The organism is Haloarcula sp. Atlit-7R (genome assembly GCF_003666065.1).
Classification (GTDB): domain Archaea; phylum Halobacteriota; class Halobacteria; order Halobacteriales; family Haloarculaceae; genus Haloarcula; species Haloarcula taiwanensis.
Window position 1 is genome coordinate 168,499 of sequence record NZ_QXIK01000004.1, and the last position, 57,671, is coordinate 226,169.

A 57,671-nucleotide genomic window follows, 5' to 3' on the forward strand; every position below is an offset into this window, starting at 1 on the left:
GCTTATCAATAGCACGCTGGTACAGCGACTGGGCATCGCGGCCGGACAGTTTCTTGTCTGCATACAGCGTTGCGTACTCACCCGGTGGCTCATACGGCCCATGGGTGTCCATGTAGTGGTTCCAGAGGAAGAACGGCTCGTCAGAATCCAGCGAATCAATCCACGACAGTGACCGCTCGTTGATCTCTTCGGCCCGAGCATAATGGCGATTTCGTAGTTTGTCAAGTGCGCGTTGGGCCAGGGCGACGAGTTTGTGCTGGCCGAAATGAAAATCATCATCGAACTCATCGAAGCCCTGATCGAAGCCATATGCTCTCGAAACGAACGGATTAGAATGGAATCCTCCGGTCGCGAACCCAGCTTCCGAAAGGTGAGAGGCGATTGTCTCTGTTGCAAGCCGGTAGCTATCGTTGATTGCCACATCGGGGTACTCCCCGGTCAACAGCGCAGGGACCGCCTCGCGTGTGTGTGAACTCGCGCTATAGGCATTTGTGAACCGAATACTCTCCTCAGCAAACTCATCAAGTACAGGTGAAGTCTCACGGTGGTAGCCATAACAGGAGAGGTGGTCCGCCCGGAGTGCGTCCGCAGAAAGCAAAATTATGTTCGGCGGGGAAGCAGTCATGTAGACGACTCTTTCCCCGGACATGATTTTATTCTTCCGAAGCTAGTAATTACTGCACCCTGCATATCAGGTGACCGAATAGTGAAACACGCCATCAGTTCCGCGGGTCGTCAACGAACTCGTACAGGCCGCCTTTGTTTAGTTGTTTGATCCAACCAGCAGTTGTGAGGTTTCTGAGCGCATACTCTACTTGTCCCTTGTCAAGGTCGGAGTGTTCCCGGAGATAGAGTGGATTGACGCGTCCCCATGGGTTGTCGTCGGTGCGCCCCTGTTTGAACAGGGTGAGAATCACTTCCTCCCGGTCATTGGGTTCGTAATTATGGTTCACCATCCGTGTAAGACAACTACATACTATAGGGCAAAATGTTCTGCGATGTCTTCAACAATAAGCTAAGCATTTTATTGCGCAAAATATAAGTGTTCGTTGTTTGTCTGATAGAATAAGAAGCGTGGCCTGCTCCAGAAATGGGGCCGGTGCTGGAACACCGACCGCCGCGCTTCGCCAGGAGAGACGAAGCATGAGATTTACAGAGGGATTAGCACAAGAACCTGTCGTACAGATCGTCTGCCAATTTGGGCCAGCATGCTCAGGAAGAGGATTCTACAGTATAATCGAACCCATTGACGGCATTGCGAACAACGGTGATCGACCGACGGAGGTGGGTCAATAATGTCGGAACGGTTTGAGTGGCTCGATGAACACACAGACGAAATTATAGAGCGGTACGAGTCGGGACAGTCTCTTCGCGAGATTGCTGACGTATTCAACGTTTCTCCCCCGACAATCCAGCGACGGCTTCATGAACACGATACTGAAATGCGGAATGGAGGCCCCAGATATATCCAGCTCGAAGACTGTGCTGGCGAACTCGTCGAACAATATGTAGAACACGACGACGATATACAGACGATTGCTGATCGGTATGAAACGTCAGTTACTGTAATCCAGCACTATTTGGAAAATGCCGATATCCCATGTGCCCCACCGAGCCCACAACGGACCGATGTCAGATACACTCCTGCACAAATATCGATTATTCAGGGAGAACTCTTGGGCGATGGCTGTCTACATCGGCAAGAACCCGGTAATTGCTTCTTCCAACTTTCGACAACAACGCGGGCCCACGCAGAACGGCTTATAGAGATGCTTCCCGACCGACTGTTCCCTGATGCGCAACCGAACGTTTACACCCGTTCGAATACACTCGGTGAAGGAGCGTACACCTCTTGGACAATCAGTTCGCGTCCACAGCCAGCTTTTGAACGTATGTATGAGAGCTGGTATGAAGAGCGCACAGGCAATAATTCTAAAACTGTCCCTGAAAATTTCACTTTGAATCGAACGGCACTCCTCCATTGGTACTGGGGAGATGGGAACTGTTCGATTCGTGACAGGGGTGCACCACGAGTCAGTTTTGCAACCCATGGATTCACAGAAAGCGGTGTCGCCTTGCTTAAGTCAGAAGTCGATCGGCTTGGGTACGACAACTACACTGTCACACAGGAAGGAGTCGACGACGGTTCAGGTCAATATATCAGACTCAGGGATTACGATGCACGAAAATTCCTCGAGGATTTAAGACGAGTAAATCATCTACCTCAGTATGACTACAAATTCCCAGTGCCCGAGCCTGAAACCTGATTCGGCCTGATCTGGGCCTGTCTATTTCTCTCCACTGAAACGTAGTATTCAAGATGGTCCTATGGGAAGTGATATTCACATAGTGATGGACATCTGTTTTGTAAGTAATGTGATTTATCCGTTCATCACCGGGGGTGCTGAAAAGCGAATCCACGAAATTGGCACCCGCCTCGCCGACGAAGGTCACAACATCACCATCTACGGCCGTCACTTCTGGGACGGCCCAACAGAGATCACCCACGAGGGAATGACCCTCCGTGCAGTCGCCCCAGAAGCAGAACTCTACGAAGATGACCGCCGATCCATCAGTGAAGCCATTGACTTTGCGGCGCGTGCACTCCCCCCACTCCGTCGCCGTCTCAACGACAATGAACACGACCTTGTGATCGCTAGTGTCTTCCCATATTTTCCAGTCCTCTCTACGAAGCTTGCTAGTCTCGGGACTAGCACGCCAGTCGTCACGACCTGGCATGAGGTCTGGGGCGATTACTGGGAGGAGTACCTCGGATCGCTCGCTCCGGGTGGTAAATTCATCGAACAACTCACTGCCAAGACGCCCCAGCATCCGATTGCAGTTTCAGGCATCACTGCGGACAACCTAGCTACGATCGGCCCGAGCCGCAAGCACATCAAGGTCGTGCCCAACGGGCTTGACACCGAGCAGGTCCAGACTGCTCCTCGGCCTGACACTGGCTACGATATCATCTTTGCTGGCCGGCTTATCGAGCACAAGAACGTCGACATCCTGCTAGAGGCCTTCGACGCCGTCGCCGACGACCATGATGTCACGCTAGGGATCATCGGCGACGGCCCGGAGCGTGAGCGACTTGATGCCAAACGCCAATCACTGACCCACGGAGACCGTGTTTCGATGCTGGGTTTTCTTGATGAGTATGAGAATGTCCTCGGCCACATGCGCGCTGCGGATGTCTTTGCGTCTCCGTCAACGAGAGAGGGATTCGGCATTACGTTTGTCGAAGCGATGTCCGCTGACTGCACCGTAATTGCTGCTGATCACCCGGATTCAGCTGCAGACGAAGTCATCGACGACGCGGGCTTTCTCATTGATCCCACCGTTGACTCTCTCACAGAAACACTCGATGATGCTTTAGACGGAGAGCGTCCTTCGAAAGATCCAGTCAAACGCGCACAGCAATACGACTGGGACGCAGTAGCCGATCAGGTCGAAACCGTGTATCAACGAGCTATTGACGGGTCGTGGTAGTCTGGGCTAAGAGTTATCGAAAGTCCGCTTTGTCTCTCGTCTGCCGTTTTAATATCGAATGCGAACTCACACACCCCACCGTGTCGAGTGTTCTTTGAGATAACTGGCAACGGATGTCTGTGTAAATACACAGGGTCAGTGAGTCTTGAAGCCAGAACAGAGACACACCGGATTCCGAGTTAACTATGTCAGCCTCTATTGTTGCCTTCAGACGTGACCCAACCCACTGTTTCGAGTGTTCCAGCCATCTTGATCCGAACTTTAGTGACATAGACACCCCATCATGTCGAATGTTTTGCCCACAGTCAGCACTCAATACGCTACTCTGTACAGAACTCTGTAAAAAACACCCACAGAAAATCTTAAAGACACACACCCGATTCCGAGTTAGTGAGCTTGAGCCACAATCTAGCCACTCAGTTGGACCCCACTACGTTGAATGTACCATCAATCGCCTCCTGAACCCAGAGACACACACCCGATTCCGAGTTAGTCACCGATCAGTATCCACTTGGGCAGAACCGGGGTTCATTTTAAACACGACATTCGGATCCCAGAGAAGCCGATGTTCCTTGTATGTCCCCTTCCCCATACCGCCGTGTTCCTGATTCGACTCCGTTATTTCAAGAAACGCGAGTTCGTTGAGTAGTCCACGAATCGTATCTGTGGTTAGTGTATCGGTTGCTTCAGCTTTACAGACTTCCTCGTACACATCATAAATCACTGTTGTCCGGAACCAGTCATCGCTATTTGTCGTTCCGTCTGTAAGGTTCGCAAGTGCATAGAGAACGTACTTGCTATGCGGTGGCAGGCCTGAAATGAGTTCTTTGAGTCGTTCAACTTCAGCCTGTTCTTGGGCTAATTCGAGGTGTGACTCTTTGACTGTTCCAATATTGTTGGTCTTCGCGTAATCACCTGCATGCCGGAGCAGCCGAATCGCTTTTCGAGCGTCTCCATGGCGTTGTGCAGCGAGTGCCGCTGTTTTCGGGATCACTCCAGACGTCAAGACATCTTCTTGAAAAGCATCTTTCCGGTTTTCGAGGATTTGCCGTAGCTGCTCTCCGCCGTACGGATCAAATATCATCTCGTTGTGGCCGAGGCTACTTTTGACCCGTTCGGTCATTTGTTCCCGGAAATTCACCTTGTTTGAGATCGAGATAATTCCAATTGGGACATCTACCTTCCCCGCTTCGCGGGCCCGTGACAGTATCATGAGAATATCATCGTCGCTCAGCCGGTCGACTTCATCCAGCGTAATTAATGCAGCATCGTATTCGGTACCAAGGATTTGCCACAGTCGGTTGTAGTACTCATTGGTAGAAATACCACGCGTTGGGACTGTGACCCCAGAAGTCGGTCGATTAATCTTATCAGCAATTGTCTGGACTGTATCGGCTTCGCCTCTTGACTGGGCACAGTCCACTGTCACCGTTGCTAGTCGACGGTCACGCCGCTGGGCTTCCCTCCGTGCTCGTTCCATTACATGATTAGCAACGAGTGACTTCCCAGAGCCTGTCTTTCCATAGAGGATCACTGAGTTCGGTGGTGATCCTGTGACGGCTGGCCCAATCTCGTTTGCTAATTCCGTAATATGTTCATCCCGGCCAACAATCCGGTTTTCATCTGGAACGTGGTCAATATTCAACAGCTCTCGATTCGCGAAGATTTCACCCTTCCCGTCCCCATCCACTTCTTCAAAGAGCTCATCCCCAGCATCAAGATCTCCATCTTCGCTCTGCTCCATACATATTTTATTTTCAGGTAACATATATACTCTTTGGACCTAATTCCGAGTTAGTTAGAGGTCAGGAGCCGATAAAAGCCGCTGCAGAAGCATAGCCGAGCTAACTTTGAATTGGGTCGTGACACACCAAGTTCCGAGTTAATGGTTGCTGGAGTTTCCGACTAGATCGCACGCTGAACCCACTTGACTTTTCGAGTGGCCTGTGTCCTGAAGAGGTTCGAATTCGCGATAGTGTACTGAACTCTTACCGTGCAGACACCCAATTCGGAGTTAGCTTAATTACCAATAGTAATATATATGAGCAAGTCACAAACTCAGATGAGTTCGGACACACCTGCTTCCGAGTTAGTATTGATAAATTTCCAACTAGTGTCTAAAGTCATTAGAGTTGATCTGCGTTTGATTTCCCTCTAACACATGAATTTGAGAACTGAACTAACTCGGAAGCAGGTGTGTGTCCCAGGGGCCAATGGCTGTACTGGATGTTCCCATCTGATCTGGTTCCAGCCATTCGATAGAGATATTTGCTACCAGAGCACTCTTGTGCCGATAACGATCAGCGGTCAGTACACTCGGTACCTGGTGTGTGCCTGCGAGAGCCGCTCGCGGACTAGTGTAAAACGGCAGTCGGGTCGCATATTCGATTCAACCCGCGACTTCGCGGCTTTTGTCTCGGTCCGATTTGCGTCCCGAAACCCGCTTACTTATCGCTCATCAGAAATATCATGTAGGTCCCGAGTTTTCACTCGGTGCGGGGTGTGTCTGAGACGAGAATCTATCGGCCAAACAATGACAGCCAGTCAGTACACTCGGTGTCAGGTGTCTCTGGGACAAGCTTTCCACCAGTCAGGCAGGGACCAGCACACCTGTATCAACGGCACACCCACCCCAAAGCGCCACCCACGGCAGCAGCCGCGCAGTCCATATGAGAGCTCACGAAGGAAGGGATACGACAATCCGGGCACGAACGATTCGAACGCAGTGCGACGTCATTCATCACCGGGCGGTGACAGGTACACTCTTGACCCGGTGGATGCAATGGACTGACTCGTACACGGAGACGCTTGACGGCTTATCGGTTAGGTGTTAATAAGTGGAAAGCGTAACACTAAGTATGCACCAGCGGTGGTCAGACTTCGCACCAGAACTCGAATCCGGTGAATCGGACCGCGTCAACGACGTTATTGACGACATTAGCGACATGAGTCTCAGCGAACGGTGCGAACTCTTCAACGGCTGCTTCGACGAGGTAGTCCAACTGTATGAGGCGGCCGACGATGGATACGTCCGGCAGTCAGTTGTCCGTGTCGCAGACCAACTCGTACCTGGACTTCCGATCGTAACGGCACTCGACAATGACGACCGATCTATCGCTATCGACGAAGCAACTTTCCAGGACCAGACAGATGCACTGTGTGGCTTCCTAATAGAGGCGCTCACGGACGACGATGGCCGTGTCAGACAAGCGGCCAAGCGTGGCTTGAAAGACGTGTTTCGAACCTACGACGCGCTTGACGATGAGGAGACACTGGAAGCGCTTGTCATCGAGCTGGACGAGATGGCAGGGGAAACATCGGGGACGCAGGCGAAGCACCTCCGTGAAGCGAAAGAAGACGCCAAATTCTCGCTTCAGTCGGGCGTCGCGCGTCTTGTCGAGGGATTCGAAGAAGAGTTCGGCGATTCGCTTCAGAAGGACACGTAACTCCTCAGTTCCATTCCTGAGCCCAGAGACACACTTGACACCCAGTTAGACGCTCAGATGTCTACAAAGATAGCTGCTGTAGCATAGCCCTGCCTCACGAAGTTGAGAACTGAACTAACTCCGAATCGGGTGCGTGTCTCACCGGTCAATGGATATCTCTGGTGCTATCGAGCTAGTTCCAGCCATCACCCAGTCAAACCATTGAGCGCGTTCGAGCGGGTCCCCCAGTGAGCGTCCAGTGTTGAGAAACCGCTACTGGCAGTGCGAATAGCTTCACCGAAGCGCTTGTATACATTGAAAACATAGTATACATATGGGGTCGATTTCCGCACGTGTTCCTGACGACTTAGAAGAGGAGTTACAGACGTTCATCGACGAGGAACGTCTTGATACGAGCACGGCGATCCGAAAACTGCTCTCAGAAGGATTAGAGGAGTGGCGAACAGAACAGGCGCTCGAACGGCTTGAGCGCGGCGAGGTGACATTCAGTAAAGCGGCCGAACTCGCAGGCGTGGATACGTGGGAACTCGCCCGCCTCGCCCGCGAACGAGACATTACGTGGGTTGGCGACGACCCCCTCGAATCCGACCTCGACGACCTCTAATGTTCGTCTTCGACGCGACGCCGCTCATCTACCTCGCAAAAGCAGAGCGACTCTCATTACTCAGTCGTCTCGATGCATCTCGACGCATTCCACAGCGCGTGTACGAAGAAGTTGTGACGGTCGGTCTTGATGCCGGCTATCCGGATGCCCGCCGTATCGAACAATCGGTAGAAGAGGGTACGTTCGATGTGGTGTCAGTACCCGAGACCACGCTTTTCGACCGGCTCAGCGGGAACCCGAACGTCACTGACGCTGACGTTGCGGTACTGGCACTCGCGGCTGACCACGGTGCGACAGCCGTGATGGACGACGCGTACGGGCGGGACATCGCCGCTGTGGAAGCCATCGAAACACGGGGTACCGCCTATCTCGTTCTCTCCCTGGTCCGGGACGGCGAACTCGAAGCGGACGACGCGCGGGAGACGCTGGAGGCGATGCTTGATGCGGGTTGGTACTGCTCGCCAAGCCTCTATTCGAAACTGCTCTCGAAGCTGGAGGAGCTAGCAGTTGGCGGAGCCGATAATCGGTAGTCGGCCAGGCGTGGCTCACAACGTACACACAAACAGTCAGTATACTCGGTATGGGGTGTGTCCGAGACAGGCTTTCTGACAGTTAGGAAGCGACTGGTACGCTCCATTGAATGGCACCATGTTCTGTACCAAGAGTTATACTATTCCCACGTTAAGTGGGAATATGGCGAAGGTGGACTCAAAAGGCCGGATCGTTCTCCCACAAGAGGTCCGAGAGAAACTGGGCATTTCTCCTGGCACAGAAGTCGAAATCCACGAAGAAGACGGGAAAGCAGTTGTTGAACCTGAAGACAACCCCGAACAGATCATTGAACGCATGGAGAAACTCGTTGCGGCTACGGATTCGGAGCGTGGGAAGACATCGACAATAGACGAGGGAGTCGACCCGATTGCCAAGAAGCACAGAGACGCTGTCCGGAGAGGAGCCGAAAAAAACAGCGATGAGTGATGCTGGTGGCCCGTATCTCTTCGATGTCGGAGTAATTGCACTCGCACACACTGAGGCCCCTGTTCGTGAGGCTGCACTTACGTACGTTCGGGATGCCATCGCTGGCGATATAGCTGCCGTTGTTCCGTATCCTGCGTTGTTCGGAGCGCACACCGTTCTGACGACGTACTACGGCCGTTCAAACACAGAGGCATCTCGACTGCTACAGAATTTCATGGATGCAAAGCGAATCCATTGGAACGGGGAACTGTCCGAGAGCACAGTTCGTGATGGGTTTTCACAGGCGAGTGAAACAAATGTTGGTGGATGGGACGGGTACTATGCTCAGGTAGCGATCGACGAAGGAGTGAATACTGTGTTGACAGTTGATGACGACTTTGAACGGTTTGATGCATTCGATACCGAGGTCATTCTGTCGCCTGCTGAATTCAGCGAACTGAACAGGTTTCTTGAGAACTGAGTGCATCCCGGGTTCTGCTCTGGCGATTACTCGAGCCACCGGTGGGGTCCTGTGCTTTCACTCGTTGTTGGGTGTGTCTGGAACGTGAATCTGTCAAACTGGCAGTGACCGGCACATTTCAAATCAAGATGTATTCCGGCGAGACTCACCTAAGAGAGGTCTTGATCGGAGTGACTGACTTCTCCTCGACACAAAGTCGTCCAACTGCTACCAAAGACACTGTACATGGTGGAAGCCATTATAATGGACGCACTGTCCACTCTTCACCGGAATACTATGCGACACGCAGAGCCCCATCCCACACAAGGTATTTGCTCGCACGTCGACTTGACACACTACCAGGATAGAGAATGGTCCTCCCGAGCGAACACTTCATCATCGCCCTTCTCCCAGTTGCAGGATACGCCCTTCTCCGGGACAGACACCTCCCGTCGCTCCAGCTAGTCGCAGTCACGTTTTTCGGCAGCCAGTTCCCGGATCTCATCGACAAGCCGTTGGCGTACGAACTCCATTTGATTCCCTCCGGGCGGGTGTTTATGCACTCGCTTCCGTTCGCGATTCCGCTCTCGATTGCCGTCGTCGCGTACGCAGCCCGAACCAACCGGACCAGACTCGGGGCGGCGTTTGCGTTCGCCCATCTCTCACATCTGGTAGCCGACAACCAACGTATCCTCCCCCCGGATCCGTACGTGTCGTCGGACTTGCTCTGGCCGCTCCAGCCGCCCGTTATGCGCCCGGCAGTCCCACAGTGGGTCGGAGAGGGTGCAGTGAATCTCCACCTCTGGACCGGGTTTTCGGTGCTCGTTCTCGCACTGGCGGCGTACATTCTAGTGGTGGACTTACAGACCCAACTCGACTCCAGATTGTTGTGAGGGACATCACCAGTCAGACCCATGACGTTTTACACCGACGGGTGAACCAGAGTCACGTATGCGACGATTGCTCCTCGCCGTCTGCTTCGTTTCCCTCCTCGCTGGGTGTGGTACATTCATGAGTGATAGCCCGCCGCCGAGCGACGAGCGCGCCGTCGCGGCCGTTGAGGAAGCGAACCGGTCGATAGCCTCAGTCGACGCGTACCGGTTCCAAATGGACATGCACGTGACTGCGTCGGATGGCGACCAGTTGCGAACGGTGAGCGTCGATGGCGACGGTGCGGTGAACGTCTCCGAAAAACGGATGCAGGCGACGACACAGATGCAAGACCAGACAGTCAAATCCTACATCGACGGCTACAGAGCGTACCAGGGCTGTCAGGATCCCTGGGGCGGCTACGCTGTCGAGAACGTCTCTCGCTCCGAACCGTGGGCGACCGCGACGCCGCTCCACCGACAAGTGCTACTTTTTGAACGCTCGAACGTCTACTGGCAGGGCAATGAGACGCGTAACGGCAACCGGACTGTCCTCGTCACGGCCTCCCCGAGCGCTAACACCATCGAGTCACTGATGAATCGTCGACAGGCTGGCGACGTGGCGCTGGACCGCGGTTCGCTTGCGAACGCGACGGCGCGACTGTGGCTTGACCCGGAGACGAATCGCCCTGTCCAGTCGGAACTCGACATCGAGATCTCACAGCGCGGCGCGACCGCAACCGCGACGATTACGGTCCAGTACACTGATTACGACGAGCCAACCTCGGTCTCGATTCCGCAGGGCGTGTACAAGGATCCGTACGAACTCGGATGTCCCGGGGCCAGCTGACTCCGTCCGTCAGTAACGGCGAGAAGTCGTTTCGGTAACACTGGCTCAGATTATAATCAGAAAGACGACAGGAATTCTACAGTTGATTGATGGCGGATCAGTGGTCTTTCGGGTTATCAGAATGGTTCGTATTTGCCTGTAACTGTGAGGGCACCGTCATCCCATCCTTCGTTTGGTCAGTTGAACTACTTTGTTCGTCGCTGGCACGTTCGTCATCACCTTTGGCGGTGGGTTCTAACGGTGGCTCATACCGATACAAACGGTCGTCAACGAACACGACGTATTGGTTACACGATACATTCTCAATGACGCGGTTGTTCGTATCGATCGCTACGTCAACCAGTCCCTCAAGACTATCGACCGTTATCGCCGGCATCTTATCAGTATCTGACGGCAGGTGACCAATCGTGATCCAATCATCGTACTCTGCTCTGGCTGTTCGATAATCAGCCCACCGGCGCTCGGCCTCGGAAACTGACAGGCGGCCAGTTTGGCGGGCATACAGCAAGCCAAGCAGTGAACCGACTGCGAGCAAGAGTAGCAGCGGACTGCCCACACGGCGAAGGGCCCCGTACTCTACGAGGACAGATACCTGTTCAGTCTGTGACCCCGACGCAGTATCGACGCCGGGGTCTGCCACTCGGTAGACGCTGTCACCGGGGATGATGGGGAGTCGGTACGTGTTTGTGGTGTCGACTCGCTGGCCGTTTCGCGTCCCCGACACGTCTACGCGGGCGATGAACGCGATTTCGAGTTGCCCGGGCGTGTTGCCATGCTCCGCGTCAATACGCCGTGCCCGCTCAATGGCCGCGCTTGCGTTCGTGGAGAAGGGCACCGTCGCGCGCTCGGTTGGTCTCAGCGCCTCGGTTCGATCCTGCGCGACTGGGCGGGTAACGTCCCAGTACGTCGTCCCGTTGCCGTCATCGGCCGGTTCAACAGAGCGATACTTGAGTAACACTGTCGTCTCTGTCGTAAGGTTCCCTTCCTGGGCCTCGTACGCATACCTGAACGTGCCGTTCAGCTTTGGGCTCACCCCCCGGAAGTACACGGATCGGTTTTGCAGGACTGTCCCCTCGTCGAACGCGGTCGTTCCGTTGACGACCGTGGCCTGATGGGAGAACGCCCCGCTCGATTGCCAGGACGAAACCTCCTTGGTCTCCGTCGTGGTTCCCGGTTCGACGTGTGTCGTGTACGTGAGATAGCCACCGACGGCCCCTATAAGTACCACGCAGAGAACCACTAACACGTAATTAGCAGCGATGTCCTGTCTGATTGTCCGGCCCCCACCGTTCATTGTTTGATATGTAATAGGTTCTGATTGGTAATTATTTGGGTTATAACACTATCTCAACCGCGTAAGGAGCCGACGAATTTTGGATGGACTATCGCGAGACCGCGACCTGACACGGCCGGTGTCGACAAGCACCGTCCCGAGCACGTAAAACGCGCCTCCGAGAAGCGCGTCGATGGTAATAATCGGGAGCCACGGATGGACGAGATACAGCGATCGGATCGTCGACTGTGGGAGGATCAGGAGGTATCGGTGCTCAACAACGAACTTTCGGTAATAGCCCCTCTCTGGCGGTGCTGTCAGCGACAGCGTCGCATTGGCTGTCGAACGGGCTGGTATCACCGTCTCGTTTGGTTCGACAGCGATGCCATCTGTTGCAGGGTCAAAATATGTCACGACAGGAACGTACCCACCGTTACCGAGCCGATACTGCGTTGACTCCGTCGTTCCCTGTTCGATGACGCGCGGTCCCGGTGAGTCGAATTCAGCACTGACCACGCCGAACTCTTGTGGGCCCGCCGGCGCGACCATCGTCGCTGTTGCTGACAACACTATCGCCGCTGCGAAGATTCCGATCAGTAGCCTGACGCTCGTCCCCGTGTCCCGTGAGCTGTCCCGTCGGCCACGATCGCGGTTCCCACTCAACACGAAGTCGAGCACGTACGCACCGACTGAGACTCCGAGAAGCAAGTATGCCAGCCCTTGTGTCCCCAGCAGCGAACGCACTCCAAATATCGATGCCGCTCGTTGCTGTACCCACGACAGGCCATTCCGGACTCCGTTGACGAGTGTCCCCACTCCCGGAACTGCAACAACTTCCCCACCTGGTTGCCAGGCGACAGCGACAATCTGTGCGTTGGTTACAGGGGGCTCGTCGCTATCTTGATCGGTAAAGGGATTGTTGTCACCGCGTGTTATGTATCCGCGGTCAGTATTGTCGACGACCCGGTGAGTTGTCAGTCCACCCCCTTGGATTTCCTCGGCCCGGAACGTAACAACGTCCCCTTCTTCAACGGAGCCAGCGAGGTCCGCGGGGATCGCGACGAACCCGTCGCCCGGTTCCAGCGTCGGTTGCATGCTGCCGGTCGTGACAAATCCCAGGAGGACGGGTTGGCCCAGTATCTGGCCGAGTACCATCGCGATGAGAAATATAATCACCCCCGATTCAAGCGCGGTCTCCAACCACTTTTTTAGCCGATCCATTGACACTATGCTTTATCTCTAAAGGAACATTAATAAATTGGTGGCTAGACAGTGATCGGCAAGTACTACATCGAAAGTTTCGGTCACTGAGGTGAAGAGGTCCAATAATCAGCTATCTGAGAGCGGTCTCAGGAGTCAAAATTGTCTGCGAACACAGTGACACTGTCAAGGATTTCCTCGTTAGGGTCGATACCTCGCGTATCAACAATCATGGCAAAAGACCATTGCTTACCGGGACCAAATTCTATCCGGCCACCAGAATTCTTTCCGACTGTCCCGTTGGTGTATGCAACAGCGCCGTTTTCATCTTCTGCATCAAGTATTTCAGCGTTAATTGACGGGGGATCAGATTGTCGAAGCGTCGCCTGTGAATCATTCGTGTACCCGTTACGGACGAAGACGACCTTATCTGCATGTGGACCATCCGGATCTCCCCAGACCTCTACCGAGTGATCGGCGTTGTTTTTGATTGTGAATAGTTCGTTGACACCCGTAACTGCATCCGGGTTGAGATTGTCGAAAGTAATTTCGAGTTCACCATCCACCCCATCATCGGTCACATACTCGTTGTTGGCTCCTTCAAGTGCTAACTCTGCACTTGCGTCACCTGTGGTGCCCACAGTAAAGTTACGAGATGCTTGAACGGTGCTGAACGCACCAGTCCCAGTTGCAGCAGCTGTACCAGCCGCGAGCGATCCTAAACCGATCAGGAATTTGCGTCGTTGCATCAGTTTTGCACCTTGTTCGTGCACGCCCACCCCCCACGTGTCGTGGGCCGGACGTGACAGTTGATGCAACCACTGACAAGGGCATTGTATTCCGCTCTTTGACAGGACGGGTTGCAGTGTTTGAAGCACAGATATGGGTCTTTGCGACCCAGCGGCTGGTGTTATACAGTCTCTTCTACCCTGTGTTTGAGAGAGCAAACCGTTATAACGGTATTTAGATGTTTTACATTGCCATTTGCGGGAGATCACACGACAAACCCTGCCAATTTACCACTCGTCACTGTACGTATCAAAGTATAAACGACGACTAATACGTAAACAGTCGATAATATTATAACATAACATGAAAAGTAATGCTTAGACGACATGGTCGTGTCGTCGGCAACGACCGGTATCTAAGCAAGGGGCTGGGGATAATATGAGCAAGACATCGACAAGGGCGGCTGGTGACCAGTCTACAAACGTATTTGGAGATGCTTCGACGGAGACCGGATCGGACACCGCTATCGAGTCGGACACAGAACCGGATGAACTGTCGCGAGACGACGCATTTGAGATGCTCAGTAATCGGCGGCGACGATATGCTATCCAGTTCCTGAGCGGCACGCCAGACCCTACTTCGCTCTCGGATCTCGCCGAGCAAGTTGCCGCTTGGGAGAACGAGACCAGCGTGGCCGAAATCTCGGCGAGTGAGCGCAAGACTGTGTACACCTCACTCCAGCAGTTTCATCTGCCTAAAATGGCTGATATGGGCGTTATAGAGTTTGACCAGCGGGAAGGGGACGTGCGACTCACCGAGTCCGCAGCCGACCTCGACATATATCTCGAACTCGTCGACCGCTACGATATTCCTTGGAGTCTTTATTACGTGGGCCTCAGCAGTATCGGAATCGTCCTTACATCGCTAGCCTACGCGGGTATCAAGCCGTTCGCGGCTGTCCCGTTCGTTGGGTGGACTGTGTTCCTGATCGCTGTGTTTACCGTCTCATCAGCGTGTCACTACGTCCTCTCACGCCAGATGCGTATCGGTTCGAACGCCGTTCCACCGGAGGTAGATGATGCGTAGACGGGTGTTGGTTCTGTGTGCGCTGGTGGTCGTTGCAAGCTTCGCTGTTGGAACTGGGAGTTACAGTGCGGCGTCAGTCGAGCGCGATGCGACGGTCAATGTCGTCGCCGACAAAGACGCGTACATGTCGCTGCTCTACTCCGATGATACCGTTCGTCTTGAGGGGAGTGGTGCTCACGAAGTGACGGTCGTAACTGTCCGTAATCGCTTCACACAACCGGTCGACTTTGCTGTCACAGTCACCGTTACTGCCGGCGATGGGTTGACCGTCAAGTCAGACGCGATGGAGACGACCAGTGTTTCAGCCGGTATTGGTGACGCGTTCGACGTGCCGGCGACAATAGCTTGCCAGTCACCTGGACAACACCGCGCGACCGTCGCGTTCGATGTCACTGCTACCGGCGCAGGTGTCACCGCCGAAACGACGACGTCTCGCACCATCGAGTATCTTGTAAATTGCTCCAATAACCAGGAACAAACCGACACTGAGGTTTGATCGTCTGGGATGAATAGCGAGCGTTCTCAGTTTGTTCGACCCGTATCGGACCGGTACACGCTGGTACCTGACAGCTCACCCGTTATCGAGGATGTGTTTGTGAGCGTGTCTTGCGGACCATTGCGGTAGAACCCGAGAAACCGTTCAGTCCGTCCAACTCTCGTACAGGTCCCGTCCGACCACGCCCAGACCGACGAGCGTGATGAGGTTGAGGAGGAGGCCGCCGACGATTGGAATCGCGAAGGGGACGGCCAGTAACAACCCGCCGGCGACCCCGTCCGTCGCCCTGACGGTCCCGTCGTCGCCGATGACCGAGTTGCCGACCCAGACGGCGGTAATCCCGGTGCCGACGATACCGAGGACGCCGAGAAGGAGCAACCCGGGAATCGAGATCAGCGCGCCGATGACGGTCAGTGCGAGCAGTACCAGTCCGATAGGGACCAGAATGCCGACGAGGACGCCCCAGCCGATTGCCCCGCCGGGGTCGTCCTGAATCTCTCGCACGGCATTCGTCGTGTATGCCGGGCCGATGGCGGCGGCTGCGGCGCCCAACACCGCGAGAATGATGAACCCGACACCGAACCGGATGACGACGTTGAGGGCCGGATCACCGACGCCACCAGGGGCTGTAGATTGTGCTGTTGCGACCCCGGAGAGTCCGAGTACGGCGAGCAGACTCCCGAGGCTACTGACGGCTTGCTTGGAGGGCATAGTAGCGTCACGCTAGTTTCTACTCGGCTTGTAAACTTCTTCTGGGTGCTTGTCATCGGTTACAACTCTGGGGTATCTACAAATGATTAATACTTGGAAGCAACCAGACATACATCTATGACTGACTGGCGTGAGCGTATGGAGTCCGGCTCGGAGATCCTTCGCCAACAGGCTGTTCGAGTCCCGCTCCCAGATGTGGAGGCGGAGCGATCCGTACACGAGAATATGATGCGAATTGCGGCGGCCGGCGAGCGAAAGAGCGAGTTACTCGACGACCCAGACGTGCCCCTGACGGAAGTGTACGAGGACGAACTGGACGAAATGAGACAGAGCTTCGAGCATCGCCTACAGCAGGTCGCTGGCGAGGACTATTATGAAGTCGCAACCGCGTATCTCAACGGTGAGCGTGACGACTGGATCGGGGCGCTCGCGGCGTATTACTTGGAGTGTTATTATCGCTTGCAGGAACGCTACACCGTTGACGAGCAGATATTCTTTCTACTGATTCTCCGATACCCGGATTGCTTCACTGTCAACCTCAGTTTCCTCACTGGCGATATCTCCCCTGTGGGGGTGCGGTACGAGTCATCCAAGCACGTCGAGGCTGACCTCAACGAGCGAAACAAAGAGCAGCTCTATGCCGACTGTCAGTATTCCCAGTACGACGCTTCGGCGTACCTCCGCGAGAACGTCAGCTGTATTCGGGACGCATTCCCGGATCCGGAGACGACGCCGTTTGAGCAGCGCCGGCGTGGCGGGTTCGTCCATATCACTGGCAGACAGGGTGCAACATTCACCGAGATTCTCGAGGCCGTCTCGCCGGATCCGAACCGGTTTGATGACACCGCATCGGAACCCGGGCTCGTGTCCGAGGGGCCAGAGGCCAAACGAGCGAAGCGAGAATTTCTCACCGACACCACGGTTGTTATGTGACACGCCCTCACCGCCACTGGCTGTTCCACAGAGCCGCCCACGTCCGTGACCTCCGCTTGCCGGTGAATCAGGTCTTATCTGGCAGCGATTTCGAGACGGGGCCCGGTCTTTTTGAGGACTGGGACGTGACTGAGCAGTGTGGATGTGACTGTGTACGGGCCGCTTCGGGCGGCGACGGGGTCGAAGACAGTCGAAGTTCCGGTAGACGGCGACACGGTGGAGGCTGCAATTGCGGCCTTCGTTGACGCGTACCCGCGTGCGGAGCCCCAACTGGTCAACGACGCCGGCGAACTCAGACCAAGCGTCCGTGTGATGGTCGACGGCGACAACGCTGAGTACTCGGACCGAGTTCCGCCCGGCGCGTCAGTCGAGATTTTTCCCGCAATGCGCGGCGGGTGAACACAGACGGACGCTGTGCTGCTAGAGGTTGTACTGTTCGCGGACGGTATCGGCCAGTCCCCGTTCTTCGAGGAGGGACATCGGGGCGAGCATCGAGAGCTGTACGACGCCGGGCAGTCGGGCGATCTCGACACCGCCAGTGAACGTGCATCTCGCTCGGACCTCTCCCTCTGACATATCGAAGAGCGTCCCAGCCCGTGCGAACGCGTTCTCGGTGGCGTCGTTGATCGTGGCACCGGACCCGATTATCTGGAGCGGCGCTGCATCGACGACGTCGTCGACGTGGTGGTCGGCGGCGAGGGCCTCACCCGCCTCCCGCTCGGTGTCCGTGTACGGCTTGGCGATATCCGGCAGGTCCGACTCGTTCGGGAGCAGGAGCGGGCCGTCGATATCGAGATCTTTGATAACGCTCACTTCGAGCTCGGTGCGACCGCTCACGTCGGTTGTGTGAAGCGAGAGCTCGCCGTCGCCCTGGTTGGCGTGCAAGTCACCGACGTAGAGCCCCGCGCCGTCGATCTCGACGGGGCAGATGAGCGTCGCTCCCGGGCGGACGTCGTTCGAGTCTAGATGACCGTCCGTCCGGGCGTCCAGCGCTGCTTCGTCGGCGAGGCCCCAGTCGTGGTCGGCCCCGATGAGGAACTGGCCGAAGTCACCGGCATTGTGTGAATCGGGGAACTCTACCGACGGTGTCGTCCCGATGTTCCCGATGAACGGGCGGAGGTGGCCGAGCGTTCCCGGGATTTCGTCGGGCTTGTACAACAGAATCGGGTGTTGCCGGGAGTTGTCGGGCAGCGCCATCGCCTCGTCGGCGCGCTCTGCGAGGTCCGCAGCACCATCGGGGCCGACGGTGAGCCCAACGGAGCGGTCCTCGTCGAAGGCAACGGTGTAGCCGAACTCGAAGCCAAAAGACGAAGCGTTGGCCCCACAGTCCGCACATCGAATCGCGTCTTCGCCGGTGCCCTCGACGACGCTGTCGGGCCACTCGGTCCCACACTCCGGGCACCGATGGTCGACGAACGGGTCGCTCCCGAAGGCGTCCTCGCGTTCGGCCATGCTGCCCGTGCTTGTCGCGACACTCGTCACCTCGACGTCCTTGATCTGGACGACGAGCGCGTCACCGGGTTCAGCGTTCTCGACTCGGATCGGTCGCGTTACCTCGTGGCCGCCGCGGAACTCGGGGGTAATCATCGGGCCCCAGCACGCAGGGGGCGTATGTGTGCGAACGGTCCCGCCATCGGCGACTGTGCCCGCCCATTCTTGCTCCGGCCCAACGAGCCCCAGTGTAAACCGGTCGACATCGAGCTCTTGCTGGATTTGCTCTGACATACATTCTCAAGCACGGTCTACGGGAGAATAAATCATAGCGTGGATCGAACCGTTCTAGTCGTCGCCCTGCACAAGTGGAAGTCCGCCACGATGCGTGCCTCAGTTCCACCGCCAAGTCCCACCGACGAACCCATCTGTGTCACAACTGGGCGTTGGATGTCCGTTTATTACCCGTCAAGCAAGGTTCGCTTCACGCGCACCGCTGACATCACACCAGGTCGGCCGAGGATCGCGGCCAGCGTCTCGATTATCCTCGGAAACTTTTGTTTCCGCTCATAGTATGCAGATTTAATAAAACACTGTATCGCTTTCGCTGACCAGATCTGTTCGTCAAGCCAGTTCCGTCCCTGACGCTCGTACCACTCTGCAAGGAGGTCTCGACGTATCTCTGGATACTGATTGTATATGTCTTTTTGATGACGAATGTTCTGTAGTATTTTTTTAAACCTCCGTTTTCCGGTCCATAACTTGTTTCCTTCTTGACGATAGAACGTCAGACACTCGTCGACGTAGGCGGCTTTCGTCCGCTTCGCGAGCTCTATTTTGAGGTCTGTGTCGCCCAGTTCGATGTCCAAGTCGTCTTCCTCACCCATCCCAGCCATTGGGAGGCAGTCACACAGTACTTCTCGTTCCATCAACATCGAGCCTGTCCACATGGGAAACGTCTGGAACCGGAGCGCTGGTTCCAGAAAATGGCCTGACACCTCCTGTTTTGGGTAGAAATCCCCCTCATCACCACGGACTACGCCGCAGTACGAAACACCGACCTCCGGGTTCTGGTCGAGAACGTTCGCCGTTTTTTTCAGTTTCGTCTCGTAGAGGTAGTCGTCGTCGTCCAGAAACTGGATGTACTCGCCGGTCGACTGCTCGATTCCAGTCGTGTAGGCTGCCTGCCACCCCTCGTTCTCCTCTTTTATTATCGGCTTGTCTATCACCTCGTCGTACTCTGCAAGCACCGGTTCGGCGTACCCTTCGCCCGAGTCATCAACTACGATCAGCTCGACGGGTTCGTAATCCTGTCGGGCCACGCTTTCGATCGCTGTGGGGAGGAGGTCATTTCGGTAGTGAGTGGGGATAATCACCGATATTTTTCTGCCCATGCGAAGTGTATTCTGAGTGAATATTTTTTGTTAAGAGGTGTATACAGACGTTGTGCGATACGTTACAGCGCTGCTGTTTGATACTGGATCCCCGATCGGATCATTCTGAAAGTCTGGTCGTCCCTTTGCTGCTGAGTCTCACCTCTCCGCTATGAGCACTCGGTACAAACGCAGAGATACCCAGGAAGCGCCGTGACCACGGCGCGCAAATTCATTTGCGAGTCCCTCTCGGAATATCCGCTTAACAACGGGTACTCTCCATTACAGTCAGTCAAATCACACAAACCCGTACGTAGAACCGCTGCTGGTGGAATTGTCCTCCCTCACAGCTGAAAATACAGTAGTAAGCTTATAACAAGGGAAGCAGATCGTCCTTTTTCACTATATCAATGTGCAGATGGCAATCGTTGGCGTGTACTGGCCGAACCGCTGTAGCCAAAGATGGCACAGTCTGTTCCAACGGTCCCGAGGGTAACAATTGAATAGATGACCGACAGAAACTCAGACACCATTTCACGGCAGGAGAAACTTGACGCGCTTCTCTATGCGGCCCGATATGCCCCAAAATTCACTGTGATGATCGTCGGGCTCGGTCTGGTAACGGCCGTATTAGAAGGCGTCGGACTGACGTTTATCATCCCTATCATTGAACTCATGCAGTCATCAGAACCGGTGACACAGGCTGATGGCATAGCGGGTATTTTCTTCACCGTTTATCAGACACTCGGGATTCCGTTCACGATCGAGTACGTCATTGGCGGAGTGGCGTTAGCGACCTGTCTGCGCTATACGTCGTCGTTTCTCCTCACGTGGCTACGCGATGTACTCCAGCTTTCCTACGAGCGCCACATCCGCGAGAACCTCTTCGATAGCGCTCTGGAGACGGAGATGGAATTTCTCGACAGAAAGGGGTCGGACAACATCTTGAACGCGATTGTCACCGAGTCGAAAGCAGCCTCAAAAGTCATCAAGCGGTTCGTGAAGCTGTTCGATCTGCTACTACTCACTGTTGCCTATCTCGCTCTCGCAACGTGGATCTCACCGCAACTCACAGCATTTGCTATTTTTATCATCGGTGGTGTGGGACTCGGTCTGCGACATCTCATCGGCTCAGGATACGATCTGGGTGATCGCGTTGCAGCGGCAAACGAACGGATGCAACAAGTGGTTCAGGCCGGCATGATTGGCATTCGAGACATCCGGGTGTTTAATCTCGAAACAGAAATCTATGGCGAGTATGAGGACGCCCTCGAAGAGTACACGCGTTCGAAAGTCGCGAACCGCCGGAATCGGGCAGCGATCAAGAAGTCACAGAATCTCGTCGTCTCCGTACTCATCTTCGCACTTATTTATGTGGCCCTGACATTCACCAATCTCTCGTTCGGTGAACTCGGCCTGTTCTTGTTTCTCATGTTTCAGCTCGGTCCCAAAGCAAGCGGGATTAACAAGCGGTTCTACAAAGTCGAAGAGAACCTTCCCCATCTGGTTCGGACACAGTCATTCATGCGGGATCTCGAAGAGTGGGAAGAACCGGACACCGGAGGGCAACCGACCCCGAAAGAGGTCGAAACAGTCGAGTTCGACGATGTCACGTTCTCATATACGGACGACGAGGTCGTTCTTCGGGAGGTCGATTTCGAACTCAAGAAAGGCGAGTTCGTCGCCTTCGTTGGCCAGTCCGGTGCCGGGAAGTCGACAATAGTCTCCCTGTTGGCCCGCTACTATGAGCCAGACAGCGGTCAGATACGTGCAAATGGGAACCCAATCGGCCAAATGGATATCAGCGAGTGGCGTGACCGAATCTCGATAGTCCGCCAGAACCCGTATATGTTCAACGACACGCTTCGACATAACCTCACCGTCGGCAATCGGGATGCGACGGACGCTGAGATCAAACGGGCTTGCGAAATCGCGAAGGTGGACCAGTTCATCACGGACCTCCCGAACGGACTCGATTCTCAACTCGGTGACGACGGTGTCCGCTTGTCGGGTGGGCAGAAACAGCGCGTCGCTCTTGCGCGAGCGATTCTGAAAGACGCGGACCTGTTAATTCTAGACGAAGCAACGAGCGACCTGGATTCGAACCTTGAGAAGGAAGTGCAGGCGGCAATCGAAGCGATGGAGCGAGATTATGCGATTATCGCTATCGCTCATCGCCTTTCGACTGTCGAGAATGCTGATCGGATCTATACGATGGAAGACGGATGGATTTCCGAGTGTGGCGGTCACGACGAACTGGTTGAAAGTGAAGGGAAATACGCTGAATTGTATGCGATACAGTCAGGTGGGTAACTGGACTGTACTCGGTGTTACCGCAGACACAGCTCAAGAAAGCTATCGCTGGTACTTCTCTATCCTAGTGTCAAACTGGATGCTGAAACTACTCACTGGCATCGCTTCGTCTAAGTATCACGTGCGATGATACGCAGAACAGATTCCACCTTTTGATCTCGGCTCACCAGGCGGGCATTTAGACTCCACTCTCACGGAATATGAACACAACCTTACAATCGCAAGTTGCTGCCCCAGACTTGTAGCTGATCCGGAAAATAAACAATAGGAACTCTATCTGGCTGCAAGACGGGGTCAGGCATCACGACTAACACTGATTCTGACTTTCGAAAAACCGTAGCAGCATACCCGAATCAGCTATACAAAATACTGGTAGAAACCCTCTACCATCAGTTAGGCAGCTTATCGCTAAGTAATGCGTAGAAGTGTATACTACCATGACCAAACTGCAGAGGTACATACCGGACATCTGGAGGTCAAACCAATTGATTGCCTCACAATATCAATATACAAATGATGGGATTTTTGACGGTATCGTGAACAAGTATTTCGACACGGTTTCACCGAGTGGCTTTGATTTGATGGCCGAGGACTGGGATAATTGCTATCTTCTTGATGCCTGCCGATACGATATGTTTGCGGATCTGCATCCTTTTGAAGGGCAATTGAAACGGCGGCTATCCCAGGCGTCTAGTACACCCGGTTTCCTTGAGGCGCACTTCTCTGCGGGAAGATATTACGACACAGTGTACGTAACCGCCAATCCGATGCACTCAGTTGACGAGTGGTGTACCGTCGAACTCGACACTGTTTTTCATTCTGTCATCAACGTGTGGGAGACAGAGTGGGATGAGGACATCGGAACAGTGCCCCCAGAAGACATGGTAGCTGCTGTTAAAACGGCCAGAAAAACGTATCCGAACAAGCGGATACTCGCACATTTTATTCAGCCTCATCATCCATTTATCGGTCCAACAGGCAGAGAAATGGTTGATTCCGGAATGCAAGGTCGGGAGAAAGCGAAAGGAGCAGACGTTGGTAGTTCAGCGGATGATGAACAGAAAATCTGGGCACGGCTGAGACAGGGAGATGTCTCAGAACAACGTGTCTGGGAAGCGTATCGGGAAAACCTCAAACTGCTGTTCCCACATCTTCGAGAGCTGCTTGACACTGTTGATGGCAAAACAGTGGTCACGTCAGATCATGGGAACCTAGTTGCAGACTGGTTGTGGCCGTTCCCCGTACGAGAATATGGGCATCCCGGAGAACTTCGTGTCCCAGAACTCATTGAAGTACCGTGGTTGGTTTTCGATGCCGATGAGCGGATATCAATTCAATCGGACCGTCCACTTGAGTCCGGCGTCGAACACGGCTCTACCGAGATCCGCGACCGGTTGTCTGACCTCGGATATCATTCGTAGTCTTGTGATGGTCTCAGCCTGATGTTGCGTGGCTTTCTTTTCGGTACCAAGTGTAACGAGTCGTCTGGCTGCTATGCCACACAGATTATCATCTCTTCCCAGCTACACACGCTACAGAAACGAAGTAAACTCCTCTGTAAAGCCAAGCGAATCGCGGGGACTCCGTTTCAGCATGGTTCCGATGAAATCGTAGCACAGAGCTGTAAATCATATCTCCATCATCACATCACTAATATTTCACTTCCTCAGTCCATATCTGAATCAGTTGAATTATAAAGCTCATACCAATACAGGCCCCGTTCTACCGGCATGATTGTAGCGGATACAACTGAGGAAAATGAAGCGACCACAGCAGTCAGCCGACATGGCTCCCGAGCAGAATGGTACGACCACGGTCCCTACTCTCGGGTTCGGTACCTACCGAACCGGAGGGTACAAATGCTACAACGCGGTTAAGAATGCGCTTGATTGTGGGTACACGCATATCGACACTGCGATGGCATACGAAAACGAAGCGGCCGTCGGTCGCGCAATCGAACAATCCAGCGTTGACCGCGAAGACATCTTCTTGACGACGAAAATCAAGGGATATCCCGAAATGGTCGAGTATGAACGCTTGATAGAGGCCGCGAAGGGATGTCTCGAACGGCTGGGAACGGAGTATCTGGATCTGTTATTGGTCCACTGGTGGAATCCGCTGGCCGATATGGAAGAAACAGTCAACGCGCTCAACACACTCGTCGATGACGGGTTGGTCAATCAGATCGGGGTGAGTAACTTTTCTATCAAGGAGCTCAAGCAGGCGATGCGACTTTCGGACGCTCCTATTGCGACGAATCAGATTGAATACCATCCTTACTGGGGTGACGAGGAACTCGTCAGATTTTGCCAGGACAACGATGTCACAGTTACCGCATATAGTCCGCTTGCGGAGGGGCGAGCTGTTGAAGACGATGTCTTGCGTTCGATTGGAGATCGGTACGGCAAATCGGCAGCGCAGGTATCTATCCGGTGGCTGATACAACAGGAGAATGTTGTCACGATTCCGAAAGCGGCGACGCCGAAACACATAGAAGCGAACATTGACGTTTTTGACTTCGAACTCACTGACCGCGACATGCAGCGGATCAGGAAACTTGAGCCGCCGTTCTGGTACAGAGAAAACCGCGAAGGCGGATCGATATACGAGGCTCGCAGTGTTCTGGGAAATTTCGTACCGGACAGTCTCTACAATCGGATTGCCTGAGCTTCTTTCCAAACCATTGAATGGACTCTCGGCAACTGAGAGGGAAACGCGTGTGACAACTGACTCCCGGCAGACAATGCGGGTTCTGTTCGGTCTTCCGAAAGGCGTTTGCCGTCTAACTCAGCGGATCAGCAATCTGTCTCAGTCTAGCATTCCGATTCGGTCCGCGGTGAAGCCGAACACGTCCTCGTAGCCGTAGGCTGAGAGCAACACCGGGTGGAAGGGCTCCTCTGCGACGACGGTTTCGTCGTCGGCTGCTGCCACAGGGTCGCCTTCGGGTACCGGCTCGAAGTTCCTGACGAACACTTCGTACTGCTCGGCCGCTGCCTTCGGAATCGGCTCGCCGAGCTGGAACACTGGCAGTGACGTCTCTCGCTGTGGGGGAGACTCAGCGGTAACGCCGGTCGCGGCGAGGAACTCCCGGATGACCTGCGCTGCGTTCTCGGCGGCTTCAGCAGAGCCCTGATAGCCACACTCGACTTCGAGAACAGAGTCGACTGTTGCGATCATTCGGCCCTCGTTTGCGCCCTTCGTCTGTACGACGGCGTCTACGGAAAGCACACTGCAGAGGGCTTCCATCTCCGGCGTGAGCTCGTCGACGAGGGCGAACATCCCGTCGTAGGACTGCGTGGAGTGCAGCGAAAGGACGGTGCAGTCACGGAGTTCAGACGTAATAGTTGCGGCTAACCGTGCTTCGCGAGACTCGCTGTCGGCGTCGCCGGGGAACGAGCGGTTGAGGTCAGTATCGAGATACCGCTTGTTTGCCTCGAGGGCGGCTTCGTTCGCGATAATAAACTTGACAGGTCGCTCGACCGCAGGCGGGTCGGCAAGGACGGTTTCGATCCCGTCTCGGCCACACGGTTCGTCGCCGTGGATGCTTCCCACGACGGCCACCTCTGGATCCCCGTCTCCCAGTTGCTCGATTCGCATCTACCCGTGCTAACACTTCCAGCCTTTAGAATTATCCGGATTCAGTCAGTGTTCGAGCGACTCCGCGAACTCGATGTCTTCCGGGCGACACGTCGGGTACTCGCCGTCGAATCGGATCTGCCATCCATGGAGTGCCGACGGGTCCGACAGTGCGTTCGTTACTGTGGTGCGCACGTCCAGTAAATCGACGCCGTAGTAGTCGTTGGGGACGCCACGGAAGTACTGCAGCGACGTGCGAAACAGCGACCGCATCCCGTCGTCGTCCTCGAAGTCGAAGTGCTTGTACGCGCCGGCGGCGACCTGCACCATCCCGTGGAGGAATTTGCTTTCCGTGCTCCCACGGCCGTAGTTGTACCACTCGTCCTCGAAGCAGTCGTGTGATTCGTGGAACTCCCCGGAGTTGTACAGGCGGACGCCGTGGACCACGGCCCGTCTGAGCGTCTCGTGTTCCCACTGGCCGTCGGTTCGCCATCCCGATGGGTTCCCGTCAGGGGCCTCGACGGTCGGGTCACGCGTGTGGTCGTCCATGCCTCCACTACTGGTTCAGGGCGGGTCAAACCACCGGTTCTGTCGGTTACGTGAGGTCCTCGAATGTGGTGTACACCTGCTCGCGCGACAGCACCCGCGCTCAGTATGTCTGATTGTCACTACCGTCTGGACCCGAGTCGCTTCCGTACGACATTTATACCGTACCACCGTGTGTACCGTAATGCAATACACGTGCGAGGGTAGCCAAGCCAGGAAACGGCGGCGGACTCAAGATCCGCTCCCGTAGGGGTCCAAGGGTTCAAATCCCTTCCCTCGCACTGTTGGACCGACACGGTCCCTCACAAACAGTGAGCGGCCATCGTCATGGTCGCGAGTACGCCGCCGACCCCGGTGGTATCTCGCGGAACAGACGAGAGCCGATCGGTGCTGGAAGACTCGCACGGAGCGATCTTCCCTCGCAATTCTCCGACCCGATGTGACAGAGATGTCTATCTGCGATGAGGATCGCCGTGCTCTGGTTCCGCTGTGCGGTCGTCCTGACTGGACTCTAACTCCGGTTGTCACGTGGTGAACGACGAGGCTTTCGCCTCGGATTTTCTGTAATTATACCAGTAGATGCAGTTACAGGTACGGTGTTATTATATAGACTGTTTACCACCGGTTAGCTATCATCTTATTACTTGATAATTATCAAAAAAGAATAATTGAAACAATACAGTCAGTTTAATTCCAGTTTGTGCATTGTATGCTTCCAGAGAGGTGTCTTGGGCTACCCAAATAGTGTCATTGCGCAAGAAATATACCAAAGCCTTCAGTAATATTTTAGTAATGATAAAAACGCCAATAGTAAAACCGACTGTCGTCTTCGTAATGGCAGTCGCACTCGTGTTGGCTGGTCCGTTATCAGTGATGTCCACTGTCGGGGCAACTCCTGTCGCCGAGAGTCAATCCATCTCGGTAACCGAAAACGTCGACGTGTGGGAACGGTCTCCACTCACGCTCCGAACGACATCAGAAGGGCCGACCACGATAGTGGCACCGCGGACGTTCATCAACGTCGAATCGGCTGCAACTGGCAACCTACCGCTTAACAAACGGACGGTGACGATCCACGAGCGCAACGAGTCGATCAACATGTCCTTCGAACCACGGATCGGTGCCGGAACGCGGTCGCTCGCCGGCGACGAGGCGCAACTGCTCGCTGTCAAACTTGATCAAGTACCAGCTACGGCAGGGATAAACGCCAGCAACATCTCTACCGCGTCCCTCGGGGATGTCTTTGAAAACAACTCCGACACCACGTCGTCGGAACTGCTTGATGACGCGGACGGCGTCGGCACGATAGACGAGAACGGCGAACTGAATGCGTCCTACACCCCTGAATCGGGCGGTGCATACGGCTTCGTTCTGGTGACTGTCGACGAGGGTGACGAGGGCCTGTCGGTGTCGGACGGCAACGTCTCCGTCAACGGGACCGTGACTGTCGTCGGTGTCGAGCAAGCGATTGTACAGGACAACGCTTCGACCGTCGAGCCGACTCAGAATCCGGTCAATCCAGGTGACAACGTTACGCTGGATGTCGACACCCAGATGGAGGACGAAAACGCCACGCATGCAGTGATGCTGGTGAGGCGAGGCGAACTTCAGCGACAGTCGAGCACGGTGACCGTGTCTGGCGAGCTAAATGAGAGCTTCAGTCAGGACCAGATCACTGTGGAAGATTCCTTTGACAACGTCAGCGGTGTTGCGACAGTCGGCGACAACACCAGTCTCGCAGGTATCAACCTCTCCGAAAACCAGTCGCTACCCGCAATCGGGTTACAGGGTATATTCGGCGTGGTGGTTTCTGAAGCTGAATCAGATGCCGACGGCGACGTTATCCACGCTTCAGCAACGGTCGTCAGCGCTGACTCTGACGCCAATGTAACGGTACAGACGCTGGATTCCTGGCCAAACGGCGCATACCAGTACGTCCACGTCGCAGTTGGTAATGAAACTGGCACCATCAACTCGGACACCGGTACAGTGACAGTGAGTCCGGGTGGCGGCTCTGACAACGGTGGGACGGGCAACGGCAATGGTCCGGGCAACGGCGGCGGGCCCCCAGATAACGCTGGTGGACCGAATAGCACTGGTGATGACGACGAAGACGGCGCAGAATAACTGATCGGCGGTGCCGAACAAGACACACATTCCGTCACCGAACGTCACTGAACATACCGGTCCCACGGCGATATAGTGCCAACCTGATACCGCGAACTGGTGCGCTGTCAGTTGGACGGCGTCGAACAGTCACTCTTCTGGTAGCCCCTACCGGGTAAACAGGCACGTACCGAGACACAGATTCAGCGTTCGCATATTATAACTTTGAACGGTGTCTACATGTCTTCCAACCTTCATATGACACCGTGTATCGTCGAATGTCACTGCATAAGAATTATACCGTGCCCTTTCGAAAAAATTCAGTAATGTATAAAACACCAAACGGGAAACACACTGTAATTTGTGCGATTACAGTGCTGCTGGTGTTAGCCGCTCCCATGTCGGTAACATCAGCAGCGGCAACGCCAGTGGATGACGGACAAACGACGGCAGTGACGGAAAACGTAGATGTCTGGGAGCGGTCACTGCTCCCGCTTCGGACATCCTCCACCGGCCCCACGGCGATAGCCGCTCCACAGACGTACATCAACATTGAGTCCGCCCAGACCGGTGACGTCCCCCTCAACAGGGAAGAGTACACGATTCACCAGGCGGGCGAACCAGTTGATCTCACGTTCGAATCAACGACAGGGGCTGGAACCACGGGACTTGCCGGCGACGAGGCGCAACTGCTCGCTGTCCGTCTCTCTGAGGACCCAACTGCGGCCGGATTTAGTGAAGGCAGCGTCAGAACCGATCTAGCTGATATCTTTACGAATGACTCCAACGCTAACTCTGTCGAACTGCTAGACGATGCCGAGGGGGTCGACTCGATAGATGACAACGGTGTGCTCGAAACCTCCTACACACCTGACTCGGGTGGTGCGTACGGCTTCATTCTGGTCACCGTCGATGACGGGCAGGGCCTGTCCGTTTCGGATAACAACGTCTCGGCCGATGGAAACGTGACCGTTGTCGGCGTCGAACAGACGCTGGTTCAGGAAAACCCAGCCACAGTCAATGCGACCGCCAACGATGTCGCTGCTGGTGACAACGTGTCGCTCGATATCGAGACTGGACTGGACGATGACTCTGTCACGCACGCCGTGTTGTTGTTCGACGAGGACGAACTCCAACAGCGAACGAGCACCGTCCGCGTGACCGGCGACATCGATGAGAACTTCTCGGAAGAGCAGGTCACGGTCGAGAATTCCTTTGATGGCGTCAACGGCGTCTCGTCGGCCGATGATGACGCCACCCTCCCCGTTGGGGACTCGACGGCAGCGGGAGCGATGCCGTCTGCGGGGCTAGTCGGTCTGTTCGGATTCGTTCTCTCCGAAGCATCACCAGAGCCGACCGGTGACGACGTGCTGCATGCCTCGGCGACGACGGTGTCCGACGCCTCCGATACCACTGTCGATGTCGAAACACTGGACTCCTGGCCAAACGGGACCTACACATACGTTCACATCGCCGTTGGCGAGGACTCCAACGAAATCAACTCCGCCACCGGGACAATCACACTGTCGCAGTCGAATGAAACCGATGGCGACGACGGCGATAACAGTGGCGGTGATGACGACGGCGATAACAGTGGCGGTGGTGACGACGGCGATAACAGTGGCGGTGGCGACGACGGGAGTGACGATAGCGATAGCGGAGACGACAACTCCGATAGTGAGGACACTGAGGACGAACCGACGACCGATACTGAGGACCAGACTACCACGGACGACAGCACCGAAACAGAAGACGACGATGAGCAGACGGAAACGGCCACGACCGCAGGTGGTGGTGGTGCCCAGCAACCCGACGACACGGCAACAGCTGGCACCGAGGGTTCGGTCGAGACCACGAGTTCGAGCGGTCCCGGTTTCACCGTACTTGTCGCGGTGCTAGCACTGCTAGGTGCCGGATTCCTGGCACGCCGGGAGTAACGAACCCTCACAGTTTACCGGTGGTTTTGTCTATTCTCTGGCACGGCTGTCTTCCTGCGATGTCCCCACCGAGGGCACGAGTCATTGCATTATCCGGTCACCAGCGGCTGCTGATACAATATTGCTGTAAGGGGTAATTTTATATTATTTTACAAATAACATGTGTCTGTAAGGTACACACAATGGGGGACTACGCAAAGCCATCTCGTGCGGCGAAACTCAAGTGCATCACGTGCAATTCACCGGTCGTACGCACTGTTGACGAGGATTACATCTGTGTCAACTGCGGCGAAGCGCCGATCGAACCCGTGGCCCCATCCTAAGACGGTCGCTGTCCTTTTGCCCGTAGCGTTGGGAACGGCAGCGACAATATCTGACTGACAACTTGCCTTCTGTCGCCGGAGAGCCGCCATTCTGGCAGGCGACGACTGTTGAACGAAGTGTTATCGCGGTGGCACTCCGGCGGGGAACCGGTCGTCTCTTCGGTATACCGTCACGAGACTGTAGCTGACGGCCAGTCCGAAGACGGCCACAGGGACAGCAAACGAGAGCAGACTGTCGGGTGAATGCGCCGCAAACGACGGCGTTTTATCTGGGTTCGCCGCCAACAGCGGCCAGAACAGGTTCGGGAAGAAGTAGTACTCTGTCCCGAGCCGCACGATGGGGTAGAAGTCGCCGGCGATGTGTGAGAGGTAGCCGGCCGAAAACACCACAGCGTACCGCACATAGCCACAACGTGCAGCCAGCAGCACAACAATGGTGAGGATGGGTAGCGAGACGACCAGCGAATGGGCCAGCATTCGCCCGCTCGGAAGGATAGCGAACGTCCACGCGAGCGGTTTATCGATTACGTCCGGGAGTTGCGTCGCGACAAGCAAGAGGAGTACCATCGGCCCGGACGGGAGGCGACGCCACCGGGCCACCGTATACACTGTCAACGGGATGGCTGCGAGGAGGAAGTGGCCTGCGGGGTACACCGTGAAGCGAACGGTCCGGGAAAATAAAAGCTGTTCGCCGGGTTCGGTGTTCAAGCGGCAGGCAGTGGGACAGTCCCGAGTTACATGGGTTCTACGAGAACACGGGTTAGCCGGTTACGTTCACCCAGAGATGGACTTCCCGGTATGCGGTCGACTGGTCTACGGTGGCAGGCGGTGAGCCACGGTACAGCAGGTACTGGAGCCGAAGCCTGTCGCCAGTCATCCCGGGAGTCACCTCGTGTTGGCGCTGCCAGGTCTCGTTGTGACCTAGCGTCGGCTGGAAGCGCCGCAGCTCCGACCGCTCCCGGACCTGCGTCTCGTTGCCGACGCGCTCGACGCGCTGTAACTCGGCGACAACGGTGTACTCTGTCCGTTCGTGTTCCTGATTGCCGATACCGACAATCAGCGAGCGGCCCTCGCCCTGGCGAAACTCCGTCGGATAGCCGTCAGCGACGAGTTCGCCGTCTTCGTCCTCTGTCAGCAGGTAGAACTCACTGAACCGCTCGCCGTCTTTCGGCACCGTAATGGCGTATCCGACGCTGGCGGCCGCAAGCAGGATGCTCAGGACCAGCAGGACGTTCAGGACTGCGTCTGTCCGTGAAGCCGGCGAGAACAGTTCATCACGGCCGGCACTGAGCCACGTACGGTACGGGACGCGAAACCGTTCGTCAGCGGGCAATGCCCAGCGTCGAACAGCCGCGACAGCAGTCAACACGAGCGTCAGTCCGCTGAGCGAGACGAGAATCGGAAGCAGGCGGATGCCCCACGGCGTGAAGTTCAACACCAGACCGACCAGCGGAACGAGCGCGATACTGAGGCCGAATGAGAGTGCGGTCCGTTCGATACCGTCAATTCCGTCGGCTTGTGGATTCGTACCGTTCTCCTCATCAGCCGTCGGGCCGCTTCCGGCCTCCGGGAACAGCGCCGCGATGAACGCATAGCCGGGAATGAAGAGGACGAACACGAGTCCTGCGCCGATGCGGACTGGGGTGTCGGAGACGACCGGCAGGAGGGCAGCTAGGTTCGTCAGAATCACCACGCCGATAACGCCTGCTAGATCGGCCGGAAGGTGGCGGAGTTGGCGCGGCAGGAGTAGTTTCCACGCCCGGGTTTCAGCCATTGCCAATGAGTCATGTCGGCGCGGTAAAAAAAATAGCTGATTGCTTTGCTTTCTGTCGCAGTACCCGACTGGAACTGCCTCCGGTGAGTCAACCGAACGCATTTTATCAAACCAGCGGAATAACTCGGTGTGTTCCGGAGCCAGTCGTGGGCCGTGTTCATCACCCTCGCAATTATGGGACTTACAGCGGGCGTTGGTGGGGTGACAGCAGTGCAAGCCAACGACGGGGGTCCGGTTCTGGACCGTCAGGTGGAGACGCCAGCGGACAACAATAAGACGCAACAGGAAGACCCGGATTCGGTATCTGACGGGGAGTACAGCGACGAAACGGCTGCCTGGTTAGCGCAGACGCTGGGCGGACGGCTGGAAAACAGCAGTATTGCGCTGTCGAACGACCAGTACGACCGTGCTCGGTCAGTCCTCGGCAACGACTACGACAAACGTCTGGAGCAGTACGTCGAAGTCGCCGGAGACACCTCGTCGGATACGGATGATACCGCTGCGAGGGAGTTCGAGGCTGCACGCGAGAACCAGCGGAATCTCACGGACGAGGTCCAACGGTATCGGCAACAGTACGCGGCGTATCAGACGGCACGCGAACGCGGTAACGAACGCGAGGCCCGCATCACCGCGCGTGCGATGGAGCGAACAGCATCGAGCATTAGTGACAGGAGCGAAGAACTGACCCAGAACCTTGAACAGATTGAGAACGCCACGTCTGTCGACCTCTCCTCAGGACAGAGCGAGATTAACGAGACGACAGAGAACATTGCGGCAACGCAGGCGGAGATCCGTGAAGAGACACTCGTCGGCACGACGCTCACGGTTCAGGCGATAGATGCGACTGCATCCTTTCGCGACCCCGGAACGGTCTCCGGGCGGATACAGACTGAGAACGGCACGGTCATCGACGACGAAGCAATCGAACTCAGGATCGAGAACCGGACACGGACTGTGCAGACTGATTCGAGCGGCGTGTTTGAAACGCGGTACCAGCCACGCTCAGCCAGGCTCGGGTCACAACCCATCGCAATCGAGTACGTTCCGGACGCTGACTCGGTGTACCTGTCCGACAACGACACGTTCACCATTGAGGTACAACAGGTAACCCCGGACGTGACGAGCGACATTGCACCGGACGTGGTGGGATATGGCGACCAACTCAATGCCACGGCGTCCGTGATAGTCGCGTCGGACGGTGTCGATGCGGTCCCGGTTGAGTTTGCTATTGGTGACACTGTCATTGCACGGACGACGACCGGACCGAACGGCACCGTCACAGAAACGATCCGACTCCCGACGACGGTAAACGACGGGGAGCGTCAGGTCGTCGCCCGGGTTCCGTATGCAGACCGAGCGATTGCAGGCGTCCAGTCGGAGACCCCTGTTGTCGTCGTCGAGACTCGAACGAACCTCTCAGTGAGTGCATCACGCACGGATGGCGGGGCTCTCGTCAGAGGGCAACTCCAGACCGTTGCTGGAGACCCTGTGATTGGTCGCCCGGTACGCCTGCAGATCGGTGCTGGCGGAACACAGCGGGTCGAGACGAACCGGAACGGGTCGTTCCAGACCGTTTTCGAGAATCCGCAGAGCAACGAGTCCGTTACTGTTACGGCCACGTACGACGAGCCGAGGACAAACCTCGGTAACGCGACTGCAACGGCGACGCTGGCGGCCGGGTCCGGCGGCGGCAACCCACCGGTTGGCTCAGACGGGAACCCGGCAGCAGCCTTCGGGAACGCGGTTATGGGCTCCAGCTGGCTGCCCGTCTTCGGCGGCGGGGTAGCGCTTGCGGTTGTCGTCGCCGCTTGGTTTGTCGTGCCACGGGTCCGCCAATCCCGGGAGACAGACTCGCCTGTCCCGACGGAGACGGGTGACACGTCAATGACTGACCCTAACCCATCGGCGACGTCGTCAGACGAAACGACGCCGACGTTCGAGGACCGCGCCGAATCGTATCTGGACAGCGGGAACTACGACGCCGCAGCGATGGTCGCGTACACCGCCGTTCACGACGTGCTAGCAGTAGAAAACGGGATTGACGAAGGGGCAACGCACTGGGAACTCCTCCAGCGGAGCCAGGAGCACGGCGTTCCAGAGGACCGGATGGCAGATCTCGAAACAGTGGTCGAAACCTTCGAGACCGCAGCGTTCGCGCCGACATCAGTCGACCGGTCACAGGCCGAAGCGGCTGTGGACCGCGCCCGCGAGATCAAGTCGAACGGGGACCGCTGACCGTCCAGTCCCTGGCCTTCGTTGCTGTGGTCCGAATTCTGTTTGGAACTGCTGTCTTCAGCGCGCACCAGCGGAAACGAGTACGCGTACGAACTGTTGAATCTGATAGTGGCAACCCGGCAGTCGTGGTTCGTTGGTGTCGGGGTCGACGGGTCGGCGGCCATCGCTACCGACAACCCAGGGACGCCCATGTAAACTCAGACGAGGACAGTAAACACGACGGGGCCGACGAAATGCGGTAACTATCTTACACCCACCCGCTGTAGGACCCGCCAATGAGTGACGGCCGGACGGGGCGAGTGCTGCTCATCGTGGCTGTGCTGGCCGTAGCAGTCGCGGCCCGACTGACGACGCTTCACTGGACACCGTTGCCCTCGACGCTAGACGGATTCGGCTACGTCGCTCTGGCGAGAGACACACTTCGGACGGGGAGCTTTCCGCTCACACGGTTCCGCGCGGACAACATCGTATTTACCGCTGTGCTGACGGTCGTCGGCGCACTCACCGGTGAACGGCCGCTGTACATCGCCCAGCCGGTCGTCGCGGTCACCGGTGCAGCGTCCTGTCTGACCGCGATGGCGCTAGTCAAACGCCTCGCGCAGACGGGTCGCTGGCGTTATTCGCGGACGACGCTGGCGATGGGCGTGGTCGGGATGGGGCTCGCGGTGGAAGGCATCTATCTCCGACGGACCGGACAGACGGACGAGGAGGCGCTGGCGTTCCTCTTGCTCCCGCTGTTTGCGATTGCCGTCCACCGGTTGCTCACGACGGAGCGATACCGACGTCGATGGGGGGCGGTTGTGGTCGTCCTGTTCGCTGTCTTCCCGCTCTTGCATACGTTTAGTTCACTCATCGCTGCGCTGGTGCTGACGGGGGTGTTAGCCGCCCATCTTGCCCGGATTCCGACCCGCCGTGACGCTGTTACTGCCCTCGCTGTCGTCGCGGGCTTCTGGGTGTACATGTGGGGGTACTATCGGATCGCAGAACGCTCGCTTCTGGAGGTCCCGTACGTCGACCGCGTCAGCGCGTATCCGGGCCTGTTCCTGGCCTGGGTCGTCCTCCTCGTGGCGACGCTGGTCTGGTTCCAGCGGACGAGCGCTCGCCTCCAGCGCGTGACTATCGGCGGCGCGGTCGGGCTCTGGTTCCTGACGCTCGGTGCGAACGCGGTACAGACCGTGTTTCCCGGGACACAGACCACGCCGACTGGCCTCCTAATATTAGTCGCAGCCTTCGCCGTTCCGGTTGTGTTTGCGGTCGTCGGCCTGCCGCGTGCGAGCCGCGACCGTCGACTGATCGGCCCGGTCGTGCTGGCGTTGCTGCTGGCGCCAATCGTCATCGTGTACTTTTCGCTGACCGCTTCGCTGACGCCGGAGTACTACGGGACAGCGCTTCGCGGACAGACCTTCGTCCATCTCCCTCTGTTCGTCCTCGCCGGCATCGGCGTCGCGTCGGTCGCCTATCGGCGGTCGATGTCACCGGACGGCGGGCTTAGAACGGCACGGACACACAGCCACCGACTCGCAACCGTTGTGACGATCATCGTCGTGGTTGCTGCGGTTGCGACGATGCCCATCGCGTTCGTCAATCTCGACACGCTGGCGTTCCCGACCGGAGCGACCGAATCGCAGTTCGCGGCCGCGACGTTTACTGCGGACCACGTCGACGAGCAGTGGGCGTCCGACCACCCGTTCAGCCGTATCGTCGACTTGTACTATCCGGGTGCGTCCAACGGAACGTACCAGCCGACTGCTCGGTGGCTCGGTGGTGGTGCGGAACCTAACTGCCCGACGCTATCGCGGGCGTCGTGGGGGACGACCGGAGCGCACCTGTTCCCAGCAGGGAGCGAGAAGACCACGCCCGCGGCGCTGGAGGAGTGGCGCTACGAGAACGACGTGGTCTATGACACGCGCGGTCTCGACTCGGTGTACCTCGTTCGGCCTGGCGGGAACCAGACGAGTTGCTGAGCGCACATGGCTTGGCCCTCGTCCCTGTTTCTCCCGGGTATGTAACCGTGGCATACAATACGAGGCCGGCAGAAAGGCCGACAATGACTGACCCCGTCCTCGTCGGCTCGGAGCTGTGTGTCACACGACGGGGGACAACGATTCTCGACGGCGTCTCACTCACGGTCGGGTCCGACGCGGCACTGCTCGTTCAGGGACCGAGCGGGGCCGGGAAGTCGACCCTGTTCAACGTCCTCGGGCTGCTAGAACCCCCGTCTAGCGGACGGTTGGAAGTCGACGGTCGGGACGCGAGCACCCTGTCCGAACGCCAGCGCGCGAGCCTTCGGCGGACAACGCTCGGGTTCGTTTTTCAGGACTTCCAGCTCATCGGCGACCTGACCGCCCGCGAGAACGCGTCGCTCCCGCAGGAGCACGCGGGCGACCGCGACTCAGACTGGCTGGACACGCTGTTTGAGCGCCTTGGAATCACCGGGCTTGAACACCAGTATCCTGCGACGCTGAGCGGCGGCGAGAAACAGCGCGTCGCCATTGCGCGCGCGCTCGCAAACCGCCCCGAAATTATCCTCGCCGACGAGCCGACCGGGCAGCTGGACCCGGACACAGCCGAGTCGGTGCTAGACCTCCTGTTCAGCATGAAGGAATCGACGGAAACCGCTCTCGTCGTCATCAGCCACGACCTACAACTGGCACAACGGTTCGACGAACGGCTGTTCATCCGCGGCGGCACGCTCGTTTCTGATACCGCCTCGACGCCGGACGCGAGCCCGTCCACGGAGACGAACTAACGAACCGATGGGATACCGAAACGCCCTCCTGTTTCGCTGGTCCAGACGGGATCGGCTCACGGTCGTCGTCGTCGCCGTAACGGCCGCGTTTCTCATCGGCACGGTACTGCTGTTGTTCACTGCCGTCACGTACTCGGAAACGTTCGCTGAGCCGCTTGCGAACTCCGGGACTGTCACCTACCACGACGCCGAAAACGGCCCACCAGAACCCAGCGGGGATGTCACCGTGCTCCCGTCAGCGACGGCGACGGTAAACGGGACCGACGTTCGTCTCGTCGGTATCCCGCCCGATACGCCACGCGTGCTCATCGAAGGGTCGGCTCAGTGGCAGGAGGGTCGATTACCGACACTTCCGGACGGTGTTGACGGCCGGGGACCGGTCCCCCAGCAGCGAACTCGGGCGATCAACGGGTCGAACGGCACCGTTTCGCTCACTGTCGTGCCACAGGAACGGGGGACGACATTCCTCTCTAATCAGTGGTACGTGACGAACGCCTCGACTGCACGGCAGGTCGGCGTCACCGGCTACTTCGTCGTCGATCATAGCCCGAGCGGAACCGGGCTGGGGAGTCTGCCCAGCGAGGGAGCACCGCTGGTCAGCGCGCTCCTGTATGTCCTCGGCGGTCTGGAGCAGGTCCTCTGGGCGCTTGGTATCGCCGCGGCCGCCGGCGGACTGCTGGTCCTCATCGTCGTCTACAACGTCACGCGGATGAGTGTCCGCGACCGACTCGACGCGATCCGGGTCATCCGCTCGACCGGCGCGTCGGGGTGGCGCGTGGGACTCCTGTTTACGCTCCGCGCTGGTCTCCTCGTGACCACTGGCGTTGTTCTGGGCTACGCGGTCGGACTCATTCTGATCAAGGCGCTTGTCAACGTCGCCATTTACGTTGGACTCCCAATCGCGCTCGATATCACCGTCACCGGGCAAAGCGCCACTGTTGTCGGTGTCGTCGCCGGCATATTTGTTCTGATGGGGCTGGTGGCCGGCGCGCTCGCGGCCTATCCGGCGGCGACTCGCCCGCCGGCTGCCCTCGGGGACCGTCATACTCAATCCGGGCAGTCCGGGCAGTCGGGGCTTGCGAGGGTCCGGCACTGGCTCACACCGACGTTCCTCTCGTGGCGCTCGGTCGTCCCGACGGCGGCGACGCTGACCGTGTTCGGCATCACGTTCCTGCTGGTCGTCTCACTGGCCGGCCTCGCATCTCCGCTCGGAGGCGGGGCGGGCGGCTCCGGGACCATCACCGAAGCCGGCGCGCCCCACCCGCTGAACAGCCGCCTCGATGCCGACTACGCCTCGGCTCTGCGGGCCGACGGGACACCGGCCAGCCCGGAAATCATCTACGCGCAGGTCTCGGACGGCCAGCCGTACATGGCCCACGGGGCGGAGTACGACGCGTTCGCGAACGTCACCGGTGCCACGCTGGTCGAAGGCCAGCGACCACAGCGGTACGACGAGGCCGTCATCGGGAGCGACCTCGCACGGACGCTTGATGTCGGGGTTGGTGACGAACTGACCGTCAGTGGGAGCGTCAAGCCCGGAGTCCGCCGGGTCACCGTCGTCGGACGGTACGACGCCGCTAGAACGCTCGATGACCTGCTCATTCTGCCGCGTGATTCCGCAGCCGACCTGGCGACCGGACCGGGGCAGGTCCACATGATTCGCGTGAAAGGGTCGGTCGCAGGGATCGACGATGCTGGCGGTGTCGCTGCCAACCAGTCGGGCGCTGTCGTGACGGGGCTGTCAGGCCCGGGACACGTCACGGAGGGCGATACAGTCAATCTCACCGTCACCGTCCGAAACGTCGGTACCGAACGTGCGGACCGGGATGTCACAGTCCGGTATCGAGGCGAGCAGCGGACTACAACGGTGGCAGTCCCGCCGGGACAGGAACGGAGTGGCACTGTCTCCTTTACCGCGTCGAAGCAGGGGACCGCAAACGCTACTGCCGGGGAGTACACCCATTCAGTGTCAGTCGTCTCACCGAACACTATCGAGATACCGAACCAGCTGCCGTCACAGGCCCCGCCCGGGTCGGGGCTCTCCGTTCCTGTCGTCAAGAAAACTGGAGCGCGGGTTTCGAACGCCACTGTCACAGTGAACGGACCGTCGGTCAGAACTGGGTCGAGCGGTGTCGCCGTCGTTCCCCTGCCACGCGAGCCGGGGAATTACACGATAACGGCCCGTTCCGGAACCCAGACGGCGACACACGACATTCAGATTGTCCGTGGAACTGAGCGGGAACTGTACGGGGAGCTGTCGATATCGCCGTCGTCAGGGTCGGTCTTGACGACGCCAACGCTCAGGGTCGGGCTCGCAAATCCCTGGCAGGAACCGATCACACGCACTGTGGGCGTCATCGGTCCCGGTGTCTCCCGAAACCGGACCGTCTACATGCCACCCGGAAACGTCACGCAAACGCGGTTCTCTCCGGATAACGGACGCAGTCAGCCCGGAACGTACACCTACCGGATGACAGCCAACGGGACCACCCTCGCCACAGCGGAGTACGAGGTGACCGGCGACAGTCGGTTGGCATCTGCGGTGGCAAGTAGCGGGTCGTACGCGTCTGGCACGCCCATCGAACGGTCTGTCGAGGGCGTGTTCGGGAACGTTCAGTTGATTCTCGGTGTCCTTGTCGTCCTCTCGGCGCTGAGTACCGTCGGCAGTACCACGGCGACGTTCGCACAGGGGGTCCACGCGCGTCGGCAGGCCATCGGCATCCACCGCTCGACCGGCGCGACGCAATGGCGGATTCTGCGGACAATTCTGGCCGACATCGCTCGTATCGCGATTCCGGCGACCGGCCTCGCGCTTGGCCTGTCAGTCGTTGCATTACAGCTGCTGGAGCGGGCTGGCTGGCTCGTCTTCTTCGGGTTCCGCCTCTCCGCGCGGACTCCGCCGGCCATCCTCGCAGCGATATTCGTCGGCGGCGTCTTGCTCGCCCTGTTCGGTGCCCTCGTCGCAACGGTGCCGTATCTGACAGCGTCACCGGTTTCGTTGCTCCCGAGCGGCGACCGAACGCGGACGCCCGATGACGATTCGGTTACCGAAAGACAGTCTAGCGACGACTGACTCTCACTGCTAGGTTGTCAAATAAGCCACTCCCTGCTGGCGGCTGTCGGTCGGAACTTTGACTGTCTGCCGACAAGAACGCCGTTGTATGGCGACCCGACAGCGCCAGCAGTTCATTTACGGGCATCTCATGTGGGTGCTTGGTAGTATCCTCGTGTTGACCCTGCTGGATGCGCTGACGCTGGAGCTGTTTTTCGTCGTCTCGCTGATCGGGTTTCTCGTCACAGTCGAGTTGGTCGCACCGCAGACCGTCTCGCCGCGCTGGCGGCGACGACTCTGGTGGCTTATCGGAATCGGTCTGGTGGGCTTTGCCTACGTAGTCATCAAACGGGTCCTTGCGATTCTACCGCCGGGGCTGGTCTGATGGCGCTGACACCGCTCTCTGAGGACTCCCGGCTGCCATCGCTCACGCTCCCACAGCTACTACTCGCCGCCTACACCGCCCTCACGGTCATCGCACTCGTCTACGCTGCGAGCACGTCCTCAGCAGCGTTCGGTGCGTATAACTCACAGTGGGACGGGACAGACGAACTCCGAACCGTCGCAGCCGACGCTGGTGCAAACGTGACTGTCGGAACGAATGTGAGTCAGTATCAGGCCAGTGACCCGGACGACACCGTTGCAGTTGTTCTCTCGCCGGCGGAGCCGTACTCGTCCAGCGAGCGGACACGAATCGCTGAGTTCGTCCGGAGCGGCGGGACACTCGTCGTCGCCGACGATTACCGCCCACACGGAAATGCCCTGCTTGCTGCTGTCGGGGCGGAGGCACGCTTCGACGGCCGTCCAGTGTATGACAACCGGAATTACTACCGGAACGCCTCGCTCCCGGAAGCGACGCCCGTCGGCAACTACCCGGAGACGGCGGGTGTCGATACTATCGTCCTCAACTACGGCACGACTATCAGGGCCGGCAACGCGACGACGCTCGTCACCACCTCCGAATACGCCTATCTCGACACCGACGGCAACGGCGAACTCGACGGCGAGGAGCAGTTAGCGTCTCGGCCCGTTGTCACGAGCGAATCGGTGGGTGACGGTCGAGTCATTGCCGTCAGTGACCCGAGTCTCTTCGTGAATGCGATGCTTGAACGCGGTGACAACCATCGGTTTGTCAGGAATCTCGTTGCCGACCACGATACGGCACTGCTGGACTACTCGCATGCCGGTAGCGTTCCGCCAGTGGCCGCTGCCGTCCTCGCCATGCAGCGGTCAGACGTGCTGTTACTGTTCTGTGGCGTCGTGCTGGTCGGGGCGCTATTCGCGTACGACCGCCGTCTCGACGAGTCTCTCCGGGACCGATTCCGCGAAGAGAGGGGCAGCGAACCGAACCCACACCTGTCCCGGGAGGGCGTCAAGAAGTATCTCAGAGCCCGTCACCCGGACTGGGAGGCCGCTCAGGTGGAGCGAGTAACGGAAGCCGTTATTAAACAGCGGCCCGAACGTCAACATAATGACTGATCCGTCGGTACTATACGACCGTCTCAAAGAGGAGACGGACACAGTTCTTATCGGCAACGAGCAGATTCTTCGACACATTACTGTCGCAATGCTCACACGCGGTCACGTGCTTCTGGAGGGGGTCCCCGGCGTCGCGAAAACCACGATTGCCACGCTCGTCGCCAACGCGACTGACCTCCAGCACTCCCGGGTCCAGATGACGCCTGACCTGCTCCCGGCGGATATCACTGGCACGACGGTGTATCACCAGCGAAACGGGGAGTTCGAACTGCAGAAAGGGCCGGTGTTTACCAATCTGGTCATCGCTGACGAGATCAACCGCGCTCCGCCGAAAACACAGAGCGCACTCCTTGAAGCAATGCAGGAGGGGCAGGTCTCTATCGAAGGGTCGACACTCGAACTCCCGACGCCGTTTACCGTCGTTGCGACGATGAACCCGCTTGAGATGGAAGGGACGTTCAAACTCCCGGAGGCACAGCGCGACCGATTCCAGATGAAACTCGTCACTGAGATTCCCGATTCCGATGAGGAGCGTGCAATACTGGATCGGTTCGACGCGAACCCGACGCTCGATGCGGACTCTATCTCACAGGTCATCTCCCGGGACGAACTTCTGGACGCTCGGGCAGCAGTTCCTGAGACACACATCGAAGACAGCATCAAGGAGTACATTCTCGCGCTCGTCGGCGCGACCCGGGACCACCGAAACGTCGTTCACGGGGCCTCACCGCGGGCGACACTCGCACTGCAGAATACAGCCAAAGCGGTTGCTTGTCTGAACGGCCGAAAATATGTCATTCCGGACGACGTGAAAGAGATGGCGCTCCCGGTGTTGCGTCATCGTCTCATTATGAGCAGTGACGCCGAACTAAGCCAGATCAGTGCCGAAACAGTTATCGAAGAGATCCTTCAGTCGACCACGCCGCCGGGGTCCGACACCGATCACAGTGCAGGCGTCGAAACGGCAGTTGGTGACGGCGGAACGAAACGCGAGTCCGAATAGCGCCCGGACCGCAGTTAGTCGGTTTCCGGAGTCGGTGCCATCTCCTGTTCTGGGGTCGCCGCGTCACTGGACTGTGTCGACGGTTGTTCGGGTGTGTCCCACGAAACGGTCACGACACCGCTGAACCGGTCGTCATCGCGCGTATCGACGGTCACCGGTCGATCGAGGCCTGTGGCAAATCCCACCGCAAGCAGGGACACCACTGGGTGATCTAGCTGGTGAATATCGCCGAACGCCGGATTGTCGATAGCGATAGAGGCGGTTCGGTTCTCGCTATCGATTTCGATCGTCGTGTCATCAACGAGTTCGAACTGCTCGGACAGGGCTGCAGTCAGCTGTGTCGCCATGGCATCGGGACCGGTACCGAACGTGCCCGACATCGCCTGCTCGAACTCGGTGTATAGCCGGTCACCAGTCGGGGGAAGCGATATTCCCTGTTCTGCCTCAACGCCCGTGACGAACAGTTCTTCTAGCTGCTCTGGGTCGGGGACCGCGTACTCGACGTGCTGGGGGACGAACAGGCGCGCAGCCGTCTCCGGATGGGATGCTGTTGGGACATATATCCTCTCAGTCTGGAGTTCCAGCTCGCTGACGAGGTGCTGTTCGACATCTGCCAGCGTGTTGAACACCGTATCACTGACCGACGCCGAGACGAACCGCTCGGGGGTGAGATAGAACGTGACGATGCCGGCAAACACACCGGTCCCACCGAACGCGATGAAGATGGTTTGCAGGGCCGGAAAGACAAACGCCGCGACGAGAGACAGTCCACCGACTGCGAAAAAGCCTACTGCGGTCCGTCTGAACGTTGCTCGCCTCGCGCGTGCGTACGATTCACGTAATCGACGGTTTTCCTCCCGCAATACTTCAAGCTCCGCTTCGAGTGTCTGACGGTCCCGCACAACATCGGCTTGTTGGTCGGTGTCATCTGCTGTCATATCCGGTTTCGAGGGCGCAGGTTGACTCATTGGAAATCACGATCCGAAGCGATGTCTGCAGTCACGATGTCGAGTTCTATCAGCAGATAGCGATGGAGCAGATAGCCGACGATGGCAGTTCCGACGAGGATGGCGAACCCAACCCTGAGGGGGTCTATGGTCCAGCGCCAGACCGACAGCCAGACGAAGCCGCCGAGCAGCGGCACGACAAGTGCGACGAGGCTGCTGGCGACTCGACTGTCAGGCGTCTCGGTAGCCACCGAAAGCAATGTGAGGAACAGGCCGCCTTCGACAAGGGCGAGTGATAGCAGTGACGGCGTCTCAACTGTGACGAGTGCTATCTGTCCAAGCACGACCGCGAGAACGGCTGTTCCGGACAGGTAGAGGCCGCCGAGGACAACACCGATGAGGCCAAGCCATACCGGTCCATCCAGGAGAAGCCCTCCTGTTGCTCCGACGATACCAAGCAGGCCGAGCACGGTGGGCAGTGCTCGGCGCGACCGTCCCATCGAGTTCAGTGCTGTACTCATGCGTACCCCCGCTGGTTTGTGTTGGCTGGGCCGGCGGACAGAATAGTCGAGATCTGGTCTAGGGGCCCGACCTCGTAGGCCGTCACCGAGTCGATTTCGTTCAGCTCACGCCGGAACTGGTCGAAGGTCCGATACCGTTCGTAAGCGGTATCGAGGTCGGTGAGGCGGTCGGTATCGAAAGCCACCGATGGAGTGATGAACACAACGACCTCCGTTGCGTTGCGTCTCGCCTGGCCGACTGTGTTCCGCAGTTCGCTCGGGCTGCTGTCGTCTGTACAGATAACTAACAGGTCCGCACTACGTATTTCGTGTGGGGCCGCCTGCAAACCGTTGTACAGCGGTTGATTGGGGAGATGTCGTTTCGATTCGGTAGCGTCTCGATACGCGAGCAGCACCGTTTCCATCGGCGATTGTGTGTCGGCTGCTGGATTCACCGCCCCCGTTACTCTTCCGGTGGCAGCCGCCGTTGCGGGGGCTGTTGCCGGCGTTTCAGCGTTGGCGTCGAGGTCGTTGATCCGGTGCTGGCACGACCTGTAGGCCTCGGTTCTCGCCACTGGAACTCTCGTTTCCGTTACGCCCGCGTCGCCGATAGTGACGTAACCCAGCGGATCGCGGGTCGTTTCGGCACGCTGCTGGAACGCCGCGGCGACCGATTTGAGGTGTTCTAGCTTCGTGTTGCCAGGTGCACCATCGCCCAGCGTCTGACGGTGGTCAAAGATGAGGACCACGCTACGGTTCCCCTCGGCTTCGTAATTGCGGACGTGCGCCTCGTCGAGTCTGGCAGTCGCCTTCCAGTCGACGTATTTCAGTGCGTCGCCCGGGACGTACTTCCGGATTTCCTCGGCCGAGAGGCCACCTGTCCGCCCGCGGGCATCGTGTTCGCCGACACTGCGTAGCAGTTGTTTCCCACCCTGCCCAACGTGAATCGGGCCGACTGACGGTGCCTCGACCAGTACTTCGGGACCTGGTGCCGTCGCGAACGATTGGGTAAACAGCCCGGTGCCGTCGCTGACCGTCGCTGTGGCTCCGGGAATGGTATACTCTCCGACAGTCTCCCAGGTGAGCGGAAGTGTCACCGACGCCAATTGCATCGATGTACCGAGAGTGACCGTTGAATCGGGGCCCGCTTCCATCTGCGCTACGAGTGGAATCTCTGTCTCGACGGAGAGCGGCAGGTGATCGCCGGCGGTGTCAACTGATGCTTCGAGAGTGTACGTCGTTTCGGCGCCGGTCTGTACCCGGGCCCGGTCGAGTGACTGGGTCACCGTGAGATCGTCCCTGAGCTGTGAGACGCCACGAACGAACGCAAACTGCATTGCGAGTAGCCAGCCTGTGAGCCCGACAGCACTGACCACCAACAGGGGTGCATCAAGCACCCCACCACCCACGAGGAGACTACCAGCAGCAGTGACCGCGAGCCAGAACCGTCGGGTGACACGCATTGCCTTCCGTTACTGAACCGAGCCCATTGAAGATACCGACAGCCACAGCCGGAGACCACTGCGTTATGATCGTTTCTGATATCGAAATTGATATTGATATTTGGGGAATTACCTTCTTAACCAGTAATTGAGAATATTGGCGTATAGGTACCATCTATGTCTATTCTAACTCGAATACTGGGAACCTGTATAGGTGCAGTTTCCAAAATCAATCTTAATACTGAATCTAAAAAACCGGGTAACTGTGCCGACACCAGCCACCGCTGGCTCCGTACCGTAGCGCTGGCTCGTTTCGGCGCCGTTGGCCTCGTCATGTTGCTTCTCGCTGGTGTCGTGCTTCCAGCCGCCGGGGGGCCGCCGCAGGTGAACACTGCTAGCGGTGGTGGGGCCAATACGCCAAGCGCGCAGCAGATACAGGCCGACCCGGATGCCACTGATACAGACGGAGACGGGTTATCCGATTCGCTAGAGCGGTCCGTTTACGATACCGACCCGACCAATGCGGACACGGACGGCGACGGCTATCCGGACGGCATGGAAGTCCGCTGTGGACAGGCGATTCCCGATGCGGACCCGCTCCGAACGGACATCTACGTGGAGGTTGATTCCACGGAGTCAACGACGCTCAGCGAGCCGGTCCAGACGTCCATCGTCGAGACGTTCGAGAAGGCACCTGTTTCGAACCCCGACGGCTCCACTGGAATCGATATCCATCTCGTCACGGACGACACGAACCTCTCGGCCAACGGGACGGTTTACTCGAAATCCCGCGCTGGGGCCGGAAACGACATCTATGACTTCCGGGCCAACCACTCGCAGCACCGGTCTGACGGCTATTACTATGTCCTGCTCACCGACGATGTCGCCTACAACGGGGACGACTACTTCGTCGGTGCGGGACGACCTGAGGTCGCGGCGATGGAGCGGTTCGATTCGACGAAACTCACCGCTTCGCTGTTCATGCACGAATTCGGGCACGCGATGGGCCTCGACGCCCATCAGGACGGCATTGACGAGGAGCGCTACTCCCAGACAGAGTACGATAGCGTGATGAACTACAACGGGCTGTACAGACAGCTCACCTATTCGAACGGTACCGACAGCGTGGGCCGAAACGAGTGGCAGTTCGTTGCCGAGAACCGAACACAGCCCGACGTTGCGTGTGCGGAGAACGCGTGCTCTAGCAGATGTACGCGGGCCTGATTCGTTCGAAAAAGGGATAACCGACGGTTAGCTGCTGTCTGCGAGCATACTCATGAAGAACGACCCGAACACGGTCTGTAGTCCGAGTACTACGACTGTCGAGGCCAGCAGGGTCGCTGTGGCTGACGGCAATGCCGCTTCGCCGACGAGCAGCCACTCTCCGAACACACTCCCGAGGTACAGAATCCCGACTGCAGCCGCGAGAATGCCGATGGACGCGCCGTGTTCCAACTGGAACTGCTCCCGTATCATCCCGACGAGTACACCATCGGGTTTGTTTATCGGGTTCGCGGCAATGGAGCTGAACAGTGCGAGCGTCCAGACCTGATACCCGACGATTGCCAGCAGCGACCCGCCCACCATCGTCTGTATCCCGAAGTTGACGCCACTGATCGACAGCTGGGCGATTGACAGTGACATCAACAGTGCCCCGGCAGAGACGAGCAACAGGGCCGGATACGAGAACAGGTACTCAGGCGCGTTCACGAGCATGAAACGGACGTGTCGCCAGCCGTCACTGAAACTGTCGAGCGTTTCCTCGCCTTCACGCTCGTGGTAGATAATCGGGACCTCCTCGATGGTGAGGTCGTTCGCGCCGGCTTCCATAATCATCTCGCTGGCGAACTCCATGCCGGTCGTCTCTAGCTCTAGCGTTTCGAGCGCGTCCTTGGTGAACACGCGGAACCCGCTGTGGGCGTCGCTGACACCGGCCCCGTAAAACGTGTTCAGGAATCGTGTCAACAGTGGATTGCCGACGTATTTGTGTAGCGGCGGCATCGAACCGTCCCGAATCTCTCCCTCAAGTCGACTCCCCATACAGATATCCGCGTCGCCGTTCTTCACGGGATCGAGAAGCTGCGGAATCATCTCGAAATCGTACGTCGTGTCAGCATCGCCCATCGCGATGTACTCTCCCCGCGCCTTGCCGAACGCATAGCGATACGCATAGCCATAGCCCGGTTCATCGGGGGTCACGACTGTCGCCCCTCGCTCGCGGGCTAACTCCGGTGTCGCGTCGGTCGAACTGTCGCTGACGATAATCTCAGTCGGGACGCGCAACTCGGATACCGCTGTTTTGATCCGGTCGATACACTCAACGATTCCTTGCTCTTCGTTGAGAGTCGGCATCACGACGCTCAAAACCGGCGTGACTTCGCTATCCGGTGTGACGAGAAACTCGTCTGCGGTCTTGGCTGCAATCCCCTGTTTATCCGCTTGATTTGCCTGATTTGCTTGTATTGTCATTCCCGTACCTCGGCTGTAACTGGTGCGTCTAGTAGCATGCACTCTCCACTCCCCTGGTCGGCTTTCTGCGAATACGGCTAGTAGGCCCCATTTTATCTGATGTCAATGGCTAACTTCTGACAGGTACCGCATAGTTCCCACACAGAATGTCATGTCAAAGCAACATATAATAAAGCTGTTGGGTGAGGTAATTCATAATTAATAACAATGTTTGGCACGAAGCCGCTCATATCTCCCTGATTGGTCACAACTTCTTCGCACCATGACGGTATTGTGTAGTGAGCACCTATCAGTAAGGCACACTATTCAGGCACTAATGTACGTTGTGAATCATGCATTTATCAGATTAGTATCCTGTATCAGCGGCGTGCTTTAGTTGCAGATATATCAGACAATATGAACTAGCTACTAACAGGATGCCACGACGGGAAGAGTCGCAGTACGCCGGAATTGATGCTCAAAGACAGGTGTGAGGGCCTCGACTATCGCCTACGGTCGCTGGAACTCGTCAAATCTGATTGATACGCTTCAGAGACGCCCTGATGCCGTGTGCCAGCTGACTGCCCCAGGGCGACTCGGTTGCCGGGGTGTCTCACACTGGGCGGCGAAGTCGACTCCGGATTTCGCCGCCAACAGCGTGTACTCGTGGCAGCCGGTTCTCCGATGCGCTGAGCAGCGTTGCGACGCTTAATCCAAGGACGTAAACAGCTCCTAAAAGCATGATAACTGAGATGTCCTTACTGAACCGGAGCGCCCCGCGTAGCGATGCCATAACTATGCATTCTCGGCATGAGTCTAAATCATTTGGGTCTGATTATTAATTTCTGTAACTGGAGGGGTGTTGTTGTTCTGGGCCGTAGATTTAAGCCACCCTATGTGTTAAGAAGTAACATGGCTACAGACCAGTCCGAGGGGGCCAGCCTGCACGTGCCACCGCTGGAGAATACGGCGTTTTTCTCCATTGAGGACGATGACGGCTACGTCCGTATTGAACAGTCACTAGGGAACCAGGTCCTGTACACACCCAACGAAGCGCGGGACATCGCTGAAGCAATTCTCGACGCTGTTGACGAGGCTGTCGAGGAGGAGTAATCCATTGCTGGTGGTCGGCCCTGTTTTGCTGGAAGGCGAGACGGTTTGAATGAGGGCGGTCCACCGTCAGGTATGACAGATGCAAGCCACCGGGCGGCGGTCGCCGAGCGAGCGGCCCGGTCTGGCGGTGTCGTAGCCCGGGAGCAGTTCCGGGGCGACCTCAACGTTGAGTCGAAGGCCAACAAAAACGATCTCGTGACGGAGACGGACCGCGACGCCCAGCGACAGGTTGTCGCCACTGTTCTGGAAGCGTTTCCCGGCGACCGATTCCTCTGTGAGGAAGCCCTCTCGATGCGAGCCGGGCCGGAGGCCGACTACGAGCCCGAAGCAGTCGACAACATCCCACGTAACGGCTCTGTGTGGGTAATCGATCCGATTGACGGGACGGCAAACTACGTCCGCGGAATGCGCCTCTGGGGGACCGCTGTCAGTGCGGTCGTCGATGGCGACCCGGTCGCATCGGTGATCTATCTCCCCTCGTATGGTGACCTCTACGCGGCCGGCCCTGAAAATGTGACACGAGACGGGACTGAACTCTCGGTAAGTGGACGAACCGACCCGGAGACGTTTGCGGTGGCCCCCGTCGGCTGGTGGGACCGCGATGACCGGGACGAGTTCGGTCGGCTGTGTAGTGCTGTCGGCGACCGATTCGGTGACATCCGGCGCCTGGGGTCGTTCCAGGCAACGCTGGCCCACGTTGCCGACGGGGCACTTGAGGGACTCGTTTGCACGCGCCCGATGGCACCCTGGGATACGCTCGCCGGCGTCCATATGGTTCGACAGGCCGGCGGCACAGTCACTGACCTCGATGGCGAGCCTTGGACTCACGACAGCGACTCTGTCGTCGCTTCCAACAGCGAGGCTCACGAGGCATTCGTAGCGGCCGGCAACGAGGCGCTCAGGGGAGAGTAAACTCACTTTCACATCCAAACCCCGCCGCGTCTGGCTCGCGGACTTTCGCTCCACGCACACTGGACCGGAACGCTGAAACCGCCTGCCACCGGTCACTCGGCCATGGAAACGTTCGAACGAGCCGTCGATGAGTACGGGCCCGGCCAGCTCTGGGTGGGCTCTTTCGTTGCAGTCCTCCTCGTTGCGGTTGGGGCCGTTATGGCCGCTCCACAGGCCGTCTGGGATCGGTTCCTCTGGCAGTACTTCTGGGGCCCAGTGTACGCCGACGCCAAGTCGGCCAGCTGTGCCGAAATGACTGCATCCGGCCCACAACCGCTGTACGATGGCTGTAGGGCGGCTATTCAGGATGGGCGGCTCATCGCTGAGCCGGGGTACACTATCGTCTCCGAGGTCGGCTACATGCTGATTCTGGTGTACATGCTCGTCGGCGTCTACTTCCTCCTCGAGCGACTGGACATCGCCAAAGACCCGAAGCTCTACTTCGCGTTCGTGCCGTTCATGCTGCTTGGCGGCGCGTTGCGGACCGTCGAGGACGCGACCGACCGCGCGGTCGACGCCGGGGTCACACCCATCGTCGAGTACCCGCTGAGTTCGCTCATCATCAGTCCCGTCATCTACGGGACGGTGTTCCTGCTGACGTTGCTCGTCCTCGTCGCCTGCGTGGACCTCGAACAGCGTGGCGTCATCGATAGCTACTACCGGACGACCGGCGCTATCGGCGGAGCGTTCGTCGCCGTGACCCTCCTGTATCTCACGGTTGTCGCCCTTACTCGTGAGTATGCGACGCTGTATCCGTCAGTCCTTATCACGACTGTCGTGCTGGCGTCAGCGCTGTCGTACGGTCTGTACCGCCTGTTCGAGTCCTACCGCCCGGCGCTGAACGACGGAACTGGCTATATCGGTCTGCTCGTCATCTGGGGCCACGCAATCGACGGCGTCGCGAACGTCTTGCTGGCCGACTGGCTCGACGCCCTCAACGTCCCACTGACGTACTACCCGAAACACCCGGCCAACGAGTTCATCATCGAAGCCACCGAGGCGCTCCAGCCGGCCGGCCTCTCGGCCGCCATCGGCACGTCGTGGCCGTTCCTGATCGTCAAGCTCGCCGTCGCTTCGCTGGTCGTCTCGCTGTTCAATCAGGAGTTCATCGACGATAGCCCGCGGTACGCGCTCCTGTTGCTCATCGCCGTCACCGCGGTCGGTCTGGGGCCGGGGACGCGGGATATGCTGCGGGCGACGTTTGGCATCTGATTACGGACTTCGGCTATTCGACTCCGCCTCTCGTTGCGTCGGCGCTACGGAAACGGATGCTGTTCCCTGTCGAGCCGCGGCTCGAAGCCCAACTCGGCCGGCACAGCTTCGGCCCGCTGGCCGAAGAACGAATCACCGAAGAACAGCGGTTGGGCCGACGGACAGACGACCCGAACCGCCTCGAACCCGAGCTGTTCGAGATCGCGCGTTGTCAGCCGTGCCCCGTGTGGCGTGAGCCCCGCATCCGCCGACCGGTCACACAGTGTCTCTAGCTCCGCCTCACCGGAGAGGTCTGCATCGGGGCCGAGCGAGTCCAGCGGGACCGCCGTCTCGGTGGCCGTCAGGTCGGCGGCCTCGCCGGGTGATTCGGCGTAGCGTCCGATTGCGCCCTGTGCGTCCATGGCCGCCTCTGGCCCCATGCTGTCGAGTTCCATCCAGTTCTGGAGCGCCTCCTCCAGCGCGCCGACGGCGGCCGCGCCCGGGTCCAGATCTGCGTCGGTCCCGAGCGCGAAGCGCGGCCATTCGTCCTGTTCCAGCGCGACAGTGATGACTGGCACGTCCACGTCCTGTGTCAGCAACAGCGCCGTCACGTCGAGCCCCTCAGATGTCGCGCGCCGTTGGAGCGTGTCGTACTGCTCGTGGTCCTCGACAGCCACCCGGAGCGGCTCGAAGGTCGAGTACCACGACAGCATCGCGGCGTCACGCTCGATGACCTCGTACAGCCCGGTCAGTAACGCCTCGGTGACGGTGTTTCCGAGTCCGAGCCCGGTCGTCGTTGCCGGCCTGACAGCGTCCGATGGCGGCGGATAGTGGACGGTTTCGGCGGGCAGCGACCGACGGTCATCGGTCAGTAGATTTTTCGCCGGGACCCAGCGGAGTGCCGTCGAGTCGTCCCACTCGGATTCGTCCCTCACGAACGCATCGGGTGTGACGGCATCCGGAACATCGGTGACGGTCCCGCGTTGCAGCGTCCCGTCTCTGTAGACGCCGGCTGCGTACCGCTCGTAGTTCTCGCCGAGCGCTTTCATGAAGGCTGTATCCCAGTCGATAGCGACACCGGCGGCCTTGGCGGCGGCCGACACGTCGCTGAATCCGGTGGTGTCGGCGAGCGTCGACAGGTAGTACGGAGCCGGGAACGACTCGACCTCGCCGACTTCCGTGGCGATACCGACCCGCTCGTCGAGGCCCAGTTCCGCCCGTGAGAGCGCCTCGCTGTCCGGGGCTGTCCGGCGACCGTCGTCAAGGGTGCGGCTCGGCGTCTCGCCACAGTCACAGCCCGGGACCGGCAGGAACCGCCGCTGCGTATGTGGGAGTTCCGTGACCGTCCCGAAGAGGGCAGCGTCCCCGTCGAGAAATCGGGTGACCAGTCGACCCGCCAGCGCTCCCGCGAATCGCTGCGTGGCTGCTGCTGGGGCTTCTGTGATCTCCTCGGTATCGTCGACCGTCGCCTCGACACGAGTCCGCAGACAGTCGAAACAGCCCGTCTCGGGTCCGAAGCCGCTGACCGCGGCGTCAGTCACCGGGACGCCGCCGACGCCGCCCAGTTCGACGGCGACCCACGGAATGGCATCCCCGTTCGCCCGGCCGTTCCACGCCGTAAACGTCTCTGACCCGACGGTATCGACGACGACGGCGAGATCGCCACTGCTGTCCGCCGGTGTCGACGGCTGTGCTACTGAAACATCGATATCAGCGAGAAACGCAGTGAGTGCATCGACGGCCGGTCCACGCCCGACAACTTCGACAGTTCGCATGCCGAAGCCCTCGTGGTGAAGGGAGAAAAACCTACGCGGCGAGGATGGACTGAGCCACGGAGGCCAGCTCGTCCGGGTCGGCGTCTTTGAGCCGGTCGTCACCGAGCATCAGGCGGAGCCGCGGTCGGCCCACGTCGATTGGGACCTTCTCAGTGTCGATGAGGTCCATGTCTTCGAGTTTCGTCTTCGTCCGCGAGAACGTCGCCTTGCTCGCCAGCCCGACATCCTCGCCCCATTTGCTGATGTCGTACAGCAGCTCACCGTTCCGTGCGGCCACGAGCAGGCTGATGGTGACCTCGTCGAGGCCGTCGCCGTCGCCGCGGGCCGTCGACAGAGAGCTGAGAACGTCGTTGAAGTCCGACGCGGTTTCCGGGCCGATGTCGGATTCCAGCGTGCTCTGGACGCGGTTGAGCGGCGGCGTCCGGAGCGAGTACTCGTCGGCGTCTTCCCAAGCCGAGTCGTAGTAGTCGTAGGCGTTGTCCACGAACGCCGCGTCGTCGGTCCCGAGACCGCCGACCGTGTCGCTGATGGTCACGAGCGCATACACCGTATCGACAGTCACCGCAACCGAGTGGTTCGGCACGTCGTCGAGCAGTCGCATCGTGAGCCGCTCCTCGTCGATGAGGTCGGCCGCGGTGCTCGCAACGAGGAAGTCGTCCATGACATCCTTCAGTGCCCGCTCGTCTGCTAGCAGCCGAACTTCGGGGGCGTCCGAGTCCGCGTCAAGTGTCGATACAAGCTCCGAGATGCTCCGCCGCGACGGGTTCACGACGTACACCGGCTCGTCAGTTGCCCCAAACACCGTGGTCAACATAGAACCGACGTCGTCTTGCAGGAGATTTTCGGTCATTGTCCCTTGGCAGTATCTAGTGCATTAGTATATTTAATTTTACCGGCCATACTGTGTTGATTTCGCTAACAATCAGACAACACACACCGGTAAGAGGCGATAAAATATTGGTCAACTGTCCTAAGCAGAAGCCGCTCGCCTCACGGACTGAACCACCGATTCTGAGTGTCGATTTCGCATGAAACCGGTAGAACAAATGGCTGCCTCTCTGCTTTCCGTTCTGCAAACCCGCGATTTCAGCACAGTATCTAATACGCAAAGTGAATACAAAGTAGCGACCTACTGTGACTACTTGATGACCGGACGCTGAAACGGTTGCAGCCGCCTCGGTTTCGCTTTCGGAGCCCGGCAGTGTGGGGTTCCGTCAGAAATCCGTCCGGAGGAGCGCGGCTAGGTCGTCGGACCAGTGAAACTCCCCGTCATAGATGACAGGCAGTGACGTCTGGCTCAGCGTGTCGGCCAACTCGGAAACGCTGAGCGAATGGCTCGTCTGCTCGCCGTTCAGGGCAGCGCTGTCGTCGAACGGTAGCCGGTAGCTCTCACCGGGCCGTTCCGGGGACACGACCGTACACTCTACGTCGAAGCCTGTCTCCCCTTCGGAGAGCCAGACGACCGCTGGGTGTGCAGGATTGGGAACGATCGAGTAGGTCCCGTCGCCGACGACCGCGTAGTCCTTGCACATCATTATCCGCCGACGGGCGAGTTCCAGCGCACGCTGGATGCTGAATCCGTTGCTGAGCAACCGTGCGAAGGCCGTCCCGACTAGGGCGGCGTGCTTGTCCAACACGTCGGTAAGTGTCACCGCGCCGGCGACCGCGCCCTGTTTGACAAGGTCAAGCCCTTCATCGTAGGAGCCACAGGCGTTCAGGAAGAACGTCTGTGTTCGGGCCTCTGATAGCGATGCCAATGCCAGGTTACCGTCGGGACAGCGCAGTCCCTCCTCGTCGCAGTGGCCGATGAAGTGGACGAAATCGGCCGGCTGTCGGAACACGTCGGCCAGCTCGTTGACCGACAGCAGCTTGCTGACCTGGACGTCCATTGGTAGGTCCGCTGCCCGGTATATTTCTGTGACTTCCGTGTGCTCGTCGGCCATCTCCTCATCGTTGAGGACGACCGCGACCCGTTGACTGTCGGCATCCCGGTTCTGAATCCGGTAGCGGTTGAGGTACGCCTCCGCTGGCGTTTTGCACGCGTCTATCGGGTTCCCTGGCGCGAGCCACGAGTGCAACTGCCCTTCGCGCAGATTCGGCTCGATAACCGGCGGACGCTCGGCTGACCCACGACTCAGATACGAATCCGCCAGCGTCCTGTCGAGAAGCTCTCCCCGGTCGAGCCGGGAACTGTCCGGCAGGTAGATGAGGCTGAGCCGGTCGAGCAGGAACGGGAGACAGCGGACCCGTTCCGGTTTCGGCGAGACGTACGTCGAAAGGGGCCATTCAGGCAGGATCGAGCGCACGGCCTCGTCGGAGACCTCGATGTATCGCTCGAGCCGCCCAGCTGGCGACAGCGACCGAAGCGTCTCCGCGTCGAGTGAGAGCGCCGACGTGATACGGGGGCCGCTCTCTGCCGGGTCGACGCGTCTGACCTGACAGTCGAGGTAGAACACCTTGCGGAGTAGCGCCGCGACGCCGGCCTGTAACGACGGCCAGGCGTCAAAGGAGAGGTTCACAGACGTGCCTTCGGCCGTCAACAGCGCGGCATCCCGTGACTCAACCACCACGTCCGCCCCGAGATAGTAGGCTAGCGGTGCGCTGACGAGCAGCTCCGCCTCGCACTCCGGAACATAGAGTGTGATTCCGGTTTCGGGACGGTTCTGTCGAACCGTTTCGGGGATACGGGTCGTTTCACCGGTCGTGACTATCGGCGGGTGTCCGCGGAGTTCTGGGTGCGAGCGGGACGGCTGCATCGTGTGATGGGCCCCGCCCAGATGGGTGACCGCCGTTGCAAGGCCTGCGGGCGTCGCAGGGACCTGCAGGTGCGGCCGCTTTGCGTTCGTTTCCCAGACGAACCCGACAGTTATACTGGTCGGTTCCCGGAAGGCAAGCACAGTGGTAACACCGGCCGAGTGGAGCGACGCCGGACCGTCGAAGCGGACGTGGATCCGAATGTCGTCAACGATGCCAAGCGGCGACTCTTGGCCACTATCCGAAGCACGGGCCTGCATCGTCAACAGGTACTCTCCTGTCTCAAGCGTCGTCGGTGAATCAACCGTCTCAGCATCCGTGTCAGTGCCGACTCGGGTTACCGTGGCATCCACCGCCGGCAGCGCCAACTCGGTGACGGACCCGCTGTAACAGTCGTCGACAGTGTGTGGCAACCGTTCGCCGTCTGTGACTTCTCGATCGTGTAATTGGTGCACCAGTGCGGTCGGGTCGACCGTTTCCCCATCCCAGTCCAGCGTTTCACCGCCGTCCCGGCCCACCCGCTCGCCTGCCACCCCCCAGGTGACCATATGTGAATATGTGGAACGTCATCTGATATATACGTACGGTTGTCAGTACGTCCTCATCGCCAACCATATTCAGCACCGGATGCGGAATAAGACTGTCACACACACGGTGACCAAAGGGTAGATTATTGTCGTATCAGTCCTGACTCGGATACATGAGCTACGAAACCGTCCGGGAAGCGGACCCGGCAGTCGCGGACGCTCTGGAGGGCGAACGAGGCCGGCAAAACGACACGCTGGCGATGATCGCCAGCGAGAACCACGTCAGCGAGGCTGTGATGGAGGCACAGAGCTCCGAGTTGACGAACAAGTACGCCGAGGGCTATCCCGGCGAGCGCTACTACGGCGGCTGTGAGTACGCCGACGACGTCGAGGAACTCGCTATCGACCGCGCGAAGGAACTGTGGGGTGCGGACCACGTCAACGTCCAGCCACACTCCGGTTCGCAGGCCAACATGGGCGTCTATCTCGGCGTCCTCGAACCCGGCGACAAGATTCTCTCGCTCGACCTGACTCACGGCGGCCACCTCTCGCACGGCCACCCGGCGAACTTCGCCGGTCAGGTGTACGAGGTCGAGCAGTACAAGGTCGACGAGGAAACCGGCTACATCGACTACGAGGGTCTCCGCGACCACGCAGAGGAGTTCGAGCCGGACATCATCGTTTCGGGCTACTCCGCGTATCCCCGGGAGGTCGACTTCGAGCGGATTCAGGAGGCCGCCGATGCGGTCGACGCCTACCACCTTGCGGACATCGCCCACATCACCGGTCTCGTCGCTGCCGGCGTCCATGAGTCGCCGGTCGGCGTCGCAGACTTCGTCACGGGATCGACGCACAAGACCATCCGCGCCGGCCGCGGTGGCATCATCATGTGCGACGAGGAGTACGCCGACGACATCGACGCCGCCGTCTTCCCCGGCTCTCAGGGCGGCCCGCTGATGCACAACGTCGCCGGCAAGGCTGTCGGCTTCGGCGAGGCGCTGGCCCCCGAGTTCGAGCAGT

Annotated in this window: 51 protein-coding genes and 1 tRNA gene (2 of these 52 only partly in view); 31 read left to right on the forward strand and 21 right to left on the reverse strand. The window is 58.3% G+C overall.

The genetic code is table 11. From position 1 onward, the window contains the following. Together D3D01_RS10960 and D3D01_RS10965 are read right to left on the reverse strand one after the other, a co-directional pair. Positions 1 to 625 carry the 5' portion of a sulfatase gene (locus D3D01_RS10960; protein WP_121512310.1) on the reverse strand. It extends 641 nt beyond the left edge of the window, so only the first 625 of its 1,266 coding nucleotides appear in the window; it begins with the start codon at positions 623 to 625; the stop codon falls past the left edge of the window. A gap of 94 nt (positions 626 to 719) precedes the next feature. Then, a complete protein-coding gene (locus D3D01_RS10965) occupies positions 720 to 956 on the reverse strand; it encodes a MarR family transcriptional regulator (protein WP_121512216.1) in 237 nt (78 codons plus the stop codon). A 339-nt stretch (positions 957 to 1,295) separates the two neighbouring features. Between D3D01_RS10965 and D3D01_RS10970 the strand changes: the two genes are divergently transcribed. Further along, the gene (locus D3D01_RS10970) at positions 1,296 to 2,267 is read left to right on the forward strand and encodes a helix-turn-helix domain-containing protein (RefSeq protein WP_121512217.1); all 972 of its coding nucleotides are present in this window, start codon (positions 1,296 to 1,298) and stop codon (positions 2,265 to 2,267) included. Positions 2,268 to 2,352: 85 nt separating this feature from the next. Beyond that, on the forward strand, positions 2,353 to 3,492 hold the full coding sequence (locus tag D3D01_RS10975; protein WP_121512311.1) for a glycosyltransferase family 4 protein: 1,140 nt from the start codon (positions 2,353 to 2,355) through the stop codon (positions 3,490 to 3,492). Positions 3,493 to 3,985: 493 nt separating this feature from the next. Here D3D01_RS10975 and D3D01_RS10980 read toward each other — a convergent pair whose 3' ends face one another. Then, complete coding sequence (locus D3D01_RS10980; RefSeq protein ID WP_199725389.1) at positions 3,986 to 5,236, reverse strand: orc1/cdc6 family replication initiation protein; 1,251 nt, start codon at positions 5,234 to 5,236, stop codon at positions 3,986 to 3,988. A gap of 1,114 nt (positions 5,237 to 6,350) precedes the next feature. On the opposite strand from D3D01_RS10980, the gene D3D01_RS10985 reads away from it, so the two are divergent. The 7 genes from D3D01_RS10985 (at position 6,351) to D3D01_RS11015 (ending at position 10,678) form a co-directional block, all read left to right on the forward strand. Further along, entirely contained in the window at positions 6,351 to 6,938 is a 588-nt protein-coding gene (locus tag D3D01_RS10985; protein ID WP_121512218.1) for a hypothetical protein, read from the forward strand. A gap of 313 nt (positions 6,939 to 7,251) precedes the next feature. Next, positions 7,252 to 7,542 (forward strand): UPF0175 family protein, encoded by a 291-nt coding sequence (locus D3D01_RS10990; protein WP_121512219.1) that lies wholly within the window; start codon positions 7,252 to 7,254, stop codon positions 7,540 to 7,542. Beyond that, on the forward strand, positions 7,542 to 8,072 hold the full coding sequence (locus tag D3D01_RS10995; protein ID WP_121512220.1) for a DUF3368 domain-containing protein: 531 nt from the start codon (positions 7,542 to 7,544) through the stop codon (positions 8,070 to 8,072). The genes D3D01_RS10990 and D3D01_RS10995 overlap by 1 nt, the downstream gene beginning before the upstream one ends. Before the next feature lie 163 nt (positions 8,073 to 8,235). Beyond that, positions 8,236 to 8,520, forward strand: coding sequence for an AbrB/MazE/SpoVT family DNA-binding domain-containing protein (locus tag D3D01_RS11000; RefSeq protein ID WP_121512221.1), 285 nt, complete (start codon positions 8,236 to 8,238; stop codon positions 8,518 to 8,520). Further along, entirely contained in the window at positions 8,513 to 8,980 is a 468-nt protein-coding gene (locus D3D01_RS11005; RefSeq protein ID WP_121512222.1) for a hypothetical protein, read from the forward strand. Before D3D01_RS11000 ends, D3D01_RS11005 begins: the two co-directional genes overlap by 8 nt. Positions 8,981 to 9,330: 350 nt before the next feature. Next, the gene (locus D3D01_RS11010) at positions 9,331 to 9,852 is read left to right on the forward strand and encodes a metal-dependent hydrolase (RefSeq protein ID WP_101350178.1); all 522 of its coding nucleotides are present in this window, start codon (positions 9,331 to 9,333) and stop codon (positions 9,850 to 9,852) included. Positions 9,853 to 9,970: 118 nt separating this feature from the next. Continuing rightward, positions 9,971 to 10,678, forward strand: a complete 708-nt coding sequence (locus tag D3D01_RS11015; protein ID WP_121512223.1) for a hypothetical protein — start codon at positions 9,971 to 9,973, stop codon at positions 10,676 to 10,678. Positions 10,679 to 10,775: 97 nt separating this feature from the next. Here the strand turns inward: D3D01_RS11015 and D3D01_RS11020 are convergent, their stop codons facing one another. From D3D01_RS11020 to D3D01_RS11030, 3 genes are all read right to left on the reverse strand, one after another. After that, a complete protein-coding gene (locus D3D01_RS11020; RefSeq protein ID WP_121512313.1) occupies positions 10,776 to 11,906 on the reverse strand; it encodes a DUF5305 domain-containing protein in 1,131 nt (376 codons plus the stop codon). Between the two features lie 114 nt (positions 11,907 to 12,020). Continuing rightward, positions 12,021 to 13,172 carry a signal peptidase I gene (locus D3D01_RS11025; RefSeq protein ID WP_121512224.1) on the reverse strand — a complete coding sequence of 384 codons (1,152 nt, stop codon included), beginning with the start codon at positions 13,170 to 13,172 and terminating at the stop codon, positions 12,021 to 12,023. 128 nt (positions 13,173 to 13,300) lie between these two features. Beyond that, entirely contained in the window at positions 13,301 to 13,924 is a 624-nt protein-coding gene (locus tag D3D01_RS11030; protein ID WP_147439904.1) for a hypothetical protein, read from the reverse strand. Positions 13,925 to 14,318: 394 nt separating this feature from the next. On the opposite strand from D3D01_RS11030, the gene D3D01_RS11035 reads away from it, so the two are divergent. Both D3D01_RS11035 and D3D01_RS11040 read left to right on the forward strand, forming a co-directional pair. Next, entirely contained in the window at positions 14,319 to 14,966 is a 648-nt protein-coding gene (locus D3D01_RS11035; protein ID WP_101350176.1) for a hypothetical protein, read from the forward strand. After that, positions 14,959 to 15,462 (forward strand): hypothetical protein, encoded by a 504-nt coding sequence (locus D3D01_RS11040; protein ID WP_121512225.1) that lies wholly within the window; start codon positions 14,959 to 14,961, stop codon positions 15,460 to 15,462. The genes D3D01_RS11035 and D3D01_RS11040 overlap by 8 nt, the downstream gene beginning before the upstream one ends. A gap of 144 nt (positions 15,463 to 15,606) precedes the next feature. Here D3D01_RS11040 and D3D01_RS11045 read toward each other — a convergent pair whose 3' ends face one another. Then, positions 15,607 to 16,173 carry a hypothetical protein gene (locus D3D01_RS11045; protein ID WP_121512226.1) on the reverse strand — a complete coding sequence of 189 codons (567 nt, stop codon included), beginning with the start codon at positions 16,171 to 16,173 and terminating at the stop codon, positions 15,607 to 15,609. Between the two features lie 117 nt (positions 16,174 to 16,290). Here D3D01_RS11045 and D3D01_RS24515 point away from each other — a divergent pair, with 117 nt between their 5' ends. Further along, positions 16,291 to 17,106 carry a hypothetical protein gene (locus tag D3D01_RS24515; protein ID WP_101350173.1) on the forward strand — a complete coding sequence of 272 codons (816 nt, stop codon included), beginning with the start codon at positions 16,291 to 16,293 and terminating at the stop codon, positions 17,104 to 17,106. A gap of 138 nt (positions 17,107 to 17,244) precedes the next feature. Continuing rightward, positions 17,245 to 17,505 (forward strand): ubiquitin-like small modifier protein 1, encoded by a 261-nt coding sequence (locus tag D3D01_RS11055; protein ID WP_121512227.1) that lies wholly within the window; start codon positions 17,245 to 17,247, stop codon positions 17,503 to 17,505. Between the two features lie 21 nt (positions 17,506 to 17,526). Here D3D01_RS11055 and D3D01_RS11060 read toward each other — a convergent pair whose 3' ends face one another. Together D3D01_RS11060 and D3D01_RS11065 are read right to left on the reverse strand one after the other, a co-directional pair. Continuing rightward, a complete protein-coding gene (locus D3D01_RS11060; protein WP_121512228.1) occupies positions 17,527 to 18,831 on the reverse strand; it encodes an acetamidase/formamidase family protein in 1,305 nt (434 codons plus the stop codon). A gap of 167 nt (positions 18,832 to 18,998) precedes the next feature. Next, positions 18,999 to 19,931 (reverse strand): glycosyltransferase family 2 protein, encoded by a 933-nt coding sequence (locus D3D01_RS11065; protein ID WP_121512229.1) that lies wholly within the window; start codon positions 19,929 to 19,931, stop codon positions 18,999 to 19,001. 486 nt (positions 19,932 to 20,417) lie between these two features. Here D3D01_RS11065 and D3D01_RS11070 point away from each other — a divergent pair, with 486 nt between their 5' ends. The 3 genes from D3D01_RS11070 (at position 20,418) to D3D01_RS11080 (ending at position 24,890) form a co-directional block, all read left to right on the forward strand. Further along, on the forward strand, positions 20,418 to 22,223 hold the full coding sequence (locus tag D3D01_RS11070; protein ID WP_121512230.1) for an ABC transporter ATP-binding protein: 1,806 nt from the start codon (positions 20,418 to 20,420) through the stop codon (positions 22,221 to 22,223). 437 nt (positions 22,224 to 22,660) lie between these two features. Next, positions 22,661 to 23,644, forward strand: a complete 984-nt coding sequence (locus D3D01_RS11075; RefSeq protein ID WP_121512231.1) for a hypothetical protein — start codon at positions 22,661 to 22,663, stop codon at positions 23,642 to 23,644. A gap of 337 nt (positions 23,645 to 23,981) precedes the next feature. After that, entirely contained in the window at positions 23,982 to 24,890 is a 909-nt protein-coding gene (locus tag D3D01_RS11080) for an aldo/keto reductase (protein WP_101350167.1), read from the forward strand. Between the two features lie 141 nt (positions 24,891 to 25,031). On the opposite strand, the gene D3D01_RS11085 is transcribed toward D3D01_RS11080, so the two are convergent. Both D3D01_RS11085 and D3D01_RS11090 read right to left on the reverse strand, forming a co-directional pair. Continuing rightward, positions 25,032 to 25,820, reverse strand: a complete 789-nt coding sequence (locus D3D01_RS11085; RefSeq protein ID WP_121512232.1) for a succinylglutamate desuccinylase/aspartoacylase family protein — start codon at positions 25,818 to 25,820, stop codon at positions 25,032 to 25,034. Between the two features lie 45 nt (positions 25,821 to 25,865). After that, positions 25,866 to 26,348 carry a DUF309 domain-containing protein gene (locus D3D01_RS11090; RefSeq protein ID WP_101350166.1) on the reverse strand — a complete coding sequence of 161 codons (483 nt, stop codon included), beginning with the start codon at positions 26,346 to 26,348 and terminating at the stop codon, positions 25,866 to 25,868. A gap of 194 nt (positions 26,349 to 26,542) precedes the next feature. Between D3D01_RS11090 and D3D01_RS11095 the strand changes: the two genes are divergently transcribed. Next, positions 26,543 to 26,626, forward strand: a tRNA-Leu gene (locus tag D3D01_RS11095). A gap of 351 nt (positions 26,627 to 26,977) precedes the next feature. On the opposite strand, the gene D3D01_RS24520 is transcribed toward D3D01_RS11095, so the two are convergent. Continuing rightward, entirely contained in the window at positions 26,978 to 27,226 is a 249-nt protein-coding gene (locus tag D3D01_RS24520; RefSeq protein ID WP_233563333.1) for a hypothetical protein, read from the reverse strand. On the opposite strand from D3D01_RS24520, the gene D3D01_RS11100 reads away from it, so the two are divergent. Together D3D01_RS11100 and D3D01_RS11105 are read left to right on the forward strand one after the other, a co-directional pair. Beyond that, positions 27,180 to 28,472: a PGF-CTERM sorting domain-containing protein gene (locus D3D01_RS11100; RefSeq protein ID WP_199725391.1), complete on the forward strand. Its 1,293-nt coding sequence runs from the start codon at positions 27,180 to 27,182 to the stop codon at positions 28,470 to 28,472. The two genes, D3D01_RS24520 and D3D01_RS11100, sit on opposite strands and share 47 nt — an antisense overlap. Before the next feature lie 305 nt (positions 28,473 to 28,777). Next, the gene (locus D3D01_RS11105) at positions 28,778 to 30,388 is read left to right on the forward strand and encodes a PGF-CTERM sorting domain-containing protein (protein ID WP_233563318.1); all 1,611 of its coding nucleotides are present in this window, start codon (positions 28,778 to 28,780) and stop codon (positions 30,386 to 30,388) included. A gap of 443 nt (positions 30,389 to 30,831) precedes the next feature. Here D3D01_RS11105 and D3D01_RS11110 read toward each other — a convergent pair whose 3' ends face one another. After that, a complete protein-coding gene (locus D3D01_RS11110; RefSeq protein WP_232794452.1) occupies positions 30,832 to 31,365 on the reverse strand; it encodes a metal-dependent hydrolase in 534 nt (177 codons plus the stop codon). Between the two features lie 106 nt (positions 31,366 to 31,471). Then, positions 31,472 to 32,485 (reverse strand): DUF1616 domain-containing protein, encoded by a 1,014-nt coding sequence (locus tag D3D01_RS11115; protein WP_121512234.1) that lies wholly within the window; start codon positions 32,483 to 32,485, stop codon positions 31,472 to 31,474. A 174-nt stretch (positions 32,486 to 32,659) separates the two neighbouring features. On the opposite strand from D3D01_RS11115, the gene D3D01_RS11120 reads away from it, so the two are divergent. The 7 genes from D3D01_RS11120 to D3D01_RS11150 all read left to right on the forward strand — a co-directional run bounded on the left by D3D01_RS11120 (position 32,660) and on the right by D3D01_RS11150 (position 43,003). Then, on the forward strand, positions 32,660 to 34,720 hold the full coding sequence (locus D3D01_RS11120) for a hypothetical protein (RefSeq protein WP_121512315.1): 2,061 nt from the start codon (positions 32,660 to 32,662) through the stop codon (positions 34,718 to 34,720). A gap of 275 nt (positions 34,721 to 34,995) precedes the next feature. Beyond that, positions 34,996 to 36,684, forward strand: coding sequence for a sodium:phosphate symporter (locus D3D01_RS11125; RefSeq protein ID WP_121512235.1), 1,689 nt, complete (start codon positions 34,996 to 34,998; stop codon positions 36,682 to 36,684). A gap of 83 nt (positions 36,685 to 36,767) precedes the next feature. Beyond that, on the forward strand, positions 36,768 to 37,469 hold the full coding sequence (locus tag D3D01_RS11130) for an ABC transporter ATP-binding protein (RefSeq protein ID WP_121512236.1): 702 nt from the start codon (positions 36,768 to 36,770) through the stop codon (positions 37,467 to 37,469). Positions 37,470 to 37,476: 7 nt separating this feature from the next. Continuing rightward, complete coding sequence (locus tag D3D01_RS11135; protein WP_121512237.1) at positions 37,477 to 40,542, forward strand: FtsX-like permease family protein; 3,066 nt, start codon at positions 37,477 to 37,479, stop codon at positions 40,540 to 40,542. Between the two features lie 88 nt (positions 40,543 to 40,630). Then, positions 40,631 to 40,906, forward strand: coding sequence for a hypothetical protein (locus tag D3D01_RS11140; protein WP_121512238.1), 276 nt, complete (start codon positions 40,631 to 40,633; stop codon positions 40,904 to 40,906). Further along, entirely contained in the window at positions 40,906 to 42,000 is a 1,095-nt protein-coding gene (locus D3D01_RS11145) for a DUF4350 domain-containing protein (RefSeq protein WP_121512239.1), read from the forward strand. Before D3D01_RS11140 ends, D3D01_RS11145 begins: the two co-directional genes overlap by 1 nt. Beyond that, positions 41,993 to 43,003, forward strand: a complete 1,011-nt coding sequence (locus D3D01_RS11150) for a MoxR family ATPase (protein ID WP_121512240.1) — start codon at positions 41,993 to 41,995, stop codon at positions 43,001 to 43,003. Before D3D01_RS11145 ends, D3D01_RS11150 begins: the two co-directional genes overlap by 8 nt. A 14-nt stretch (positions 43,004 to 43,017) precedes the next feature. Here D3D01_RS11150 and D3D01_RS11155 read toward each other — a convergent pair whose 3' ends face one another. Genes D3D01_RS11155 through D3D01_RS11165 form a run of 3 tightly spaced genes read right to left on the reverse strand, consistent with a single transcriptional unit; the run spans position 43,018 to position 45,913 of the window. Beyond that, positions 43,018 to 43,971, reverse strand: coding sequence for a hypothetical protein (locus tag D3D01_RS11155; protein ID WP_121512241.1), 954 nt, complete (start codon positions 43,969 to 43,971; stop codon positions 43,018 to 43,020). Continuing rightward, positions 43,968 to 44,471 carry a hypothetical protein gene (locus D3D01_RS11160; protein WP_121512242.1) on the reverse strand — a complete coding sequence of 168 codons (504 nt, stop codon included), beginning with the start codon at positions 44,469 to 44,471 and terminating at the stop codon, positions 43,968 to 43,970. The genes D3D01_RS11155 and D3D01_RS11160 overlap by 4 nt, the downstream gene beginning before the upstream one ends. Beyond that, on the reverse strand, positions 44,468 to 45,913 hold the full coding sequence (locus tag D3D01_RS11165; protein WP_121512243.1) for a DUF58 domain-containing protein: 1,446 nt from the start codon (positions 45,911 to 45,913) through the stop codon (positions 44,468 to 44,470). The genes D3D01_RS11160 and D3D01_RS11165 overlap by 4 nt, the downstream gene beginning before the upstream one ends. A gap of 312 nt (positions 45,914 to 46,225) precedes the next feature. Between D3D01_RS11165 and D3D01_RS11170 the strand changes: the two genes are divergently transcribed. After that, positions 46,226 to 47,116: a hypothetical protein gene (locus D3D01_RS11170; RefSeq protein ID WP_233563324.1), complete on the forward strand. Its 891-nt coding sequence runs from the start codon at positions 46,226 to 46,228 to the stop codon at positions 47,114 to 47,116. A gap of 27 nt (positions 47,117 to 47,143) precedes the next feature. Here the strand turns inward: D3D01_RS11170 and D3D01_RS11175 are convergent, their stop codons facing one another. Beyond that, positions 47,144 to 48,361 (reverse strand): glycosyltransferase family 2 protein, encoded by a 1,218-nt coding sequence (locus D3D01_RS11175; RefSeq protein ID WP_121512244.1) that lies wholly within the window; start codon positions 48,359 to 48,361, stop codon positions 47,144 to 47,146. A gap of 891 nt (positions 48,362 to 49,252) precedes the next feature. Here D3D01_RS11175 and D3D01_RS11180 point away from each other — a divergent pair. The 3 genes from D3D01_RS11180 to D3D01_RS11190 all read left to right on the forward strand — a co-directional run bounded on the left by D3D01_RS11180 (position 49,253) and on the right by D3D01_RS11190 (position 51,616). Then, complete coding sequence (locus D3D01_RS11180; protein WP_004518094.1) at positions 49,253 to 49,453, forward strand: hypothetical protein; 201 nt, start codon at positions 49,253 to 49,255, stop codon at positions 49,451 to 49,453. 72 nt (positions 49,454 to 49,525) lie between these two features. Further along, positions 49,526 to 50,365, forward strand: a complete 840-nt coding sequence (locus D3D01_RS11185) for an inositol monophosphatase (RefSeq protein WP_121512245.1) — start codon at positions 49,526 to 49,528, stop codon at positions 50,363 to 50,365. A gap of 102 nt (positions 50,366 to 50,467) precedes the next feature. Further along, positions 50,468 to 51,616, forward strand: a complete 1,149-nt coding sequence (locus D3D01_RS11190; protein WP_121512246.1) for a DUF63 family protein — start codon at positions 50,468 to 50,470, stop codon at positions 51,614 to 51,616. Positions 51,617 to 51,660: 44 nt separating this feature from the next. On the opposite strand, the gene D3D01_RS11195 is transcribed toward D3D01_RS11190, so the two are convergent. From D3D01_RS11195 to D3D01_RS11205, 3 genes are all read right to left on the reverse strand, one after another. Beyond that, complete coding sequence (locus tag D3D01_RS11195) at positions 51,661 to 53,370, reverse strand: YcaO-like family protein (protein ID WP_121512247.1); 1,710 nt, start codon at positions 53,368 to 53,370, stop codon at positions 51,661 to 51,663. 31 nt (positions 53,371 to 53,401) lie between these two features. Further along, positions 53,402 to 54,220 carry a transcriptional regulator TbsP gene (gene tbsP / locus D3D01_RS11200; RefSeq protein ID WP_121512248.1) on the reverse strand — a complete coding sequence of 273 codons (819 nt, stop codon included), beginning with the start codon at positions 54,218 to 54,220 and terminating at the stop codon, positions 53,402 to 53,404. Between the two features lie 364 nt (positions 54,221 to 54,584). Beyond that, a complete protein-coding gene (locus tag D3D01_RS11205; RefSeq protein WP_121512249.1) occupies positions 54,585 to 56,672 on the reverse strand; it encodes a hypothetical protein in 2,088 nt (695 codons plus the stop codon). A 152-nt stretch (positions 56,673 to 56,824) separates the two neighbouring features. On the opposite strand from D3D01_RS11205, the gene glyA reads away from it, so the two are divergent. Further along, on the forward strand, positions 56,825 to 57,671 hold the 5' portion of the coding sequence (gene glyA / locus D3D01_RS11210) for a serine hydroxymethyltransferase (protein ID WP_101350147.1). It continues 401 nt past the right edge of the window; the window shows 847 of its 1,248 coding nt (coding positions 1-847); it begins with the start codon at positions 56,825 to 56,827; the stop codon falls past the right edge of the window.

Excerpts from the sequence above, each read along its gene's own strand:
- D3D01_RS10965 (WP_121512216.1), bottom strand. The coding sequence starts at position 956 with ATGGTGAACCATAATTACGAACCCAATGACCGGGAGGAAGTGATTCTC.
- D3D01_RS10970 (WP_121512217.1), top strand. The coding sequence starts at position 1,296 with ATGTCGGAACGGTTTGAGTGGCTCGATGAACACACAGACGAAATTATA.
- D3D01_RS10975 (WP_121512311.1), top strand. The coding sequence starts at position 2,353 with ATGGACATCTGTTTTGTAAGTAATGTGATTTATCCGTTCATCACCGGG.
- D3D01_RS10980 (WP_199725389.1), bottom strand. The coding sequence starts at position 5,236 with ATGGAGCAGAGCGAAGATGGAGATCTTGATGCTGGGGATGAGCTCTTT.
- D3D01_RS10985 (WP_121512218.1), top strand. The coding sequence starts at position 6,351 with ATGCACCAGCGGTGGTCAGACTTCGCACCAGAACTCGAATCCGGTGAA.
- D3D01_RS10990 (WP_121512219.1), top strand. The coding sequence starts at position 7,252 with ATGGGGTCGATTTCCGCACGTGTTCCTGACGACTTAGAAGAGGAGTTA.
- D3D01_RS10995 (WP_121512220.1), top strand. The coding sequence starts at position 7,542 with ATGTTCGTCTTCGACGCGACGCCGCTCATCTACCTCGCAAAAGCAGAG.
- D3D01_RS11000 (WP_121512221.1), top strand. The coding sequence starts at position 8,236 with ATGGCGAAGGTGGACTCAAAAGGCCGGATCGTTCTCCCACAAGAGGTC.
- D3D01_RS11005 (WP_121512222.1), top strand. The coding sequence starts at position 8,513 with ATGAGTGATGCTGGTGGCCCGTATCTCTTCGATGTCGGAGTAATTGCA.
- D3D01_RS11010 (WP_101350178.1), top strand. The coding sequence starts at position 9,331 with ATGGTCCTCCCGAGCGAACACTTCATCATCGCCCTTCTCCCAGTTGCA.
- D3D01_RS11015 (WP_121512223.1), top strand. The coding sequence starts at position 9,971 with ATGAGTGATAGCCCGCCGCCGAGCGACGAGCGCGCCGTCGCGGCCGTT.
- D3D01_RS11025 (WP_121512224.1), bottom strand. The coding sequence starts at position 13,172 with ATGGATCGGCTAAAAAAGTGGTTGGAGACCGCGCTTGAATCGGGGGTG.
- D3D01_RS11035 (WP_101350176.1), top strand. The coding sequence starts at position 14,319 with ATGAGCAAGACATCGACAAGGGCGGCTGGTGACCAGTCTACAAACGTA.
- D3D01_RS11040 (WP_121512225.1), top strand. The coding sequence starts at position 14,959 with ATGCGTAGACGGGTGTTGGTTCTGTGTGCGCTGGTGGTCGTTGCAAGC.
- D3D01_RS11045 (WP_121512226.1), bottom strand. The coding sequence starts at position 16,173 with ATGCCCTCCAAGCAAGCCGTCAGTAGCCTCGGGAGTCTGCTCGCCGTA.
- D3D01_RS24515 (WP_101350173.1), top strand. The coding sequence starts at position 16,291 with ATGACTGACTGGCGTGAGCGTATGGAGTCCGGCTCGGAGATCCTTCGC.
- D3D01_RS11060 (WP_121512228.1), bottom strand. The coding sequence starts at position 18,831 with ATGTCAGAGCAAATCCAGCAAGAGCTCGATGTCGACCGGTTTACACTG.
- D3D01_RS11065 (WP_121512229.1), bottom strand. The coding sequence starts at position 19,931 with ATGGGCAGAAAAATATCGGTGATTATCCCCACTCACTACCGAAATGAC.
- D3D01_RS11070 (WP_121512230.1), top strand. The coding sequence starts at position 20,418 with ATGACCGACAGAAACTCAGACACCATTTCACGGCAGGAGAAACTTGAC.
- D3D01_RS11075 (WP_121512231.1), top strand. The coding sequence starts at position 22,661 with ATGACCAAACTGCAGAGGTACATACCGGACATCTGGAGGTCAAACCAA.
- D3D01_RS11080 (WP_101350167.1), top strand. The coding sequence starts at position 23,982 with ATGAAGCGACCACAGCAGTCAGCCGACATGGCTCCCGAGCAGAATGGT.
- D3D01_RS11085 (WP_121512232.1), bottom strand. The coding sequence starts at position 25,820 with ATGCGAATCGAGCAACTGGGAGACGGGGATCCAGAGGTGGCCGTCGTG.
- D3D01_RS11090 (WP_101350166.1), bottom strand. The coding sequence starts at position 26,348 with ATGGACGACCACACGCGTGACCCGACCGTCGAGGCCCCTGACGGGAAC.
- D3D01_RS11100 (WP_199725391.1), top strand. The coding sequence starts at position 27,180 with ATGGCAGTCGCACTCGTGTTGGCTGGTCCGTTATCAGTGATGTCCACT.
- D3D01_RS11105 (WP_233563318.1), top strand. The coding sequence starts at position 28,778 with ATGTATAAAACACCAAACGGGAAACACACTGTAATTTGTGCGATTACA.
- D3D01_RS11115 (WP_121512234.1), bottom strand. The coding sequence starts at position 32,485 with ATGGCTGAAACCCGGGCGTGGAAACTACTCCTGCCGCGCCAACTCCGC.
- D3D01_RS11120 (WP_121512315.1), top strand. The coding sequence starts at position 32,660 with ATGGGACTTACAGCGGGCGTTGGTGGGGTGACAGCAGTGCAAGCCAAC.
- D3D01_RS11125 (WP_121512235.1), top strand. The coding sequence starts at position 34,996 with ATGAGTGACGGCCGGACGGGGCGAGTGCTGCTCATCGTGGCTGTGCTG.
- D3D01_RS11130 (WP_121512236.1), top strand. The coding sequence starts at position 36,768 with ATGACTGACCCCGTCCTCGTCGGCTCGGAGCTGTGTGTCACACGACGG.
- D3D01_RS11135 (WP_121512237.1), top strand. The coding sequence starts at position 37,477 with ATGGGATACCGAAACGCCCTCCTGTTTCGCTGGTCCAGACGGGATCGG.
- D3D01_RS11140 (WP_121512238.1), top strand. The coding sequence starts at position 40,631 with ATGGCGACCCGACAGCGCCAGCAGTTCATTTACGGGCATCTCATGTGG.
- D3D01_RS11145 (WP_121512239.1), top strand. The coding sequence starts at position 40,906 with ATGGCGCTGACACCGCTCTCTGAGGACTCCCGGCTGCCATCGCTCACG.
- D3D01_RS11150 (WP_121512240.1), top strand. The coding sequence starts at position 41,993 with ATGACTGATCCGTCGGTACTATACGACCGTCTCAAAGAGGAGACGGAC.
- D3D01_RS11155 (WP_121512241.1), bottom strand. The coding sequence starts at position 43,971 with ATGAGTCAACCTGCGCCCTCGAAACCGGATATGACAGCAGATGACACC.
- D3D01_RS11160 (WP_121512242.1), bottom strand. The coding sequence starts at position 44,471 with ATGAGTACAGCACTGAACTCGATGGGACGGTCGCGCCGAGCACTGCCC.
- D3D01_RS11165 (WP_121512243.1), bottom strand. The coding sequence starts at position 45,913 with ATGCGTGTCACCCGACGGTTCTGGCTCGCGGTCACTGCTGCTGGTAGT.
- D3D01_RS11170 (WP_233563324.1), top strand. The coding sequence starts at position 46,226 with ATGTTGCTTCTCGCTGGTGTCGTGCTTCCAGCCGCCGGGGGGCCGCCG.
- D3D01_RS11175 (WP_121512244.1), bottom strand. The coding sequence starts at position 48,361 with ATGACAATACAAGCAAATCAGGCAAATCAAGCGGATAAACAGGGGATT.
- D3D01_RS11180 (WP_004518094.1), top strand. The coding sequence starts at position 49,253 with ATGGCTACAGACCAGTCCGAGGGGGCCAGCCTGCACGTGCCACCGCTG.
- D3D01_RS11185 (WP_121512245.1), top strand. The coding sequence starts at position 49,526 with ATGACAGATGCAAGCCACCGGGCGGCGGTCGCCGAGCGAGCGGCCCGG.
- D3D01_RS11190 (WP_121512246.1), top strand. The coding sequence starts at position 50,468 with ATGGAAACGTTCGAACGAGCCGTCGATGAGTACGGGCCCGGCCAGCTC.
- D3D01_RS11195 (WP_121512247.1), bottom strand. The coding sequence starts at position 53,370 with ATGCGAACTGTCGAAGTTGTCGGGCGTGGACCGGCCGTCGATGCACTC.
- tbsP (WP_121512248.1), bottom strand. The coding sequence starts at position 54,220 with ATGACCGAAAATCTCCTGCAAGACGACGTCGGTTCTATGTTGACCACG.
- D3D01_RS11205 (WP_121512249.1), bottom strand. The coding sequence starts at position 56,672 with ATGGTCACCTGGGGGGTGGCAGGCGAGCGGGTGGGCCGGGACGGCGGT.